Annotated in this window: 54 protein-coding genes and 1 riboswitch (2 of these 55 cut by a window edge); of the genes, 21 read left to right on the plus strand and 33 right to left on the minus strand. The window is 36.3% G+C overall.

Annotated elements, in window-relative coordinates:
* The 4 genes from KO524_RS05315 to KO524_RS05330 all read left to right on the plus strand — a co-directional run.
* Positions 1-1,102, plus strand: the 3' portion of a protein-coding gene (locus tag KO524_RS05315) for a Na+/H+ antiporter NhaC family protein (protein WP_219291340.1). It extends 218 nt beyond the left edge of the window; 1,102 of the gene's 1,320 nt are visible here — the last part of the coding sequence; its start codon lies beyond the left edge, outside the window; the stop codon is at positions 1,100-1,102.
* 55 nt (positions 1,103-1,157) lie between these two features.
* On the plus strand, positions 1,158-1,904 hold the full coding sequence (gene fabG / locus KO524_RS05320; protein ID WP_219291343.1) for a 3-oxoacyl-[acyl-carrier-protein] reductase: 747 nt from the start codon (positions 1,158-1,160) through the stop codon (positions 1,902-1,904).
* A 192-nt stretch (positions 1,905-2,096) separates the two neighbouring features.
* A complete protein-coding gene (gene fabV / locus KO524_RS05325; protein WP_219291347.1) occupies positions 2,097-3,290 on the plus strand; it encodes an enoyl-ACP reductase FabV in 1,194 nt (397 codons plus the stop codon).
* A gap of 193 nt (positions 3,291-3,483) precedes the next feature.
* Entirely contained in the window at positions 3,484-3,645 is a 162-nt protein-coding gene (locus KO524_RS05330) for a hypothetical protein (protein WP_219291351.1), read from the plus strand.
* A 109-nt stretch (positions 3,646-3,754) separates the two neighbouring features.
* Here the strand turns inward: KO524_RS05330 and KO524_RS05335 are convergent, their stop codons facing one another.
* From KO524_RS05335 to thiS, 11 genes are all read right to left on the minus strand, one after another.
* The gene (locus KO524_RS05335; protein WP_219291354.1) at positions 3,755-4,816 is read right to left on the minus strand and encodes a phytase; all 1,062 of its coding nucleotides are present in this window, start codon (positions 4,814-4,816) and stop codon (positions 3,755-3,757) included.
* 4 nt (positions 4,817-4,820) lie between these two features.
* Positions 4,821-5,807 (minus strand): metallophosphoesterase, encoded by a 987-nt coding sequence (locus KO524_RS05340; RefSeq protein ID WP_219291357.1) that lies wholly within the window; start codon positions 5,805-5,807, stop codon positions 4,821-4,823.
* A gap of 51 nt (positions 5,808-5,858) precedes the next feature.
* Positions 5,859-8,669, minus strand: coding sequence for a TonB-dependent receptor (locus KO524_RS05345; RefSeq protein ID WP_219291801.1), 2,811 nt, complete (start codon positions 8,667-8,669; stop codon positions 5,859-5,861).
* A 334-nt stretch (positions 8,670-9,003) separates the two neighbouring features.
* A complete protein-coding gene (locus KO524_RS05350) occupies positions 9,004-9,714 on the minus strand; it encodes a HesA/MoeB/ThiF family protein (RefSeq protein WP_219291360.1) in 711 nt (236 codons plus the stop codon).
* Positions 9,715-9,751: 37 nt separating this feature from the next.
* On the minus strand, positions 9,752-10,861 hold the full coding sequence (gene thiH / locus KO524_RS05355; protein WP_219291362.1) for a 2-iminoacetate synthase ThiH: 1,110 nt from the start codon (positions 10,859-10,861) through the stop codon (positions 9,752-9,754).
* 1 nt (position 10,862) lies between these two features.
* The gene (locus KO524_RS05360; protein ID WP_219291366.1) at positions 10,863-11,633 is read right to left on the minus strand and encodes a thiazole synthase; all 771 of its coding nucleotides are present in this window, start codon (positions 11,631-11,633) and stop codon (positions 10,863-10,865) included.
* A complete protein-coding gene (gene thiE / locus KO524_RS05365; RefSeq protein WP_219291369.1) occupies positions 11,620-12,249 on the minus strand; it encodes a thiamine phosphate synthase in 630 nt (209 codons plus the stop codon). The genes KO524_RS05360 and thiE overlap by 14 nt, the downstream gene beginning before the upstream one ends.
* Complete coding sequence (locus KO524_RS05370) at positions 12,239-12,994, minus strand: bifunctional hydroxymethylpyrimidine kinase/phosphomethylpyrimidine kinase (protein WP_219291372.1); 756 nt, start codon at positions 12,992-12,994, stop codon at positions 12,239-12,241. The genes thiE and KO524_RS05370 overlap by 11 nt, the downstream gene beginning before the upstream one ends.
* A complete protein-coding gene (locus KO524_RS05375; RefSeq protein WP_219291374.1) occupies positions 12,973-13,551 on the minus strand; it encodes a thiamine phosphate synthase in 579 nt (192 codons plus the stop codon). The genes KO524_RS05370 and KO524_RS05375 overlap by 22 nt, the downstream gene beginning before the upstream one ends.
* 5 nt (positions 13,552-13,556) lie before the next feature.
* Positions 13,557-15,380: a phosphomethylpyrimidine synthase ThiC gene (gene thiC / locus KO524_RS05380; RefSeq protein WP_219291377.1), complete on the minus strand. Its 1,824-nt coding sequence runs from the start codon at positions 15,378-15,380 to the stop codon at positions 13,557-13,559.
* Positions 15,381-15,424: 44 nt separating this feature from the next.
* A complete protein-coding gene (gene thiS / locus KO524_RS05385; protein WP_219291379.1) occupies positions 15,425-15,631 on the minus strand; it encodes a sulfur carrier protein ThiS in 207 nt (68 codons plus the stop codon).
* Between the two features lie 58 nt (positions 15,632-15,689).
* Positions 15,690-15,787: riboswitch (TPP riboswitch) on the minus strand.
* 432 nt (positions 15,788-16,219) lie between these two features.
* Here thiS and KO524_RS05390 point away from each other — a divergent pair.
* From KO524_RS05390 to KO524_RS05405, 4 genes are all read left to right on the plus strand, one after another.
* Complete coding sequence (locus KO524_RS05390) at positions 16,220-17,065, plus strand: DMT family transporter (protein ID WP_219291380.1); 846 nt, start codon at positions 16,220-16,222, stop codon at positions 17,063-17,065.
* Between the two features lie 109 nt (positions 17,066-17,174).
* Positions 17,175-18,950 (plus strand): aminopeptidase P family protein, encoded by a 1,776-nt coding sequence (locus KO524_RS05395; protein WP_219291381.1) that lies wholly within the window; start codon positions 17,175-17,177, stop codon positions 18,948-18,950.
* Between the two features lie 960 nt (positions 18,951-19,910).
* Positions 19,911-22,115 (plus strand): hypothetical protein, encoded by a 2,205-nt coding sequence (locus KO524_RS05400; protein ID WP_219291382.1) that lies wholly within the window; start codon positions 19,911-19,913, stop codon positions 22,113-22,115.
* 594 nt (positions 22,116-22,709) lie between these two features.
* Positions 22,710-23,162, plus strand: coding sequence for a GNAT family N-acetyltransferase (locus tag KO524_RS05405; RefSeq protein WP_255555152.1), 453 nt, complete (start codon positions 22,710-22,712; stop codon positions 23,160-23,162).
* Positions 23,163-23,241: 79 nt separating this feature from the next.
* Here the strand turns inward: KO524_RS05405 and KO524_RS05410 are convergent, their stop codons facing one another.
* From KO524_RS05410 to KO524_RS05435, 6 genes are all read right to left on the minus strand, one after another.
* Complete coding sequence (locus KO524_RS05410; protein WP_219291387.1) at positions 23,242-24,222, minus strand: deoxyhypusine synthase family protein; 981 nt, start codon at positions 24,220-24,222, stop codon at positions 23,242-23,244.
* 32 nt (positions 24,223-24,254) lie between these two features.
* A complete protein-coding gene (locus tag KO524_RS05415) occupies positions 24,255-25,454 on the minus strand; it encodes a calcium:proton antiporter (RefSeq protein WP_219291390.1) in 1,200 nt (399 codons plus the stop codon).
* A gap of 96 nt (positions 25,455-25,550) precedes the next feature.
* Positions 25,551-26,111, minus strand: a complete 561-nt coding sequence (locus tag KO524_RS05420; RefSeq protein ID WP_219291393.1) for a Crp/Fnr family transcriptional regulator — start codon at positions 26,109-26,111, stop codon at positions 25,551-25,553.
* Between the two features lie 278 nt (positions 26,112-26,389).
* Positions 26,390-26,926 (minus strand): hypothetical protein, encoded by a 537-nt coding sequence (locus KO524_RS05425; RefSeq protein ID WP_219291396.1) that lies wholly within the window; start codon positions 26,924-26,926, stop codon positions 26,390-26,392.
* Between the two features lie 209 nt (positions 26,927-27,135).
* Entirely contained in the window at positions 27,136-28,194 is a 1,059-nt protein-coding gene (locus KO524_RS15505) for a GNAT family N-acetyltransferase (RefSeq protein ID WP_219291399.1), read from the minus strand.
* A 261-nt stretch (positions 28,195-28,455) separates the two neighbouring features.
* Complete coding sequence (locus KO524_RS05435; protein WP_219291401.1) at positions 28,456-29,367, minus strand: DMT family transporter; 912 nt, start codon at positions 29,365-29,367, stop codon at positions 28,456-28,458.
* Positions 29,368-29,507: 140 nt separating this feature from the next.
* On the opposite strand from KO524_RS05435, the gene KO524_RS05440 reads away from it, so the two are divergent.
* On the plus strand, positions 29,508-30,923 hold the full coding sequence (locus KO524_RS05440; RefSeq protein WP_219291404.1) for a PLP-dependent aminotransferase family protein: 1,416 nt from the start codon (positions 29,508-29,510) through the stop codon (positions 30,921-30,923).
* 184 nt (positions 30,924-31,107) lie between these two features.
* Here the strand turns inward: KO524_RS05440 and KO524_RS05445 are convergent, their stop codons facing one another.
* Positions 31,108-31,965, minus strand: a complete 858-nt coding sequence (locus KO524_RS05445; protein WP_255555153.1) for a carboxymuconolactone decarboxylase family protein — start codon at positions 31,963-31,965, stop codon at positions 31,108-31,110.
* Positions 31,966-32,021: 56 nt separating this feature from the next.
* On the minus strand, positions 32,022-32,828 hold the full coding sequence (locus tag KO524_RS05450; RefSeq protein ID WP_219291407.1) for an AraC family transcriptional regulator: 807 nt from the start codon (positions 32,826-32,828) through the stop codon (positions 32,022-32,024).
* Positions 32,829-33,359: 531 nt separating this feature from the next.
* Here KO524_RS05450 and KO524_RS05455 point away from each other — a divergent pair.
* A complete protein-coding gene (locus KO524_RS05455) occupies positions 33,360-33,857 on the plus strand; it encodes a GNAT family N-acetyltransferase (RefSeq protein WP_219291409.1) in 498 nt (165 codons plus the stop codon).
* A gap of 75 nt (positions 33,858-33,932) precedes the next feature.
* Here the strand turns inward: KO524_RS05455 and KO524_RS05460 are convergent, their stop codons facing one another.
* Positions 33,933-34,241, minus strand: a complete 309-nt coding sequence (locus tag KO524_RS05460) for an iron chaperone (RefSeq protein WP_219291411.1) — start codon at positions 34,239-34,241, stop codon at positions 33,933-33,935.
* Between the two features lie 138 nt (positions 34,242-34,379).
* Complete coding sequence (locus KO524_RS05465; protein WP_219291414.1) at positions 34,380-35,933, minus strand: SDR family oxidoreductase; 1,554 nt, start codon at positions 35,931-35,933, stop codon at positions 34,380-34,382.
* Between the two features lie 276 nt (positions 35,934-36,209).
* On the opposite strand from KO524_RS05465, the gene KO524_RS05470 reads away from it, so the two are divergent.
* On the plus strand, positions 36,210-37,205 hold the full coding sequence (locus KO524_RS05470) for an alpha/beta hydrolase (RefSeq protein WP_219291416.1): 996 nt from the start codon (positions 36,210-36,212) through the stop codon (positions 37,203-37,205).
* A gap of 72 nt (positions 37,206-37,277) precedes the next feature.
* Here KO524_RS05470 and KO524_RS05475 read toward each other — a convergent pair whose 3' ends face one another.
* Positions 37,278-37,625: an SdpI family protein gene (locus tag KO524_RS05475; protein WP_219291419.1), complete on the minus strand. Its 348-nt coding sequence runs from the start codon at positions 37,623-37,625 to the stop codon at positions 37,278-37,280.
* Between the two features lie 97 nt (positions 37,626-37,722).
* Here KO524_RS05475 and KO524_RS05480 point away from each other — a divergent pair, with 97 nt between their 5' ends.
* Entirely contained in the window at positions 37,723-38,202 is a 480-nt protein-coding gene (locus KO524_RS05480; protein ID WP_219291422.1) for a GNAT family N-acetyltransferase, read from the plus strand.
* Between the two features lie 82 nt (positions 38,203-38,284).
* On the opposite strand, the gene KO524_RS05485 is transcribed toward KO524_RS05480, so the two are convergent.
* From KO524_RS05485 to KO524_RS05515, 7 genes are read right to left on the minus strand one after another with little or no spacing between them, the layout of a single operon-like run.
* Positions 38,285-38,812: a 4'-phosphopantetheinyl transferase superfamily protein gene (locus KO524_RS05485; protein WP_219291425.1), complete on the minus strand. Its 528-nt coding sequence runs from the start codon at positions 38,810-38,812 to the stop codon at positions 38,285-38,287.
* Positions 38,809-39,063 (minus strand): acyl carrier protein, encoded by a 255-nt coding sequence (locus tag KO524_RS05490; protein ID WP_219291428.1) that lies wholly within the window; start codon positions 39,061-39,063, stop codon positions 38,809-38,811. Before KO524_RS05490 ends, KO524_RS05485 begins: the two co-directional genes overlap by 4 nt.
* Before the next feature lie 17 nt (positions 39,064-39,080).
* Positions 39,081-40,355: a beta-ketoacyl-[acyl-carrier-protein] synthase family protein gene (locus tag KO524_RS05495; protein WP_219291807.1), complete on the minus strand. Its 1,275-nt coding sequence runs from the start codon at positions 40,353-40,355 to the stop codon at positions 39,081-39,083.
* Positions 40,349-40,786: a 3-hydroxyacyl-ACP dehydratase FabZ family protein gene (locus KO524_RS05500; protein WP_219291810.1), complete on the minus strand. Its 438-nt coding sequence runs from the start codon at positions 40,784-40,786 to the stop codon at positions 40,349-40,351. The genes KO524_RS05495 and KO524_RS05500 overlap by 7 nt, the downstream gene beginning before the upstream one ends.
* 19 nt (positions 40,787-40,805) lie before the next feature.
* Positions 40,806-41,858 (minus strand): type III polyketide synthase, encoded by a 1,053-nt coding sequence (locus KO524_RS05505; protein WP_219291431.1) that lies wholly within the window; start codon positions 41,856-41,858, stop codon positions 40,806-40,808.
* Complete coding sequence (locus KO524_RS05510; protein WP_219291433.1) at positions 41,855-42,568, minus strand: methyltransferase domain-containing protein; 714 nt, start codon at positions 42,566-42,568, stop codon at positions 41,855-41,857. The genes KO524_RS05505 and KO524_RS05510 overlap by 4 nt, the downstream gene beginning before the upstream one ends.
* Positions 42,565-43,692 carry an NAD(P)/FAD-dependent oxidoreductase gene (locus KO524_RS05515; RefSeq protein WP_219291436.1) on the minus strand — a complete coding sequence of 376 codons (1,128 nt, stop codon included), beginning with the start codon at positions 43,690-43,692 and terminating at the stop codon, positions 42,565-42,567. Before KO524_RS05515 ends, KO524_RS05510 begins: the two co-directional genes overlap by 4 nt.
* 796 nt (positions 43,693-44,488) lie before the next feature.
* On the opposite strand from KO524_RS05515, the gene KO524_RS05520 reads away from it, so the two are divergent.
* The 3 genes from KO524_RS05520 (at position 44,489) to KO524_RS05530 (ending at position 45,955) form a co-directional block, all read left to right on the plus strand.
* Positions 44,489-44,713, plus strand: coding sequence for a hypothetical protein (locus KO524_RS05520; RefSeq protein ID WP_219291439.1), 225 nt, complete (start codon positions 44,489-44,491; stop codon positions 44,711-44,713).
* Entirely contained in the window at positions 44,698-44,982 is a 285-nt protein-coding gene (locus tag KO524_RS05525; RefSeq protein ID WP_219291442.1) for a hypothetical protein, read from the plus strand. Before KO524_RS05520 ends, KO524_RS05525 begins: the two co-directional genes overlap by 16 nt.
* Before the next feature lie 70 nt (positions 44,983-45,052).
* Entirely contained in the window at positions 45,053-45,955 is a 903-nt protein-coding gene (locus KO524_RS05530) for a toxin-antitoxin system YwqK family antitoxin (RefSeq protein WP_219291445.1), read from the plus strand.
* Positions 45,956-46,223: 268 nt separating this feature from the next.
* Here the strand turns inward: KO524_RS05530 and KO524_RS05535 are convergent, their stop codons facing one another.
* Complete coding sequence (locus KO524_RS05535; RefSeq protein WP_219291448.1) at positions 46,224-46,589, minus strand: hypothetical protein; 366 nt, start codon at positions 46,587-46,589, stop codon at positions 46,224-46,226.
* Positions 46,590-47,489: 900 nt separating this feature from the next.
* Here KO524_RS05535 and aspA point away from each other — a divergent pair.
* The 5 genes from aspA (at position 47,490) to KO524_RS05560 (ending at position 54,065) form a co-directional block, all read left to right on the plus strand.
* On the plus strand, positions 47,490-48,902 hold the full coding sequence (aspA, locus tag KO524_RS05540; RefSeq protein ID WP_219291451.1) for an aspartate ammonia-lyase: 1,413 nt from the start codon (positions 47,490-47,492) through the stop codon (positions 48,900-48,902).
* A gap of 54 nt (positions 48,903-48,956) precedes the next feature.
* Complete coding sequence (locus tag KO524_RS05545; RefSeq protein ID WP_219291454.1) at positions 48,957-50,006, plus strand: type II asparaginase; 1,050 nt, start codon at positions 48,957-48,959, stop codon at positions 50,004-50,006.
* Positions 50,007-50,093: 87 nt separating this feature from the next.
* Complete coding sequence (locus tag KO524_RS05550) at positions 50,094-51,434, plus strand: anaerobic C4-dicarboxylate transporter family protein (RefSeq protein ID WP_219291457.1); 1,341 nt, start codon at positions 50,094-50,096, stop codon at positions 51,432-51,434.
* 109 nt (positions 51,435-51,543) lie between these two features.
* Positions 51,544-52,746 (plus strand): porin, encoded by a 1,203-nt coding sequence (locus KO524_RS05555; RefSeq protein WP_219291460.1) that lies wholly within the window; start codon positions 51,544-51,546, stop codon positions 52,744-52,746.
* A gap of 677 nt (positions 52,747-53,423) precedes the next feature.
* Entirely contained in the window at positions 53,424-54,065 is a 642-nt protein-coding gene (locus KO524_RS05560) for a helix-turn-helix domain-containing protein (RefSeq protein WP_219291461.1), read from the plus strand.
* Between the two features lie 441 nt (positions 54,066-54,506).
* Here the strand turns inward: KO524_RS05560 and KO524_RS05565 are convergent, their stop codons facing one another.
* Complete coding sequence (locus KO524_RS05565) at positions 54,507-55,049, minus strand: GNAT family N-acetyltransferase (RefSeq protein ID WP_219291463.1); 543 nt, start codon at positions 55,047-55,049, stop codon at positions 54,507-54,509.
* 858 nt (positions 55,050-55,907) lie between these two features.
* Between KO524_RS05565 and KO524_RS05570 the strand changes: the two genes are divergently transcribed.
* Complete coding sequence (locus KO524_RS05570) at positions 55,908-56,552, plus strand: Abi family protein (RefSeq protein WP_219291466.1); 645 nt, start codon at positions 55,908-55,910, stop codon at positions 56,550-56,552.
* Between the two features lie 213 nt (positions 56,553-56,765).
* On the opposite strand, the gene KO524_RS05575 is transcribed toward KO524_RS05570, so the two are convergent.
* Both KO524_RS05575 and KO524_RS05580 read right to left on the minus strand, forming a co-directional pair.
* A complete protein-coding gene (locus tag KO524_RS05575) occupies positions 56,766-57,179 on the minus strand; it encodes a helix-turn-helix domain-containing protein (protein ID WP_219291469.1) in 414 nt (137 codons plus the stop codon).
* Positions 57,180-57,323: 144 nt separating this feature from the next.
* Positions 57,324-57,671, minus strand: partial view of a tetratricopeptide repeat protein gene (locus KO524_RS05580; protein ID WP_219291471.1) — the final stretch only. The gene runs 765 nt beyond the window's last position; the window shows 348 of its 1,113 coding nt (coding positions 766-1,113); its start codon lies beyond the right edge, outside the window; the stop codon is at positions 57,324-57,326.

Here is a 57,671-nt window from a genome sequence, read left to right on the forward strand (position 1 = left end):
GTGTGTGATTTATCTACTAGCAGGAGCCTTTGCAACAGTGACCAAAGCTATAGGTGGCGTAGATTTGATGGTTCATTGGGGCTTGTCCTATATCCCCATACAATATTTGCCCTTAGGAATATTCCTTATTGCGTGTTTTTTGTCCTTATCTATTGGTACTTCTGTAGGTGCTATAGTGGCATTAGGGCCCATTGTAATCGGTTTAGCCGATCAAAGCGGGATTTCTTTGGGTTTGGTATGTGGCTCTCTTTTGGCAGGTTCTATGTTTGGTGATAATTTGTCTTTAATTTCAGATACTACTATAGCGGCAACTCAAACCATTGGTTGTGAGATGAAAGATAAGTTTAAGGCCAATTCGTTATTGGCTATACCGGCGGCTATTTTATGTTGCTTCCTTTTGTATTTCTTAAGTATGGATACGGTGGTGGAGCCTTCAGTTGTTTTAACTAAAACAGTAAATCTGCATTGGAGTGTTTTGTTGCCCTATGTATTGGTGATTCTATTATCGGTTTTAGGATTACATGTTTTTATCGTATTAACCCTCAGTATTGTTGTGGCTGGAGTTATAGGAGCGTTGGGACAGTCTATGGATGTAATCGTATTTTCCAATTTGGTCTATAGCGGTTTTCTTTCGATGATTGAGATTTTTTTATTGTCTATGTTTACGGGTGGTTTAGCGAGTATGGTAGAAAAACAAGGGGGAATTCAATATTTATTAACAAAAATGCAAACGGTAATTCGCAATAAAAAATCGGCATTGTGGGGTATCGGTTTTTTGGTGAGTAGTGTTAATATGGCCGTAGCCAATAATACAGTAGCCATTTTAATATCGGGTAATTTAGTAAAGGATATCGCCAGCCGATATCAGATTTCCAAACCCAAAGCAGCCTCAGTATTAGATATCTTTGCTTGTGTGGTGCAAGGGTTATTGCCTTATGGAGCCCAGGTTTTGATTCTATTGAGTTTTACAGCTGGAAAGTTAGATTATCTGGATTTGGTTAAAAACGCCTACTATTTATACTTCCTTTTGATTATAACAGCAGTAAGTATCACTATGAGCAACAATAAAAAAAAGGGAGTAGAAGCAGAGAATATTTTATAGTATTCTAAAATGTTTATATTTGCCACTCATTGCAACATATTAATTACGTATTTACATGAAATTACTAGAAGGAAAAACAGCAATTATCACAGGAGCCAGTAGAGGAATTGGTAGAGGAATAGCCGAGGTTTTTGCAAAACAAGGAGCCAATGTCGCTTTTACATACAGTTCATCTGCAGAAGCAGCTCAAGTATTAGAAAATGAATTGATCGCTTTAGGAGTACGCGCAAAGGGCTATCAATCCGATGCAGCTGACTTTGAGGCAGCTCAAAAACTGGTTGATACGGTTTTAGAGGATTTTGGAAATATCGATATTTTGATAAACAATGCTGGTATCACCAAGGATAATTTATTGATGCGTATGTCAGAAGCTGATTTCGATAGCGTTATTGAGGTCAATTTGAAATCGGTTTTTAATATGACCAAAGCCGTTCAGCGCATTATGTTGAAAAACAGAAAAGGATCTATTATTAATATGAGTTCTGTGGTTGGTGTCAAAGGAAATGCTGGACAAACGAATTATGCTGCCTCAAAAGCCGGTGTGATTGGTTTTTCTAAGTCAGTAGCTTTGGAATTGGGTTCTAGAAATATTCGTTGTAACGTCATTGCACCGGGCTTTATTGAAACGGAAATGACGGGAAAATTACCGCAAGATGTGGTTAAGGGATGGACAGATGCGATTCCGTTAAAAAGAGGAGGTACACCAGAAGATGTTGCCAATGCCTGTGTTTTTCTAGCTTCTGATTTATCGGCTTATGTAACGGGGCAAGTTATGAATGTGGATGGAGGAATGTTAACATAGTTGAGATAAACGTATACAGCGTTATTAAAAAAATATTGAAAAACAGTAATGAGTCATCCTTGTTACTGTTTTTGTTTTAGTTATTTTTCTATAGATTTAGTAGATGTAATATACTTTAGTTATTTTTGTACTTAGAGTATATATAAAGGATAAAATAGTTGCTTTACCAGCATATAAAAAGATAAAAAAATTATGATTATAGAACCTAAAGTACGTGGCTTTATTTGTCTTACTGCACATCCAAAAGGATGTGAGCAAAATGTGATTAATCAAATTAATTATGTAAAATCTAAAGGAGCTATTGACGGACCTAAACGGGTATTGGTTATTGGATCTTCTACTGGTTTTGGATTGGCATCGAGAATCACTAGTGCCTTTGGATCGAATGCGGCAACTATAGGGGTATATTTCGAAAAACCCCCTGCAGAAGGTAAACCCGCTTCACCAGGATGGTATAATACAGCTGCCTTTGAAACCCAAGCGCAGCAAGCAGGTTTGTATGCAAAAAGTTTTAATGGAGATGCTTTTTCCAACGAAATAAAAGACCAAGTATTAGATTTGATTAAAACCGATTTGGGACAAATTGATTTGGTTATTTATAGTTTGGCTTCGCCTAGACGTACACATCCCAATACTGGAGAGGTTTTTAATTCTGTATTAAAACCTATCGGTCAAAAATTCTCAAGTAAAACAGTAAATTTCCATACGGGTGATATTTCTGACATTACTATTGAACCGGTAACGGCCGATAGCGATATAGAAAATACTATCGCTGTCATGGGTGGTGAAGATTGGGCCATGTGGATTGAAGCGCTAAAACAAGCAGACTTATTAGCTGAAAACGCTGTTACAGTGGCATACTCTTATGTAGGCCCAGAATTGACAGAAGCGATTTACAGAAAAGGGACCATAGGTCGCGCAAAAGATCATTTGGAAGCTACGGCTTTCGAAATTACAGATTCTCTAAAATCCATCAACGGAAAAGGTTATGTATCGGTTAATAAAGCCTTAGTAACTCAAGCGAGTTCGGCTATCCCTGTCATTCCGTTGTATATGTCTTTATTGTACAAAGTGATGAAAGAGGAAAATTTACACGAAGGTTGTATCGAACAAATCCAACGACTTTTTCAAGAACGTTTATATACTTCTAAAGCCATTCCAACCGATGAAAAGGGAAGAATCCGTATCGACGATTGGGAAATGCGCAAGGATGTTCAGCAAAAAGTTATAGAATTGTGGAAAGAAGTAACCACCGAAAACCTGCCTGAATTAGGTGATTTAGCTGGATATCAACAAGATTTCTTTAATCTTTTTGGATTTAAAGTTGCTGGAGTTGACTATGATGTTGAGGTTGATGAGATGGTACAGATTCCAGGATTGGTTTAAAAATATTCTCTTTATAAATTAGCGACAAAACCCTTACAAATGTTATTTTGTAGGAGTTTTGTCGTTTTTTATTTTGTTTTAATTCCTGTTAAAAACGAATAATTATTTTGATTTATCTTAGATGAATATGATAATTGTCATTTTTTTTATGATTTATTACTGTTATTTTTATTTTTAAATAAATACATAAACTATGACTACAATTACAACTGCTTTGTATTCTTTTAGTAATGGGGCTTTTATAATGATTGGTGTTTTTGCCGTGGTATGTATTGCCATAGTGGCTGCCATATTCTTATTGATGGGGTCGGATAAAGGCAAAAAAACAAACGATGAGAAGTCTAAAGAAGCTTAATTTAGTTTGCATCTTTTATATTAAAAAGATGCAAACTTTTTGTATAGGGTTAATTATCTAGGATTGAGATGTATTGGATAAGGTGAAAGCTTTTTCATTCAATCCAGTTTTATTTCGCTTTTTTAATCAGTTCTTCGATGATGTTCCAATCATACAGATGGAAAGTCATTCCGTTACTCATCGCGACAAACATACCATTTGGAAATTTAGGACCTAGATTGATATGCGTAACATCGGCTCCATCACATTCTATGGTTGAAGTGGGGATTTCAGCAAGTAGTGGATATTCGTTGGGGTTTCCGTTTGCTCCTTCTCTTGGGTATACCATAAAGGTATTGGCTTGTTGGTTGGATACTAGTATATATCCAGTTGTCGGCGTCTTTTTATAGATGGCGATACCTTCGTGATCAGATTTAAAGTCGTCTTTTCCAAAAAAGGCCAATTCCGTATTGTCATTTGCAGCAGGGTCTGCTAAGTATTTTTTGATGCCCGCTTGTTCATCGCTATAATAAATATAACCTAATTCATTGTCGACAGCAATAGCTTCGATTTCTTTTTTACCACTAAAACTGCCGAATTTTCGGACTACTTTGGCATCAACTGCCCCGTTTTTATCAGATAATTGGTATTGCCATAAATAAGTACCAGAGGGACCAGACTTTCGTCCCACTACGGCAAAGATAGTTTGATCGCTTGGTCTTGTATATAACGACAAGCCCATTGGTCCGCGTTCTGTTTCCCCTTCAAATACTGATATCCCACCGTTGTCTATCGGTTCTAAATCGGGTAGGGAGAAAATTCTAATTTTGTTGGTTTCGCGTTCCGTAGTGACAGCAATATCTACTTTTTTACCATTTACACTTAGTCCATAAGCAATATCTACGTTATTCGGTCTTTGTAAAGGGATGCTTTTCTTTACGATTTTTCCGTTTAAGTCATACAAAAATAAACCACCGTCGCTATCCTTGTCTGTACCCATAACAAGACTTTTAGCCGGGTCAGTAGGATGTATCCAAATGGCGGGGTCGTCGGTATCGTGTGGGGTCGGTTCAGTGATTACAACGGGTTTTATGGCGTCTGCTCTAACTGGCGCCAATTGATCGTTTTTACAACTTGTTAGTATGCCTGAAAGTAATAGGGTATATAGAATAGGGTATATAGATCTTTTCATGATTTTATTTTTTAATTTCTGAGGTGTTTATAATTTTTCCCGAAGCATTTACAGTTTGGATTAACATTTTAGTAGGAGTTATCGAAAAAGCCATAAAACCAGCTTCTGCTTTTGAGAATAATGTGCCTTCCGTATTTCCTGTTGGTCGAACTTCGCTAGCTGCACCTGATAAAAATTGTGTAGTGTAGCGACCGTTTGGTTTGATAATCTGTAAATCATGTTCGTGACCACATAAGTAGGCATCAACTTGATACTGATCAAAGATATCGGCAAATTGCGCTGCGAAGGCTATGGTATCGGGACTGGTTTTTCGTTTTCCGCCGCTATATAAAGGATGATGACCCACAACTACTTTCCATTTTATGGACGAATCCGCATTTTGTAAATGGTTTTTAAGCCATAAGGTTTGTGCAGCAGTATCTTGAGCAATAATATTATCATACATATCGCTCCCCGGTTTGTAATAACTCTTGATATAGGGATTGGTGTCCATAAATAACATCAATACTTTTTCTCCGTTTTTTAATTCAAAAGTCTTGCTGTAATATTTCTCCGGCATTTGCCAACGTCTGCTAATTTTGGAGTAGTCAATTTGGGCCTGTATATTACCTCTGTAATCGTGATTTCCTAAGGCAACATACCAATTGTGGTGCAGACTAATGTTTTTATAAATGCTTTCAAAGGAGGATATCCATTGATAATCGGTAACACTTTGTACCCCGTTTGGATAAAAATTATCGCCTACACTGATAGTGAAATCAGCATCTATAGTCATGGCTGCCTTACCCATTTGTTCGGCAACCTCTTTTTGATAGTACTGTCCAAATCTTCCGAAATCGCCCATCAGTAAAAAATTTAAACTTTTGGGTTCCGTTTTTAATTCAGAAATAAAACCTTCTCTATAACCCGATTTTTCTTCTGCGAGAAAATCTTGTGAAAAAGCACTAAAACAATAGAGTACAAATAAAAGTAATAGAATTTTTTTTGTCATGATATAAATAAATAAAATTCTGGCAGTGTTTAGACTACCAGAATTTTTGGATTAAAAGTCAAATTTAAGACCTAAGTTATAACGCGGTTGGTAATACTCCAATTGTTTGGTATTTGACGAAACACCTTGATAATATCTCAAGGCTTGGTTGGTAAGATTATTGGCTTCAGCAAATATTCGGATGCTTTTTGTAATCTTATAAGAAGCATTCAAATCCAAAAAGAACTGTTTGTCGTAATAGCTATCGTGGAATTCGTCGGCACCCAATTCATCCAAATAACTCGAAGCAAAATTAGCCGATGCTCTAGCGGAGAATTTACTGTTTTCCCAAGATAAAGACCCGTTAAACATATGAGGGGCTGTTCCCGGTAACGTAATATTACTTCTTTCGTTTCCTTCTTCGTCGGCAATTCCTTGAGCTTTGGATTTGGTGTACGTATAGTTTGCATAGATACCGAATTTTTTTAGGAAATCTCCCGGTAGAAAATCCAATTGTCGTTGAAAGGCAACCTCAAATCCGAAAACATTAACCTGTTTTCCATTTCTAGCTTGGACAAAAGTCCAATCCTCTCCAGCTGGGATAGGATTGTTTTGTGTAGGAAAATCCTTAGCGAAATCAGCAGTGCTATATTGATTGTTACTATACGTATAGATAAAATCTTTTAAATTTTTATAGAAGAAACCTCCAGAAACTAAACCGATGGATTCAAAATAATTTTCAGCCATAAAGTCAAAGTTATACGAGTAAGTGGCATCTAATTCTGGATTTCCTGCTTGTATTTGGGAATCTGAAGCGATATTGTTAACATAAGGCGCCAGTGCATAATAATTTGGACGAGCTAAGGCTGTTGTAAATGCTGTTCTCAGTATAAAGTCTTTGGTAACATCATATTTAAAGGAAATGCTAGGAAGTATGTTGGTGTAGGAATTGGTAGTATTGATTTCACCTTCTAATTCTTCTTCGTCCAAAACTCTATTTCCTGTATAGTCGATATGTGTATTTTCGATACGCGCACCAACAATCATGGACAATTCGTTGCTTAAATCTTGATCCCATCTGATATAGGCGGCATAAATGTTTTCTTTTGCTTTGTAGTTAACTGCAAGAAATTCAGCGGGATCTTGTTCGCCTTTGTATAAGGCTGTATTGTTAAGATCAAGTCCTCCTAAATAAGAAGCCGATGCAAATTGTCCTGCAATATATTGGCTACCTGGGTTAAATCCATTCCCGTCAAAATAACTGCTAGGTACATCAGCAAGTGTAATTTTATTAATAGGGGTATAACTGTAAAAATCATTATCGCGTTCTTTGTCTTTTAAGCGAATTCGCAAACCGGTTCTCAAGCGACCTTTTTGTCCGTCAATAACAGAGAAAGGAAAGCGGATGTTGATTTTGGCTCCCAATTCACTTTCTTCCGTATTGTTGGTGTTTTCAGACAATGCAGCTTGTTTAAAAGATTTGGAATTTTCGCCAGACGTAATGATTAAAGGTTTACGAAGATCGTTTAGATTTTCTTCCATGGCGACACCTTTTTGTTCAAAACCAATGTAACGTTCGTTAGGTCGGTATTCCCTTGCTTTGGCATAGTTAACCGACCAATCTAAATCCAATTTGGAATTTAAAAGATGTTCTCCCTTTAACGAGTAGTTTTGTACGCGTTGTTCTTCCAGTCTTCTGTTTTTATTTCGGTTGTTGTCTATTCCTCCTTTGGTTTCCCGTTTAACTCTTCCGGTATAACCCGTGATCGATTGCCCATTATAAGTAGGTTCTATTTTATCATAAGTTGTTCTAAAACGATTTTCTCTATCGTCTCTCCAATTGTAAATCGCATTGGCATAGATGGTATTGTTGTCATTAAATTTATAATCGAGGGCAACAGCTCCGCTACGTCTGATTCGCTGAACATCATATTGGCGTATTTCTGCCTTTTCAAGATAGGTATTGCCCATTTTGTCTTTGGTCCATACGTTTTCTATATTGTCAGAACCGTAGTCATTATTGTTATAGGAGGCACTGATTACCATACCTAATTTATCTTGCAAATAACGATTTCCATAAACCAAACCGGCGGTATAATTGGCCTTTTCACGAATAGGAGCATAACCTCCAGCTAAAGTAGCTGAAATACGCTCTCCGTTTGGAGTTGCACGAGTTATAAGATTCACGGAACCACCAATGGCGTCGGCATCCATATCTGGAGTAAGGGTTTTGTTTACCTCTATAGTCGCAATCATATCTGAAGGAATTAAATCCATTTGCACATTTCGGTTATCTCCTTCCGCTGACGGAATACGGTCTCCGTTTAAGGTTACAGAATTTAAAGAAGGTGCCAATCCTCTAATGATGATGTTACGCGCTTCACCTTGATCGTTTTGCATAGTGATACCGGGCACGCGTTTTAAAGCATCGCCTATATTGGAGTCCGGAAAACGGCCTACTTGATCAGAGGAAATAATATTGGTAATATTTCGATTGTTCTTTTGTTGATTTAAGGCTCTGGATTGGCCTTTTAAGGAAGCTCCAATTACAATTTCTTCTAGGCTATTAGTATCCCCACCAAGCGCAATATGAGTTAGGGTATTTTTACCTGCTACCACTACCACCTCTTGAATATGGGATTGGTACCCAATATATAAAACTTGCAGTTGATACGTTCCGGATGGAACATTTAAAAATTCATAATCTCCAATTTGGTTTGATATGGTGTATTTGTTTCCCGAGTCGAGTAACTGTACGGTGGCTCCGGGCAAGGAAATATTGTCTTGGGCGTCGGTGATTTTACCCGATATAATACCCGTTTTTTGAGCTTGTGCTAAGTAACTCAGCAAAAATGCTAAAAATAGAAACAGTAGTTTTTTCATCATAAATAGTTGTGGTTATTAATGGCGCTAAAGTACCGTAGTGCTGTTAACTTGAAGTTAATGCCCGGTTATGTTTGAGATTCAAATTTAAACGCCACTTTATCTTATGGTAAAGGAGTTCTTCATTTCATATTCTCGAAAAACAGTATGGATTATTATTCTAATATTTTGGTTTTTAATTATTTACTAAGCTTTTTTTGGTATTCTAAATACTTGTAGGGCAAGTGCCTTTGCGACGTTTTATGTTAAGCGATTGTCAATTACACCCTCAAAAGGGTATATGAGCGGATTTTTTTTACAAAGCATGGTGTTTGCTGTATTTGTAAAAACACTGTTAAAACCGTAATTTACTCCAAATCCAGTTCTTGGTGTCTATGAGCAGTAGTTCATTGTTTAAATGCGGTAAGTCAAGAATTACTTTGAGGGTTTCATGTGCCATCATCGTACCGATAATTCCAGTAAAAGTTCCTAAAACACCGTTTAAACTACAGTTGGGTACCAGTTTTGGATCGGGGGCTGCTGGAAAAAGTGCTCTTAAGTCTTTTGATCCCTGATGATTAAAAACGGCTAATTGACCTTCAAAGCCCAAAATACTACCATATATTAGGGTTTTACTCAAGTGAACACAGCTATCGTTTACGAGATATCGCGTACTAAAATTGTCCGATCCATCTACGATATAATCATAATTGATTAAAATAGATGCGATGTTTTCAGCAGTTAATTTTTCGTTATGTGTACGTATAGTAATATGTGGATTAACCGTTTTAAGTCGTTCTGTGGCAACGGTTGTTTTGTAGCGGTTAACATCTTTTTCGTGGTATAGTATTTGGCGATGCAGGTTGTGAATTTCGATGGTATCGAAATCAACAATGCCCAATGTTCCAACTCCACTAGCAGCTAGGTATAGAGCGACGGGACAGCCTAATCCTCCAGCACCAATGACTAAAACACGGGCTTGTTTGATTTTTGTTTGTCCCAATATACCGACCTCTTCCATAGCCATTTGTCTGTTGTAACGTAAAAAATCGGAAGTATTTATCATTTTGAGTTATAGTTAGTATGCAGTAAAAGTATGTTGATTATATAAAGGAGCGGTCCCAATCTTTCCAAATGGGTTCATAGCCCAGGCTTTTTATTAAGGCGGCTATTTCGTGAGTAGTTCTATTATCACATATTTCGAATTGCTCTAAGGATGTTTGATCTACAGCATAGCCGCCGGGATTTGTTTTGGAACCGGCACTCATGCTGGTGGTTCCTAAACCGATGATGTGATTTCGCAACAGTTCGCTTTCCCGGGTAGAAATGGATATTTCTAAATCCTCATTCCAAATTCTGTAAGCACAGATAAGTTGTACCAGATCTTTGTCGTGCATGATAAAATTGGGTGCTACAGTTCCTTCAGCAGGGCGAAGTCGAGGAAAAGAGACCGAGTATTTTGTTTGCCAATAGTTTTTTTGTAAATAGTCGATATGCAGAGCATTAAAGAAACTATCAGTGCGCCAATCTTCCAGACCGAGTAAAACGCCCAGTCCCATTTTGTGTATACTTGCCGATCCTATGCGATCGGGGGTATCCAGACGGAATTCAAAATTAGATTTTTTGCCCTTGGGATGGTATTTTTTATAGACAGCCTTATGATAGGTTTCTTGATAGACCAAAACAGCATGAACACCGAGTTGATGTAATCGACGGTATTCGTCTAAAGATAGTGGTTGTACTTCGATTGAAATATTTGAAAAAGTCGGTTTGATCAATCGAATCGCCTCTTCAAAATAATTGATGTTGACACTATAATTTGCTTCACCGGAGACCAATAAAATATGATCATATCCCTGTGATTTAATTTCGGTTATTTCTGTAATAATTTCCTGTGGATTTAAGGTTTTTCTAGGGATGCGATTATCCATACTAAAACCGCAATAGGTACAGATATTCTGGCATTCGTTACTCAAATACATTGGGGCAAACATTTGTATGGTTTTACCGAATCGCTTTTGAGTCAATTGCTGACTGATTTGTGCTAATTGTTCTAAAAAAGGTTGAGCCGCAGGGGAGAGTAATACCAAGAAATCATCGATAGATTTTTTAGATTTATTTAGACTGTGCTGTACTTGTTCTGGTGTTGAGGAATAAATTTTATGTTGTACATCGTCCCAGTCAAATTGTTTTAAAATTGTAGTAAAAGCCATTTTAATCAAATAAAAATGAAGTTAAAGGACTCGAAGCATGAGCATGGTTTGTCATAGGAGCAAGTTGGGCATTAAATGCTTGACGTCCGGCAATAACGGCCAAACGAAAGGCATTAGCCATTGCCACAGGATCCTTAGCTGTTGCAATGGCGGTATTGACCAATACGGCATCTGCACCGAGTTCCATAGCTTTTGCAGCATCAGAAGGTGAACCGATTCCCGCATCTACAATAACAGGTACTTTGCTATTTTCAATGATAATCTCCAAAAAGTCTAGGGTTTTTAGTCCTTTATTAGATCCTATTGGAGCGCCTAGAGGCATAACGGCTGCAGTTCCAACATCTTCCAACCGCTTGCATAAAACGGGATCAGCATGTATATAGGGCAAGACGATAAAACCCAGTTTCGCTAGCGCTTCTGTGGCAATTAAGGTTTCGATAGGATCGGGTAACAGATATTTCGGATCGGGGTGAATCTCTAACTTTAACCAATTTGTTTCCATAGATTCTCTAGCTAATTGCGCAGCTAATATGGCTTCTTTTGCATTGCGCGCACCCGATGTGTTGGGAAGTAGAGATAGGGAAGGATGTTGTAAATGTTGTAATAAATGATCCTTTGGAGCGGTTAAATCCACACGCTTAAGTGCCACAGTTACCAATTGACTCTGCGATTTTAAAATCGCCTCCTCCATCAATTGGGCAGAACCAAATTTACCGGTACCCAAAAACAGCCTAGAGCTGAAAATCTTGTCTTGAAATTTAAATGTGTCCATATAGTAAATTGTTAATCGTTAAAGCGGTTAATTTTTTATCGTTTGAATTATTTATTAAAGAAGAATACGCTATACCATAAACTCCAAATCGGAGCAGTTCTTCGATATCGTCAAGTTGAATGCCTCCAATTGCAATTATCGGAGTTGATAATTGCATTCGAACGCAGTCGGATAGTAAGATTTTATAGTTCTCGATGCCCAATATGGGATGCAATTTTCTTTTAGTCACTGTAAAACGATAAGGGCCCAAACCGATATAGTCACAGCCCTCTCGGTTTCGCTGTATTAAATGTTGCAAAGTATTGGCTGTTCCACCGATAATTTTATTCGGCATTAGCTTTCTCGCAATAGCAATCGAAGTGTCCGACAAACCCAAATGAACTCCGTTGGCATCCAGGTCTAAGGCAATATCAATATGATCATTGATTATTAGGTCGCAATGGTATTCATCACAGAGAAATTTTACCTTTTCTGCCGTGTGAAGGCGTTGTTGGTTTTCGGCATTTTTAAAGCGAAATTGTATGCATTTAATGCCTATATCCAAGGCGCTTTTAATGTTGTATAGTTGACGTTCTTCGGTTTCTCCATCCGAAATATAATGAGATTTAGATATCATGATAGCCTAATAATGAAGGGGTTGATTGTAAAAATTTCTCTACGTATAATTTTCCGTTAAAACAGGCTTGCTTCATCGACAGCCCTTTTGCAAGTTCTGCACTAATAGCGGCAGATAAAACGCAACCAGAACCGTGTTTTTCATATACTTTATGCACTGTAGGAGGTAGGTAAACTATATTTTGATTTTCAATGAGATAATCCAGACCTACGGCTGTTTGATGATGACCACCTTTAAGTAAAACTGTTGTAAATAGACTCAATGTTTTTGCCTTTTCAATGGGATCATTAGAGCCGTCGACCAAAGTTTGTATTTCGTTTATATTCGGAGTTATTAAATCGATATATCCGAGCAACTGACTGAGCATATCAGGATTTGGTGACGCTATAAAAGAAAAGTTTGTAGTAGATTTCAAAACGGGATCCCATACGATTTTAATGTTTGGATTCACTGTTTTAATGTGTTTTACAAGACTGTAGATATACTCGTAGTTGGGAGTTATTCCAATTTTAATCGTTTGGATATCATAAGTAACTAACATACAATCCAAACTTACAAGCACCCTGTCTAAGGGGGACCAATTTATCGAAATAAAAGTATCTGCTGTTTGCAAAGTATTGGCTGTAAGTAAGGCTAAACCGTAAGTTTTGAGGTATTCAAACGTTTTACAATCTGCCAAAACCCCCGCACCGCCACTGGGATCAAATCCAGCGATACTCATTACTATAGGACGAATTGTTGACATGTTTTAAAGTTTTTATATCCCTGTTCTGTGTTCCATATAGTGCCTAATAGGGCAAAATCATCGAAAGCATAAGAGTTTAGGGATGGAATGGTTAAAGGACTGATGCCTCCTAAAGCAATGAGTTTTGTATGGTAGTTGCTGCGCTTTGCTAATTCTAGTTTCCAATTGGTATCTACTTGGTAGTTGGTTTTAGAAATAGATGGAAAAATAGGACTTATAAACGCTTTTTTGAAATCCTTACTTAAACCGTTAAACTCAGCGATAGAATGTGTTGAAGTAGAAAGACTAAGCGATTTATAATATGATGGATCTAATTGACTTCGCAAGTCAGTATTCCAATGAATTTGATGGATATTAAAGTAATTGGTCAAAGAAAAATGTTGATGTAATACGATTTTCGAATGATTTTCCAATCCGATTTGTTCGAGTAATAGGCTCAATTGTTTGGCGGTTAACTGCGGTTTGCGCAAATGAAAACAGTTTAATCCCGCTGCGAAAAGCTCTTTGATTCGTGTGATTTCATTTGGTATTGCCGTCGGATTGGAAATGACTATCATAATTTCTAGCTATAAATTTCTTTACCCGCTTCAATGAACTCGGCAGATTTAGTACGCATTCCATTAGCAGCTTCTTCTCTGATTTCTTGAGATATTTTCATCGAGCAAAATTTCGGACCACACATCGAACAAAAATGAGCCACTTTTGCTGCATCTGCAGGTAGGGTTTCGTCGTGAAATTCTCTGGCTGTATCCGGGTCTAGAGATAGATTAAATTGATCTTCCCATCGAAATTCAAATCGCGCTTTACTCAACATATTGTCGCGGTATTGAGCTCCGGGATGTCCTTTTGCGAGGTCAGCGGCATGAGCGGCGAGTTTGTAAGTAATAACTCCATCCTTAACATCTTTTTTATTGGGTAAACCCAAATGCTCTTTTGGAGTTACATAACACAACATCGCAGTTCCATACCAACCGATCATAGCAGCACCTATAGCTGATGTAATATGATCGTAACCCGGAGCAATATCGGTGGTTAAAGGTCCCAAAGTATAAAAGGGTGCTTCACCACAATCGCGTAATTGCTTTTCCATATTCTCTTTAATCAAATGCATGGGTACGTGACCCGGACCTTCTACCATCACTTGAATGTCGTGCTTCCAGGCAATTTTGGTTAGTTCGCCTAAAGTTTCCAATTCTGCGAACTGCGCGGCATCGTTGGCGTCTGCTATAGACCCAGGACGTAGGCCATCACCTAAGGAAAAAGCAATATCGTATTGCTTCATAATTTGACAGATGTCTTCAAAATGGGTATATAAAAAGTTTTCGCGATGGTGAAACAAACACCATTTAGCCATAATAGATCCACCTCGGGATACAATGCCCGTGACGCGTTCGGCGGTTAAGTGGATATATCTCAATAAAACTCCAGCATGAATGGTAAAATAGGAGACGCCCTGTTCAGCTTGTTCGATTAAGGTATCTCTATAAATTTCCCAAGTTAAATTTTCCGCTACACCGTTTACTTTTTCTAAAGCTTGGTATATAGGAACTGTTCCGATAGGCACGGGAGAATTGCGAATAATCCATTCTCGCGTTTCGTGTATATTTTTACCTGTTGACAAATCCATGATGGTGTCAGCACCCCAGCGACAAGCCCATACCGCTTTTTCTACTTCCTCTTCAATGGTAGAGCTGACGGCACTATTGCCGATATTGGCATTGATTTTTACCAAAAAGTTTCGCCCGATAATCATGGGTTCGCTTTCAGGATGATTGATGTTGTTCGGGATAATGGCACGCCCGGCGGCAATTTCTTCTCTAACAAATTCTGGGGTGATACGTCGTTGTGGAGTACGTGCACCAAAACTGTTTCCAGTATGCTGTTGTCGCATGGCGCTGCTAGCATCTTCCAATTGTTCGATCTTCTGATTTTCGCGAATGGCTACATACTCCATTTCTGCAGTAATGATACCTTTTTTAGCATAATGTAATTGAGTAACATTCTTATGAGGTTGTGCTACTTTGGGTAAGTGTAGGAATTCGAAGCGCAAATGATCTAATTTTTGATCATTTAAGCGTTGTTGCCCGTACTGCGAAGTAATGGAGTCCAATATATTTACATCAGAACGATCGATAATCCATTGCTCTCTTATACGTGGTATTCCCTTTCGTATATCAATCTTGATGTTTGGATCGGTATAAGGACCAGAAGTATCATAAACTGCTACGGGCGGGTTTTTCTCTATACTACCATTGGCTAATTTGGTATCGTGAAGGGTGATTTCTCTCAGCGCAACTTGGATATCGGGAAACAAATTTCCTTTTAAATAAATTTTGCTCGAATTGGGAAAAGGGGTTTGAGATATTTTCTCGTGAGTTTTTTCCATTTTTATAAAGTTATTGGTGAATAATTACAAGTGTAAAATGGAATTTAACCGCCTTGAGTGGCTGTTATAATGAGAATTGAACTTCCTGACTGTAGAAAATGCGTAGCCCAAAGATCTTTGGGAATCACCAGCTGATTTACAGCGACAGCAATTCCTGTGAGATTATCAGATTTTTCAATTTCCAGAAGATCTTGAATACTGAGCTTAGCTACCTGATAGGTTTTCGTTTGATTGTTGATTTGCAGTTCCATTCCATTTTAGATTTAGGTATCACTTTAGGAATGGCTACAATTCGTGTGTATACACGGATGAAGTCATCTCACTTTTTCCTACGCTAGTGTGATCTAGATCAGGTTCAAAGGGTAAAATCTCAGCCTACATTTCTGTAGACACCCCTAAAGCTTGAGGCAAATATACTCAAATAATCAGCTTATCAAAGTAAAAATGATTTTGATAAGTTTTGCCTAAACATAATAAGTGCCTTTTTTTAATTAAAAATGCGCTTATCCTGGAAGGCATTTTTGTTTTTAGTACTAAAGTGTGTAATACAAGTAGTTGGCACTAAAAGCAGAATCAACTCGATAAAAATCGGTGTTTTAAAGATAAACAATTAAGAATTCCTCATTATTGTGCACTTATGTATGCGTTTGCGTGAATCGGCAGGTGAGTAGTTGGCGTATTTTCATAATGTAAAGTGAAACTTTAGTCCTCAGTCGTTTTAAATCTAATTATATTACTGAAATTTGTTCTTTGAAATACGTGTTTTTATTTTCTTCACCCTCGTTAAAGAACTTACTTAACTGAGTTCTTTTTGTTACTGTTTATTAATAATTTCGTCAATGAAAAAAACTAATAGTGCCGTTTCTGCAGCCTTATTGTCCATGGTTTGCGTTCAAGGAGGCGCATCGATAGCCAAGCAACTTTTTCCGGCTGTAGGAGCCGTAGGGACCAGTTCTTTAAGAATTGGTTTGTCGGCAATCATATTGACTTGTATTAATCGTCCGAAATTTTTGACTTTTACAAAACAACAATGGTTGTATTGTGCGATGTACGGTATAGCCATTGCTGCGATGAACCTTATTTTTTATATGGCTATTCAGCGCATTCCTTTGGGTTTAGGGGTTACTGTTGAATTTATAGGACCTCTATTTTTGGCCTTGTCTTTATCGCGTAGGTGGATGGATGTCGTTTGGGCCTTACTCGCCTGTGCCGGTATTTTATTTATAGTACCTTGGCAGAATAATGATGTTGATTTATTGGGCTTGTTTCTCGCATTTTTGGCTGGATTATTTTGGGCATTGTATATAGTTATGGGAGGTAAAGTAGCTTCCGTAATGCCCGGTAAAGATGCCGTGACTGTAGGAATGCTTATAGCAGCGCTGATTATAGTACCTATTGCCCTTTGGGATGGTAGTGTTTTTAATTTAACACCTATACTTTTCCTAAAAGGTTTGGGAGTTGCGGTCTTGTCGAGTGCTTTACCTTTTTCATTGGATTTAGTTGCATTAAAAAGCCTTCCCGCAAAAACGTTTAGTATATTGACCAGTATGCAGCCGGCTTTTGCCGCTTTTTCCGGATTAATTTTCTTGTCGGAAAACCTTACTGTTTTGCAATGGATTTCTATTGCTTGTGTAATTACTGCAAGTATAGGGGCTACGACATTCAGTAAAAAAGTTATCATGTAGTTCGGCTATTTAGGAGTAATATAGATTATTTCTTTTATGTGTTCTTTAATAGTTTTTTCGTTCTCAAAAATATTTTAATGTTTAAATTGCACTATTAAATTTTGGTTTTATGAAACACTTAGAAAAATTAGCGGCCATTCGCGAGCTAATGGCTAAAAATAGTATTGACGCCTATATTGTTCCGTCATCGGATCCACATATTAGTGAATACCTTCCAGAACATTACCGGTGTATATCTTGGATTTCCGGTTTTACAGGTTCTGCAGGTACCTTAATGATAACGAAAGACTTCGCGGGTTTATGGACCGATTCCCGTTATTTTGTACAAGCAAACCAACAGTTAGAAGAATCGGGTTTTGAGTTGGTTAAACTAAAAGTGCAACATGCGCCAGAATTTGCAACTTGGTTGGCTGAACGATTTACTGCTGGACAAACAGTTGCTTTTGATGGTAATTTAGCTTCACTTATGGTTGCTAATTCGGTTAAAAGCCTTTTAGAACCCTTAGGAGTAAAGGTCAACGGACATGTAGATTTATTGGGCCCAATTTGGGAAAATAGACCGAGCTTACCTACAAATCCCGCTTATTTATTACCTACTGAAAGTACAGGACAATCAACCATAGACAAGTTGACTGAGGTTCGTGCAGAAATGAAAAAGCAACATGCCGATGCACATTTGATTTCTTCATTAGATGATGTAGCCTGGTTGTTAAATATTCGTGGAACTGATGTAAATTGTAATCCAGTAGTTTTAGCTTTTGTCTATTTAACACAAACGGAGGCACACTTATATATTGCAGCGGGAAAACTCACTGCGGCAGCTATTTTAGATTTAAAAAATTCTGGAGTTGAGGTTCAGGCTTATGTATCCGTTTATAAGTTGATTCCAACACTGAATGTTTCAAGTATATTGTTAGATCCTAAACGCAGTTGTTATGCGGTTTATGACTCTATTCCAAAGCAAGTAAGAATTATTGAATCTTTAAATCCATCAACCCTATTAAAATCGGTTAAAAACGAGGTTGAATTGAATTTTATCCGACAAACGATGGTCAACGATGGTGTAGCCATGACGAAGTTTTTTAAATGGGTAGAAGAAAATGTAGCTTCAGGAGATTTATCAGAGATGTCTATAGCCGATAAATTACAAGCATTACGTGCGGAACAACCGGGCTTTAAAGATATTTCCTTTGGTACCATTGCTGGATATAAAGATCACGGTGCATTACCACATTATAATGCAGATAAAGTTTCCAATTATCAGTTGGCATCTAGCGGTTTGTTATTAGTTGATTCTGGAGGTCAATACCTAACAGGAACTACTGATATTACCCGTGTTATTTCTTTAGGAGAAATGACAGCAGAAGAAAAAGAAGATTATACCATTGTTTTAAAAGGTACAATCGAAGGATCTATGGCTGTTTTTACCAAAGGCACTCGCGGTTACCAAATTGATGCCATAACACGTCGCCCTATTTGGGCAACGAAACGCAACTACAATCACGGTACAGGACATGGTGTTGGTTTCTTCTTAAATGTACACGAAGGGCCTCATACTTTCAACGGTGCTGCAGTTGATGTAGCGCTCTTAGATGGTATGGTATCTTCTATTGAACCCGGTTTGTACCGAGAGGGAAAACACGGTATTCGTATCGAAAATCTTGTGGTGTCCAAAACTATTGAAAGCAATCAATTTGGTGAATTTATGGACTTTGAGACGCTTACAATTTGCTATATCGATACGTCCTTAGTTGAAAAGGCCTTATTACATCAGGAACATATTGATTGGTTAAACAACTATAATCAATGGGTGTTCGATAAAATCTCTTCTAAATTAAATGAAGAAGAGCAAAATTGGTTGCGTTTAAAAACCAAAGCGATTTAATATTGCTTCACTTTTTTAAAAATACTTTTTAAAGAGGCTGTCTAAAAGGACAGCCTCTTTTTGTTTTAAAACATTTTGGCAAGCCATTTTTGATTAAAAATAAGGTAAAAAAAAGACTGCTTCGCGTGATGAAACAGTCTTTTTTTATACTACAGTTTATACTATAGAATTAATAATGTCCCAATTTTTTAGTTTTACTCCTTTAATTTTAATGCTACAGTTTTGTCGGTTTTAATTTTGAAATTTGTATTTCACTTATAAAAAAACACCAGCTGTAATTTACTATTTTATTTTAGAAAGTCTTTTCTATGATAAATCTCCCTAGTTTCTTCAAGAGTGCTTAAGCCAATATAGGGTATGTTATATAAGATTTACTTAAATCTTATGATAGCAAACTTAACGCTTGAGCAAAAAACCTACAGCTTATTTTATATCGGTAAAATGACAGCAAACAATTTTAGCAAATGGTCAAATCAAGGCGTCTGCTGCTGATACAAAATCATTACAATTACTTATAATTTATTATGAAAGAACTATTTTTTAATCTGTCATTTATTGAATACTTAATACTTAATATCATTTGTTTTTTCGCATTTGTCCTTTTGGTAGATTTTATAGTAAACAAGTTTTCTAAAAAAAAGAAAAAATTTAAAACTAGAAAGAAAAGAAGATTTTATTAAAGTAAAATCGTACAGTTTTTCCTGATAAATATTTACTTAAGTGACTGTAATTGTGTTGTTTGATGTTTTTTTTCTAATTTTTTGAAACAGGTGTTTTTAAAATTTTTGCGTCAAAATTTTAGTTTTACCCCTTTTTTTATATCTGACACAAGTTTGCCAATTATAAACATAAAATTTGCATTTAATTAGAAATGAATGCGCTGAGCCTACTGCAATCCGTGTACATTTTATTAAAAAATCCAAACAAAAATTTATTCAAAATAATAAAATCGTATTTAAAATGAAAAGAAAATTACTTCCATTAGCCACCTTGTTTTTATTTGGTATCGCTGCGAATGCACAAGTTGGAATTGGTACCCAGATGCCCAACGCTTCTACTCAGTTGGAAGTAGTATCCACTAATAAAGGTATTTTAATTCCTCGTGTGGCTTTGACAGATACTTTTGATTCAACAACCATTAAAAACGGTAATGTAAATAGTTTATTAGTATTTAATACAACTGACAATGCAACTATTAAAACAGGTTATTATTATTGGCTTAAAGATGAATGGGTTCGTTTAATTGGTTCCAATGAAATAAATCATTTAAAAAATACAGTGAACGTAAGTCTTACTTTGGTAAATGATGAATTGATTATAACGGATAGCGAACAGCATCAAGTTAAAATGCCTTGGAATAATCAAGATATCGTAGCATTAAATGAAACGGAAACGAAAATCATTAAAAATGCTGATGGTTCCTACACCTATATCAACGAGCGCGGAATCGAAGTTATCATCGATATTACAGCGTCGGTTATTCAGAATTTCGAAGAAATTTTGAATACGCAAAGTGTTCAAAATATATTTAACGAATACGTTACTAAAGTAGCGGGTAACGTAATCTATGATGGTACAAATTTTATCTATTACGATGATAATGGTATTGAACAGACAATCAATATTACAGAAATGGTTAAGGGCAATGAAACCATAACACAATTGCAAAAAGTAAGCGAAGGAAAATATACGTATTACAACGAGGCATCTTTTGATACCCATGGTGTGTTGCTACCTGGTGCAACTGGAGTAACTATTGATGTCATCACAGATGTTACCAATAACTTTGAAGAAATTCTAAATGAAGAAACCATTAAAAATCTCTTTAATGAGTTTTTTACTACGATTAAGGGAAATGTAACCTTCGACGGTAATAACTTCTTCTATTATGATGAGCATGGCGTACAGCAAACCATCAATATTACAGAAATGGTTAAGGCTAATGAAACCTTAACACAGCTTGTAAAAGTTGGTGAAGGAAAATATACGTATTACAACGAGGCTTCATATGATAGTAGTGGTGTCTTATTACCAGGAGCTACTGGAATTACCATTGATGTAATTACTGATGTAACCAATAACTTTGAAGACATCATTAATGAAGAAACCATTAAAAATATCTTTAAAGAGTATTTTACTACTATCGAAGGCAACGTTACTTTCGACGGTACAAATTTCTACTATACTGACTCTACGGGTACTTCGCAGACGATTGATATAGAGGGTATGGTTAAGGCACATGAAACTTTAACTAGTTTAAGAGATGTGGTTACTCAACAAGAAGATGAATTCGGTATCATGTCTGATTTGCACACCTTAACCTATACCGATGAGAAAGGGGTAGCGCATCCGATTGATTTAAAGGTTTTGGTAAAAGGAGTAGAAACCATTACCGAATTGAATTATGATGGAGTGACTCATGTATTGAGTTATAAAAATGAAAAGGCAGAAGTCACTGACTTTAATTTAGTAGATTTAGTAGGTGATGTTCAAACATTAACTAAATTGGAATTGGATATTGATAATAAAAAATTGGAATATACCGATGAAAATCAAGTAACGCATACATTGGATTTGGCATTGATTATTCAAGAACCTTGGTACAGTACACTAACGAATATAGGTGCGGTTTCCAATACGGATAATATTTATACTCAAGGATGGGTGGGTATCGGATTTTCAGAACCTTCGGACGTGCCGCATGAAAAATTGCGTGTTAACGGTACTATTACTACAGTAAATAGCCATTATGCCGATTATGTTTTTGAAGATTATTTTGATGGCTATTCACAGTTAAAAAGCGATTATAAATTTAGCGATTTAGAAACAATTGCTGATTTTATTGAAAAAAACAGACACTTACCAGGAATTACACCGATTGGGGATTTAGAACAGACTACGGCTGGATTTTCTTTTAATGTTTCTGAATTATCTATTCAACTATTGGAAAAAACGGAAGAATTGTATCTGCATCTGATTGATCAAAAGAGATCGACAGAACAAGAAAATATAGCACAATCTGAAAAAATTGAAGAATTACAGTTACAACTTTCTCAACAAAATTATATTATAGACGAGAAAAATACTCAAATTGAAAATCTAATAAGCAATAATCAAGAAGTTATGTTGCGTTTAAGCAAGTTAGAAAGCCAAATGTCTAAATAATTGACTTCTTAAGTTAAATTGTATACAGTACAAGAATAGGTATTCTTTCTTTTGCTGTATTTGTTTTAGACTGAGCCTAGTACACTTTTTCTCAGTCAGGGAAAAGGAACTTTAAGGCAAATTTAATTTACATTATTCAGGGAGACGATTTAATTTTTCTTTTTCAAAATTGTTGTTACTGACCTTTTGATTTTTTAAATATGAAGATAGACTGTTGTTGCATGAATTTCATATTTATAAATTTTGAGTTTATTATATTTAGTCTCCTTTGAATAATTTTTTATCATTTAAAACGCAGCGATAAATTAGAGATATAGCATTTTAAAGTAAGGCTTTTGGATGTATATGTGTCAGCATTTGCTGAATAACCTTTTTTATCGTCAATGCGTATGCATTTATTTTAGGTTCGATGGCAATCGGACCTTTTTTGCGTTTTTTAGGTTTTTTAATACTGCTATTGACAAGCCAATAAATAAACAGTGATATATTTGTGAAGCACAAGGCTTAGACAGTAGATGGTCTATCTAAAATAATCAATTCATGAATTTACCTCCATATCAAATATTTCCAAGCTTAATAACAAACAGGCTTACTTTGAAACAGATTGAAACCAAAGATATTAAAGATATTGTTGAAATTTCTTATTATGATGCTGTACAGGCAGTTGACGTACAACAAGCCGAGCAAATGCAGCATAAAATTAATGAAGACTATTTAAATGGAAACTCCATTCACTGGGGGATTTTTGATAATATAACTAACAAAATTGTGGGTACTTGCGGTTATTATCGCGGATTTACTGCTGGAGCAGGAGAGTTGGGGTGTGTTTTAGTACCACAGTATTACGGAAATGGATATATGACCGCAGCAATGATGTTAGCGATGGATTATGGAAAGCATTCGATGAAGCTTCACCGTATTTATGCGGTTACTTCTAAAAGTAATCAAAAAGCCATAGGACTTTTAGAGCGTTTGAATTTTTCTAACACAGCCGAATTGGAATACGACGATTTGGAGTACGAATGGGAAGGTTTAAAAACTATCTGATATCACGGATTAAAATAAAAAAGAGGCTTAGATTGTAAATCTAAACCCCTGTTGAAAAAAAATTAATAAAAAACGACAATTATTGTTTCAATACCCAAGCGAAAATTAGGGGAGCTACTATAGTAGCATCAGATTCAATCATATAACTAGGAGTATCAATATCCAATTTACCCCAAGTGATTTTTTCGTTGGGAATACAACCGGAATAGGAGCCAAAAGAAGTCGTTGAGTCGGTAATCTGACAGAAATAGCGCCATTTTCGAATGTTTTCTTTTTCAAGATCTTGTTCCAACATGGGAGCAACACACATGGCAAAATCTCCCGCTATACCACCGCCAATTTGAAAAAATCCAATTCCTTGATCTACGGCATTTTTTTCATAAAAGTCGGCTAACCAAACCATATATTCAATACCACTTTTTACTGTAGAAGCTTTGAGTTCACCTTTGATTACATAAGAAGCAAAGATGTTTCCCATAGTCGAGTCTTCCCATCCCGGTACTACAATGGGTAGATTGCGTTCTGCTGCAGCGAGCATCCAGGAGTTTTTAGGGTCAATTTCATAGGCATCTTCCAATACACCACTTAACAGTAATTTATACATGTTTTCGTGAGGAAAATAGCGTTCACCATCTCGTTCAGCATCTTTCCAAATCTTTTCAATATGATGCTGTATTTTGCGAAAGGCTTCTTCTTCGGGTATACAGGTGTCTGTTACTCTATTGTATTTATTTTGTAACAAATCCCATTCATCTTGCGGTGTTAAATCGCGGTAGTTTGGAATTCTTTTGTAGTGTGAATGGGCCACTAGATTCATAATATCTTCTTCTAAATTGGCACCCGTACAACTTATAATATCCACTTTTCCTTGTCGGATCATCTCTGCTAGTGAAATGCCCAATTCCGCAGTACTCATGGCACCGGCCAATGAAATGAGCATTTTGCCTCCGGCAAGCAGGTGTTGCTCATATCCCTTTGCAGCATCTACCACAGTTGCTGCATTAAAGTGTAGATAGTTTTTCTCGATAAATTGCGAGATAGGACCTCTTTTTTGTTCCATGATATAAAATAATATAAAGGGTTTTAGCTTTTTTAAGGATTAAAAATCAACATGATAAATACAAAGAATAACACCAAATGCATTATTCCCATGACCGGTGTAGTACGTTTACCTAAAAAGCTAATCAAACTCAATAACAACGTAATGACAAACAAGATCGTTTCGGTAGCACTCAATCCAAATAGAACGGTTTTTCCTGTTAACATACCCACGATGAGTACGGACGGTACTGTTAGTCCTACCGTGGAGACAAAGGCGCCATGGCAAAGGTTAATAGCCCGTTGAAATTCGTTATTTAAAGCCGCTTTAACGGCCGTCATGGATTCTGGGGTAAATACGATTATCGCTATCAATACACCGCCTAATAAGGGCGGTAATTGAGCCGCTTTGATTCCGTAGTCAACCACGGTTGCCATGTTATGAGAAAGCAAAACTATGGGTAATATCATGCCCAATAGTATAAGCGATCGGATGAGGATTTCGTTTTTATTGTTTTTTGACGACTGTATCTCTGCGGGTATTTCCTCGTTTTTGGGAATTGTGGACGAATAACGTTCTGAGAATGGAATTTCCATAGAACCCGCTTTGGGTTGTATATACAAATGTTGGTATCCCTTCATTTGCATAAATAGAAATAAGCCGTATAAAACGACAACCAATGAAGACAGTACTATGGCTTGGGTATTGGAAAACATCCCTTGACCAGCTCCTTCTATAAAATTGGGCAACATCATGGAAATCCCACCTAACATAATAATCATACCTAAGTACGAAGTCGTTCCCTGTGCATTGTATTCTTGCTCGCCGTATTTTAATCCACCCAACAAAATACAAAGTCCAATAACTAAGTTCATGATAATCATCATTACAGAGAATATGGAGTCTTTTCCGATGGTAGGAAATTCGCCTGGGCCCAACATCACCGCGGAAATCAAGATAACTTCTATGGAAACGATGGATAAGGTCAGAATTAAGGTTCCATAAGGCTCACCGAGCTTATGAGCCAGTTCATCGGCTTCTTTGACAACGCCAAATGCGGCACCTATAATGGTAGTTAACAAAATTAAAAAACCAATAGCCGCTGTAATGGAATCTATAGAGTCGCCTAAAAACCTATTTCCAACTAACATAAAACCCAGTACGATAATCCATACCAATACCAAGCGGATACGGGTATTCTTAGGTATAATTTGAGATAGGGTTAAGGAATTTACAAGTGGTAATTGAGACATTGTATGGCTTTATTTAATGGTTATTAAAACAAAGCAAAATTAGAGACAATAATAACCACCAAAATTATCCTATGATAATTAATGGAGCTTGTGGTATTATTTTTCTTTGCGAATGCGGCTCAAACTAACAGGCGTAATCCCCAGGTAAGAAGCAATATATTTTAGAGGTACTCTTTGTATTAAAGTTGGGGACTCGGCCATCAATAGATCATAACGTTCTTTAGCTGAAAGCAAATCATTGGAAATCATTCTGCTCTCAATTTTTAACAACTCTATTTCCGCTAATTTCCTACCCCAATTGGCGATGTGAATATCGCTCTGATACAATTGATTTAGTCGCTCTATGTTTAGTTGAAAGAGTACACAATCTTCAAGCAACTCAATGTTTTCATAGCTCTTTTTATTTTCAACATAACTGCGCATTGATAATATGGTTTCACCCTCTTGACCAAACCAAAACGTAATGTCGTGATCTTCTTGTGGTGCAAAAGCGCGAACAATACCACTTTTAATCAAATAAATATGATGTTCGATTTTATCGGCTTTAAGCAATATATGGTTTTTTGGATAAACCAATTCCTCCATCTGATCCTTTAAAATCATTCTCGAATTTTCAGGCAGCTTATATATGTAATCTAAAATTTGATCTATTTCCATAATCTTGATTTTTCAACGAAGATGTAACTATCAAAATTTTGAGGAATAACATCTATTCAAAGGTATAAAAAAAGGTGAAATACGCCAGTCTTTTGAAACTAGTTCCTTATGTAAATCCAATTAAATCACTTTATAAAATAGGCCTTGTTTTTACTACTTTTGATATAGGGCTACTATGACTATAGCAGCAAGTCAATTTTTGATACTTAAACACCAATCAATAGGGGGCAGACAAGAGTTTATAAAATGTCGTTTGCCTGTCTATATCGACATTATGACTATAATGTGAGAGATAACAAAATCAATAAGGCAAATCCTACCATAATTATAAATAGGTTTTTTAAATTAAATAGAAATCCTTTTTGACTTCCAGGTATTTGTACTAGTTGTACAATAGCAATACGCAGTTGTTTTTGATTTAGAAAACTTAGAATCAGCAATAAGACACTGTAGTAAATGATAGATCGTAATGCCGTAACTTCATAAAAAATATCAATTAACAAGATGTTTATAAAAATAGGCCATAAGAATAATATACCTAATAATTTGGTTTTGTCATACACCAATAGGAATACCGCCACGAGTTGAAAACATCCAAGTATAATTTCATAAAGAGGCGCATAGCCGTAGAATACCCAAACCAAGTCTTGAGGACTTAAATCTTCAACTTTATAGTGGAGATAGCTGTCACTACTTTGGCTAAATTGTACATTCGTTATTTTGGCAACAGCATAAATCAGTAGCGAAAACGACAAGTAAAAGCGAATGATATAATCTAGATATTTTACAACCGTAGGATTTATAAGTGTTTTCAATGACTGTAGATTAGGTGAAAGATATACGCTAATATAAGTAAAAGTATGCCTTATCCAAATCGTAAATATTTTTAAAATAACCGTTATGTAATAGTTTAAATAATTTTGCTTAAATCATTTATAATCAGTTTTTTATTAACTTATATGTAGCGTAAGCAAAAATCCTAACGGAGGTTTTTTGCTTACTTTACTGCATATTATATTTATTCCTATTCCTTCCAAGCTTTTTTAGAAATGCTATATATAAAATTCAACTTGGGTTCTTCCCCAAAATAAGGAATCTCTTCTTCTGCAATTTTTACTGCTCCTAATCGCTCAATGGCAATTTGCGAACGCACATTGTTTGCTCCAACATGAAAAAGAACTTGATCTACATATTGAAAAGCATAATCCAACATCGTATTCTTTACGGTAAGGTTAATGCCCTTTCCCCATTGAGAAACCGCATAAAAGGTATATCCTATTAAAATACTGTTTTCTGATGGGTTAAAATCATAGAATCGTGTACTTCCAATAATAGCGGCTGTTGCTTTGTCGATAATTTTAAAAGCGCCTTTACTCAGCATAGCACCTTCAAAGAAATTGCGAAATACCTCGCGTTGCCAACGGTCTTTATTGGGGTGTTGCTCCCATATTTTCGGATCTGAAGCAACCTGATACAAGGCTTCAAAATCTTGTTGTACTAAAGGGGAAAGTAAAACTTTGTCATTTTCTAAGGTGGGTTGTATATCAAAATACGATATCACGGTTTTTAAGGACTTTTTCATCAGTATATCGATTTGTTCGTCCTCACCTAATTTAAAAATGTGCTGTCCAAATTCAAAAAAACCATTTTTTTCGTAAAATCGGATCGCTCTGGCATTTCTTTCCCATACGCCAAGCCAAATGTAATCGACACCGTGATTATTAGCTTCAATCAAAGCTTTATCATACAGCGATTGCCCTACTTGTTTACCGTGAAATTCTTTTGATACATATATACGCTCAATTTCAAGGGCATTATCATTTTGTTTTTCGGTCTGGGAGTTTCCGATATTCAATTTTAGATAACCGACAATACCTTCATTAGAAAGAGCAAAATAGAAGGAAGAGTTTACATTTTGTAATTCTCGTGTTAGTTTTTCAATGGCAAAACTCTCTTCTAAATAGGCGGTCATATTATCATCGCTATTTCCGGTAGAAAAGGTTTCGAAAAAGGTTTGTTGTCCGATTTTTTGAAGTTTCTCAAGATCGTTTAAAGTGACCTTTTGTATGCTAATGGATTCCATAATAGTAGTAAGCTAAAGTTTTTATTATATATAGTAGCAAGTTCGGTTTTAAAGTAGTGCTATTTTGTTTAATATCGTTAGGTTACTCTTTGGATATAAGAGCGTTATAATGCAATGTGCTGCGTTTGATCACTGAATTACAATAGTTTTTATATAAACAATCACACTTAAAAGAATAAAGTTACTGGAATTGTTCGAACCGATGGATCTATTAAATGTTAATAATTTTGATCAAAATTTTTTAGGCAGTTTACAAAATCGTTACTTAGCAAATTTTTTAGAACCGGCTACACAAAGGATAACTCCGACGGTAACCAATAACATACCCATACTTACCTGCTCTTGTAATAAAGTTGCGGATAAGCCTAAACCAAAAAAAGGCTGTAAAAGTTGCAATTGGCCGACCTTAGCAATACCCCCTTGAGCCAATCCTTTATACCAAAAGATAAAACCGATAAACATACTAAAGAAACCGATGTATAATAAGCCAATCCAAGCAGTAGTATTTATGGTTTCAAAGTCTGATGGAAGGTAGAAATAACTCAGCGGTAGGGTGAGGGGTAGGGAAATAACTAATACCCATGATATGACCTGCCATCCGCCTAAGTTTTTGGATAATTTAGCTCCTTCTGCATAACCCAGCCCACATAAAATGATCGCTAACAACATCAATATATCTCCAAGCAGTGAGGTTTCTATACCTTGTGATATGGCATAACCCATAACCAGAAGACTACCCATTAAAGAAAAAAACCAAAATATTTTAGAGGGACGTTCGCCACCGCGAATCACTCCGAATATGGCTGTTGAGAGGGGAAGCATAGCTAAGAAAACCAAGGAATGAGCTGATGAAATGTGTTGTAGGGCAAAAGCAGAAAGTATGGGGAACCCCAAAACTATTCCAAAGGCAGTAATCAATAATGATTTAAATTGGAATTTGGAAGGCCGTTTTTCTTTAAACCACAATAAGGCGACTAAAGCGAGTATTCCGGCAATAGTACCACGGGCTCCGGTTAAGAAAATCGGATTAAAGTCCATTACTGCTAATTTAGTCGCAGGCATCGATCCGCTAAAAAATACGACTGCAATAAAGCCGTTAATCCAGCCACTAGATTTTTGTTCTATGGTAATATCAGCGGTTAGGGTGGGATTTAAATGCTGTTTTGTATTCATTTGAAATGTATTAGATAATGTGTCGTGATAGTCAAAACGAGCTACGACTATTTTTCTTTACAAAATTACTTTACTCCCACCAGTAAGTACAGTAACAGTTTTGTATATTTACATGGACACAGTTGTATGTTTTTATATTTATGAGTAAACGTTTTAAGTATAGCGAGATTGCGAATAAAATAGCCTTTCAAATTGAAGATGGAATTTTAAAGCGGGGAGATAAACTACCTTCTATTCGAGAGTTAAGTCGCGATCATTCCGTGAGCATTAATACGGCCAAACGGATATATTGGGAGTTGGAAGCTCGATCTTTGATTGAGTCTAAACCGCAATCTGGTTTTTTTGTTACGACTCATTTAGAAGCTGATTTACCGCTACCACATCCCAGCAGTCCTTCATTAATGGCTAATGATAGCGAGCCTTCGGAGTTGATTACTAAGGTGTTCTCCAATATGGGTAAGGCCGATTTAACCTTGTTTTCGATAGGTATTCCTTCGGGAAATTTGTTGCCGTTGAGTAAGTTGAAAAAGGAAATTGTTTATGCTACTCGAGAGCTAAAAGATGGAGGTACGGAATATGAATTACTACAAGGTAACCTTAAATTGAGAAAAATGATTGCTCAACGATCGCAGAGCTGGGGCGGCAATTTTAATGAAGACGATCTAATAACGACCAGTGGAGGAATGAATGCATTATCCTTTTGTTTGATGGCCTTGGGTAAACCTGGAGATACGGTGGCGATGGAAAGTCCCTGTTATCCTGGAGTTTTTCAATTGGCGATCAGTTTGGGATACAAGGTGATCGAGTTGCCGACCCACCCAATTAGCGGTATCGATATCAATGTTTTAAAGGCGGTAATTCCAAAAATCAATATGTGTTTGTTGGTACCCAATTTTAATACGCCTTTGGGAAGTTGTATGCCTGATGAAAACAAAAAGATGGTGGTTGACTTATTAGCAAAAAACCAGATACCGCTCATTGAAGACGATATTTACGGTGATTTGTATTTCGGTAATCAACGACCAAAATGCTGTAAGTCCTTTGACAGGACCGGAAATGTTTTGTATTGTAGCTCGGTTTCAAAAACTTTAGCACCTGGATATCGAGTAGGGTGGATAGCACCGGGTAAATACAAAGAAAAATTGTTAAAACTAAAATTGGTACATTCGTTTTCTTCTACTTCAATTATTCAGGAAGCCGTTGGTAATTTTTTAAAGACGGGACGTTATGAAAATCACTTAAAACAATTGCGCCGCACTCTGCAACAAAATTATCACAATTATGTACAAGCGATTATCGAGTATTTTCCCGAGGGAACTAAAACCAGTAGACCACAAGGTGGATTAGCCCTTTGGGTCGAATTACCAAAAGGTATAGATACAGTAAAACTGTATGATATGGCGATTAAGAAAAGAATCAGCATTGCTCCTGGACGGGCGTTTACCTTACAGAATCAGTTTGAAAATTGTATGAGACTGAGTATTGGTTTGCCTTGGGATGAGGATTTAAAACTAAAGTTAAAAGAATTAGGATTTATAATTAAAAAAATGCATTAATCTGTTTATGTGGATTTTGCAGTTGTTTAGTTAAAGTTTTTAGTTAATTTTATTTGTTAGCTGAACTTCTTCTTTAAAAAAACTCTTAAATCAAGCAAGCTTGTTTTTTTTGGTATTGTATCGCTGTAAATGGCATGTTCTGTAATTTTTAACAGCACAGTTCCCACTGTCGAAATAGTAAAGTTTATAGGGTGTTAGCATCATTTACAACTTCCTTGAGAATTGCCATACCATTGATTGCGGATGGGAAACCAGAATACACCGATATCAATAACATTATTTCTTTGATCTCTTCTACTGTTAATCCTATGTTTAGTCCAGCTTTTATATGGAATTTGAGTTGAGCAGCGGCGGTTCCTAAAGTTGCTAAAGCTGCAATTGTAACTGTTTGTCTGGATTTTTTATCGAGATTTTTGCGGGAATATATTTCACCATATCCGGTTTCAAGAATAAATTGAACCAGCTCAGGTGAAAAGCTTTCGAAATTCTCACGCAGTTTATGTTCTTGCATACTGTCGAGCAAAGCTAATTCTTTAGAGCCTTTTTCCAATAGATTCGTTAAATCGTCGGTCTGAAACATTTTTCCCTCTATATCATCAATGCCTTGTTTTTTTCGTTCTTCTAGTACTTCCCGAAAGGTATTCATCGCGCAAATACTTTTGGGGAAACCGACATATGCCGACATTTGAAGAATAACTTCTTTTACTTCATTAATGGTATTTCCCGTATTTAAAGCTCCATTAAAATGTACTTTCATTTCGGGTATTGCTCGTTGTGTAATCAACGAAGATAGGGCGACTAACTCTTTCGACTTATTTGGAAGTTTATCGAGACTGTAAACACTACCAAAAGCGTATTCAATAATAAGATTAGCCAATTCTGGTGAAAAGTCTTGTAGTCCATTAATCACTTTTTCTCCTGCTTCTCCATCGATTTGCTGTAACTTGTTCCATCCAATAGGGTAACGTGCTGATTTTTCCATCTGTGAATACATATTTAATATGGGTAAAAGTGCGAGTATAATAATTGTGAAATTTCTCATTTTTAGAGCTTTATAACAAAGATAAAAGAACAGCAAACGGGGTTATAGGACTTTTACTATTGTTTTCGGTACTTTTTAAGAAAGTCTGATGGGCTAAGCGTGGTTTTCTTTTTAAAGAAACGCGAAAAATAGGAACTGTCTTCAAAACCTAACTGGAAAGCGATTTCACTGACATGCTGATCACTGTACAATAAAAATCTTTTTGCTTCAGTTAGCTTTATATCTAATACATACTGTTTGGCAGTGGTTCCCAAATATTTCTTGCAAATAGCATTCAATTCGGCTAAAGTGAGCTGTAATGCGTTGGCATACGATTCTATGGATTGGTTTTGAGTTTCCTTTTCAGTTACTAACTTTTTAAAAGCGATAATATGGGGATTGGTGGAATACTGTTTACATTGATTTAGTTCGGAAAATCTTTCGCAAAGTCGATAAATATATTTGATATCAATAATGATATCGCGCTGAGATTGAAAGTTTTCAATTAAATCAGGAAACACTTTGGCGAGTATGTCCTTAGATCGACCATGGATATCTAAATAGGGAAAGCGATAATTCAAATTCAATTCTTCTCCAAGTACGCGATCGATAGTGAGTATGAATCCCCGGCAATTATCTGAATAATCCCAATTGTGAATTTGTTTTGGACTGACAAAAAAAACTCTATTGGGTTTGATCTCATATTCCTCAAAATCGATTACATAAGAACCTGTTCCTATAGTAAACCAGACTAATGAAAAAAAGGAATGACGGTGTGCCCATTCTACATCAGGATCTTCAGTATTTTCAAAAGTCCCTACATAATACGGAATGTAATCTGGGGCTAGCGCTAATAAATCCGAGATTGCATATACTTTTAACATGTTGAAAAATTATAAAATTTTTATTTTTACGATTTGTCGATCACCCTATTGTTTTAATTGTTGATAAATGGAAACAGTTCAATTTCTTTTTCTGCCAACGCATATTGCTGGCATATTCTACCGAACAAATGGGTTTTCAATAATTATTTTTATCTTATTAATAGGTTTGATATTTAGTAATAGTAACCACTTGGTTATTAAGGTACTAAAAGGTATCTGTTTTTTCAAATATAATATAAAAATAAAAATGTCGTTTATTTTTAAAACTTTTACTAGGAAGTTCATTATCGTAAAAAATAATGATGGAATCGAGTATATGATGCAGCAAGGTTTTCGGCAACGTCTAACCTCCTGTATTGGGTTCGAATGCCGCAGCTACAGTTGAAAAAATAGTTTGGGAAGTGTTTCATTAATAAACTGGCGACTTCACTAATCCATTTAATAATTATCTTTGCCATTACCATAGCTAGTTTTAGATCTGCATTAAGCGGTTTAAGGATGTATCGCTATATTATTTTTAAGCAACTATATATGAAATTAAATATTGTTTTAGAGCAGTTTAAAGTAGCTGACTTTAAGTTGTACTTTGAGTTGGTTAGCGACGAAAGCGTCATGGAAATGATTACGGAAAGAGCCCTGCCGTTAGCCGAGGCTCAGGTTGATTTTGCAAAATTGATTAAAAGTAATGCACTCGATTTGCAGTACGGTAGCTTTAAAATTATTGACCGCGATACGGGTGACTTCATAGGATTGGCCAAATTGGAAATAGAAGAATTAGGTAGTGTTACGGCCGAATTGGGCTATATGTTGTTACCGGAATATTGGGGAAAGGGAATTGGTAGTTTAATTGCTAAAACCTTGATTGAAAAGGCACAGCAGCGCAATCAGCTACAAAAATTAGTAGCTATAATCGATCCTAAAAACAGTCCTTCTCGAAAAATTTTAGTCAATAATAGATTTGAATCCGTGTCCTTTGAAGATTTCGATGGATTGCCTGGAGAAATACTCGAATTAAAACTCCATCGTTAAAGGGGCTTTTTTGTAAATCGCGAAACATTTGAAATTAGGATACTTCTTCGAATCTAAATCGACATATTTTCTCTATCAACGCTTTGGGAAGCGGTTTTTCATAGGAGAATTGATAGTTCCCTTGCTGCATTTATAAGTGCTTAAATCATCTTTAAAAGCAGTTATAGCGCTGGGAGTAGGGTAAAAGCCGATATGGGAGGGATAGACCGCAAAAAATACCAATATTTTCCGATACCTATAGGCAGGCATATTATAACTGATTACTTCTTCGGCTTGGGGTAAGGCCGATTTAATGATGTTGCGTAGCTCGATAGCGCAATCGAAGTACTCTGAGGAAATACCGTTTATATACTGATCGACACAGGTGTATTTCTCAGGCGTCATAGGCTATTTTTTTCTATAGTTAATATACGATATTTAAGGCTATTATCCAAATAAAAAGTTAGGCTATTTACGGTAAAGAACAAAAAAGATGCCCAGTTTTTGCTGGGCATCTTTATAGTATATAGATAATTACGTGAATTACCACGCTATGGGAACATAATCTTTTAAAAACTTACCACACCAGTGCTTACCTGTATTGATTCCGTCAAATAAGGGGTCCATAACTCTAGCGGCACCATCTACGATGTCTAGAGGTGGTTGAAAATCTTCTTCTTCTTGTTTTCTCTTGGCCATTTCTGCCGGATCTTCGTCGGTTACCCAACCCGTATCGACGGCATTCATATAAATTCCCTCTTTTGCTAAAGAAGCTGCTGCTGTATGTGTAAGCATGTTTAGTGCTGCTTTGGCCATATTGGTATGCGGATGACGGTCGTCTTTATAGCCATGGTAGAATTTGCCCTCCATCGCAGAGACATTGATGATGTGTTTTTGACCGGTTTGATCTTTCTTCATTACTTCTGCAAGGCGGTTGCACAACACAAAGGGTGCTACGGAATTGACCAATTGCACTTCAATCATTTCCGTGGTTTCAATCTGCCCGAGTTTTAAACGCCAGCTGTTGGTTTTGCGCAAATCTACCTGCTGTAAATCGGCATCCAATTCGCCTTCAGGGAATACTTCTGTGGCGACGAGGGCCTTGTCAAACGAATAGGGAATCTGTGATAATTGGGCAGAAGCTCGCAATCCAATTCCCGGTTCGGGACCGTGCCAAGTTACCGGCATGTTTTGATTCGATGAAGCACCGCTGGTCAATAACTTTAATTCCTGTAAACAGGCTGTATGATCGAGTAACAACTCTTGTACCGCCTTGGGTAGCGATTCAATGGGACGTTGCTCGTTATCCATCAAATGGGCATAAAAACCAGATGGTCTACGTACGGTTTGAGCGGCATTGTTGATTAGTATATCCAAGCGACCGTATTTTTGTTCAATATAATTGCAAAAGATTTCTACACTTGGTATATGTCTCAAATCCAATCCGTGAATCTTTAAGCGATGTCCCCATTCCATAAAATCGGATTCCTTGGCAAAACGAATAGCGGAATCCACTGGAAAACGGGTAGTTGCAACAACCGTTGCTCCACCGCGCAATAACATCAAAGTGATGTGATAACCAATTTTTAATCGCGATCCGGTGATTACGGCTAACTGCCCTTTGACATCGGCTGTTTGAAAGCGTTTGGCATAGTTAAAATCGCCACAATCGGTACACATAGTATCGTAAAAGTGGTGTAGGGTAGTAAAGCGGGTTTTGCAAACATAACAATTTCTTGGTGTTTCCAATTCCAAAGGTTCTTTTCGAACTAAGTCGTTATAAGCCAGTAATTTTGGTGCAACGAAAACAGCCGCTTCTCGAGCATGACGAATTCCCGTCACTTTACGAGCAGTTTTGTCCTTATTTTCCTTTTTGCGTTTAGCAACCAGCCTTCCGTCTTTTTTTCTGCGCGCCAGTTCATCGCGATCCGGTCGTGAAAATTGACCTGCAGCCTTAATCAAGGCCGTGCGTTGCTCTTTGGGTATATCAAAAATCTGATCGGTATCCGTGTTGAGTTGTGTTAATAAAGCAATGCATCTGTCAATATCTGCGGCACTTATCTCTTGAATAGAAGGTGTTTCCTCGTTCGTCATCATAAAAAACAATTCAATCTTGGCAAAAACACCAAGGGTGCAAAGATAGGTTTTAAGCGCGTAATATTTATGGTGAAATAATACTTGAAGTGCACATTTTCAAAAACCGCCTAATTCAAAGCACACGATCGAAATCATATAGAAGCAAAAATATTTATTAAGGGTCTCCTAAAACCGTAAAAGTACCTTCTGTTGAATTGTTGCAATCATTTAACAATGCTTTTAGAAAGTTGATTGTTATTATATTATATTTTAGCTCAATCACCAAAAAATAAAAGCATGCGTATAAAACTATTACTTTGTTTAGTATTACTTTCTTATGTCGCTCTTGGACAGGCAAAAAAACCAGAAGACTTTGGTTTACAACATATAGAATATACCTACAATGGAGATCCAGTCGATATCTTGATTAAATCCAAAAAAGGGGAGGAAAATATAAAAAAACCGCTCTTTTTTCTATGTCAAGGTAGTTTACCACAACCGCTTATCAGATATGACGAACGCGGTCAGTATCCAACTTTCCACTTTAATACGGATAGTTTGGCTCAAAAATACCACTTAGTGATTGTGGGAAAACCGTATATTCCCCTAATGGTGGAAATTAAAGATTTGGATAAAAAGAGCCAAACTTACATCGACAGCACTGGAAAAGTACCTGTTGAATATACAGATCGCAATTATTTGAGTTATTATACCCACCGCAATATCGCAGTGATTAAATACCTGCAAAACCTCGCTTGGGTTTCTTCAGAAAGACTAGTGGTAGCCGGACATTCCGAAGGAAGTACTGTAGCGGCAAAAATGGCTCTCGATTGTGATAAAATTACGCATTTAATCTACTCTGGGGGCAATCCACTTGGGCGGATTATGTCTATTATTACAGAGTATCGATTTAGCGAAACGGTCGAACAGCCCAATGCAGAAAATGCTCTGGCATATTGGCAAAATGTCGTTGACGACAAAACGAATCTGAGCGACGAGCACGGAGATACCTATCGCGCAACTTATGAATTTTCTGAACCTTCGATAAACCATCTGCAACAGTTGAAAATTCCGGTTTTGGTCACTTATGGAACCAAAGACTGGAGTGCCTCTGCAAACGATTATTTACGCGTCGAAATCATCCGTCAAGGAAAGAAAAATTTTAGCTTTATACCTGTTATAGGTACCGAACACAATTTTTTCCCAGTTGATCAAAACAACATTCCCAATTATCAAGTGAAAAATTGGGGAAAAGTAGTCAGAGATTGGGAGATTTGGTTAGCGGCTAATTGAGATCGATGCTGTTTTGTTGAATGATGTTCATTATCAAACTCAAATCTTTATTACAACCAAGATATTTAAGGTTTACAATTGATCTTTTCGAATACCATTTTTATCAAATTTCCGTCTTAAAAACACCTCAACAATAGGAACTACGAGTACAGATAAAAAGGCAAATGCAAATAAAGGAAATACTACTGCGGTTTCTTCTTCAAATAGGTAAGGAGCTATTAGGCTTAATAAGATTAGGGCGATGATATTAAACAAAAATATTTTGTTAGCTAGTTTATTGGCATAAACCCAAGTTTCGTCATTTTTGACAGATAAACGGCTTTTATATCCAAAAAAACTCGGTGTCGCTGGAGTGTATTTCCAACTTATAAAGAGTAACACCAACATAACTGCAGCCGCACATAAAGAAGGTATCATCATGACTTGTAATAGCGTTTTTAAATTATAATCGGCAATATATTAAATAGACGATACAATCTCAAATTCTTAATGATTAAAATTTTTTTATCTTTGAAATATGGAAGATATCTCGATAAATACAATAATTAGAACCGCTACTGCAGCTGATTTACCTCAATTAAATGTTTTTTTACAACAGTTAGTCGATGCCGAGCGACCATTTGATCCGACCTTAAAACAAGGTGAGCTATTTTATTACGACATCAGCAAAATGATAGACGACAGCACTACAGAAGTTTTAGTAGCGGAAGTCAACAATCAACTTATTGGATGTGGTTATGCACAACTACGGTCTACCAAGGATTTTCAGATTCACGATGCTTTTGGTTATATCGGTTTTATGTTTGTAACTCCAGAATACAGAGGTCAAGGTATCAGTAATCTGTTGCTTATCCAATTAAAGAATTGGCTTTTAAACAAGGGAGTTAGCGAAATCAAACTCGAGGTGTATTATGAAAATACTGCGGCTATTCGCGCTTATGAAAAGGCGGGATTTAAAAAGTTTACCACAACGATGCGAATGCAAATCGGTGACTAAGTTTTTATAGATTCTAAAGAAATGTTTTTGGTCTTGAAGTTAAGATTTGTAAGCGGAGCCTGCTGATTCGTTAAAACCTTTTTTACAAGGGAAAGTAATTCGGTTTTGGAGAACTGATAACAACCACTTTTTCAAAGCGACCGTGATGGCTTATCGAAACGGGCTGCAAGCTATTTTTAGCTTCGTTAATCAGATTGGGAATGCCGTTATGGTCTTTTATAACCTCCGTTTTGTCAATTTCAACAACCTGATTTAAATCGGACAACAGTGCTGTTGCTATAGTATGTACACAATCAGGAGATAAATATGATTGGGTATAGTAATACACTCCTTCGCAGAAAACCTGACCTAGTGCCATGGTTTTATTATGTATAACTAAGTTGCAAATCAGCTTTTTGGGAATGTATGCTCGTATTTTGGTTTGCCGGTTATAAATTTTATAAGCGGCTTCTTTCATGCTCCATAACAGCCAAACTGCTAGTTCGGGATCAGAACTATGGGCTATATATAACTGTTCCTCTTCTACAAACAATTTTTGTATAAAACCCTTGCGCTGCCAATTACTTTGACAACGGGAGAGTTGCAAATCAATAACGTCGTTGCCGATCATTTAGCAGCCAATTTGGTCTGTATGATTTCCATAGCGGTTTTAACATCGAGCATGCGTTCCATTTCGGCATTATCTATAATGATATCAAAAGCGCTTTCAATATCGAGTACAATATCAACTAGATTAGCTGAATTGATCTGGAGATCCTTGATAAAATCTGTTTTTTCTGTAAGGTTTTTATGAGCCTCAAATTGATCGGTATAAGGTTTTACGATATTTTTTAATTGTTCGATAAGTTCTTCTTTGTTCATGTTTTAAGATTGTAAGATTAATTGTTATACTTTTTAAAGACCAAGCAAGCATTAACATCGCCAAAACCAAAACTTGCTTTGGCTATGATGTTTAAATCGGTATACAGCGTTTGTCGTGGTATTTGTGAACAATCGATTAGAGAGGTGATTTCCGGATTTGGGTCTTCGCAATTGATGTTGCCAAATACAAATCCGTGGTAAAGCTGTAATACGGTAGCTACACTTTCTATACTACCAGCAGCGCTTAGGCAATGTCCCGTCAGGCTTTTTAAGGAGTTGATATAAGGGAAATCAGCACCGCTGCGTTGGAGTGCCTTGGTCCAGTTTTCAATTTCCAAGCTATCTTTGGACGTTGCTGTGAGATGACCATTGATGGCGTCAACCCTTGATGCTTCTGTACCGGTATTTTTTAGAGCTTGGGAAATACAACGTTGTACTGCTTCACTATTAGGTGCTGTCATACTACCTGTGCCGCGTTGTCCGCCGGAATTTATATGTCCACCAAGTATTTCAGCATAAATAGTAGCACCCCGTTCTAAGGCGCTATCCAAATCTTCGATGACTAAGGCGCCTGCGCCGCTCCCGGGTACAAATCCCGATGCCGTAGCACTCATCGGACGGGAACCGGCTTGGGGAGCATCATTGTATTTCGAACTGCAAACGCGTAAAGCGTCGAATCCGGCCCAAATATACGGACCGCTGTCTCCAGTGCTGCCAGCTAATATGCGTTTGGCTTTGCCTAATTGTATGCGGTCATAAGCCATTAATATGGCTTCGGTTCCCGTTGTACAGGCAGAAGAGTTGGTCGTGACTTGATTGCCCAATCCCAATTTGCCGCCCAGGTATGCACTAATACCGCTATTCATGGTTTGAGCAACAACAGTACTGCCCAACCTTCGCGTTTGCAATCCGTCTATTTTATAAATGCTTTCACGAAATTTATCGATACCCGATGTACCCGCACCAAATATAGTTCCGCTATCCCAATCGGGATTGGAATTTTTATCCATAGGCAGTCCAGCGTTCTTCCAGGCTTCTATACCTGCTACAACACCGTATAAGATTCCCGTACTGTTAAAACCGCGAAGTTCGAGTTCGGTGAAATATTCCGATTTAAGTGCTGCTGAAATCTCTGGCTGCCCAGCTATTTGACAGGAAAATTGCAATTGTTGTAACTGAATGTCGTGCCGAATTCCCGAAACACCATGCTTTATTGCCTGTGTAAACATAGGAATTCCAACCCCATTTGGGGCCACCACACCCAGTCCTGTGATTACTACGCGTTTCATAATCTAGCGGTAATCATACCGGATAAGGTGCCTTTGCAGACTTCCTGACCCGCCTCGTTTTTCATCACCACCTCACATTTAAGTTTTCCAAACCTAAAGAACGTTTTTTGTGAGCTAACGGTAACTTTTTCATTGGGATAGACCGGTTTTAAAAACTGTACATCTGCCGAGGTAAAGGCGATAACCGTATCTTTTTTAAGTTCGTTATGAAGCAAGAAAATTCCCAGACAGACCATACCGATTTGTGCCATGGTTTCGGTTAAAATTACCCCCGGAGTTACCGGATTATTTTTAAAATGGCCTTGGTAAAAATCGAGCTTTTCGTCAAAGGTATAAGTTCCTATTACGCCATTTTCATCGGCATGAAGCAATTCATCTACAAATAAAAAAGGTTTGGTATAGGGCAATTGTGCTATAATATCATTTAAGTTCATCATCTGTTTTTTTAATAAATTACCATTGTAATAAAACCCGTTGTGCCGAAAATCCTGGACCAAAACTCAGCATCAACCCCCTTTCTCCCGCTTGGGGTTTACGGTCGATTATGCGTTCTAACACATAAAGCACTGTAGCACTAGACATATTGCCGTATTGCATCAATACCTCTTTGGTGTCGTCGATGTCTTTTCCCAAACCAGAGAATAACTCCTCAACAGTAGCTACAATCTTTTTACCACCGGGATGAAAGATCATATAATCGATATCCTTGATCGTTATTTGATTCTTTTCTAAAAAAGGGTGTATGATTTTGTCAAAATGCAATGCAATGGTGTTGGGAACTTCGATGTCCAAAATCATTTGTAAACCGCCGTTGGTCAGTTTAAAACCCATCATTTGTTCTGAGTCATAAAAGTGATACATCTCTTGGTCGAGTATAACAGGACCGGAATCGGATTCATGAGACGACAAAAGACAACAGGCCGCTCCATCGCCAAAGATTGCGGCACTAACGATATTCGGCATTGAAAAATCATCGAGTTGAAAAGTGGTTGTAGGGGCTTCAACCGCGATGACTGCAGCGCGTTTACCCGGATTGGCTTTAAGGAAGTTTTTAGCATATAAGATACCCGAAACCCCAGCCGCACAACCCATTTCGGTAACGGGAAGCCTAACGATGTCCTGACGAAGTTTCATTTTATTGATCAAATAAGCGTCTAAGGACGGTATCATAATACCGGTGCAACTCACCGTAATAATATAGTCTAGCGATTGCGGATCCCATTGGGCTTTGTCCAATGCTTTTTGGAGAACCTGCTCTCCCAAAACGATCACTTCTCGACAGTAAATGTCGTTTTTTTCTTCAAAAGAAGTGGCTGTAAACACCTCCTGAGGTTCCATAATGGAATAGCGTTTATGAACGGCTGCACTTTCAAAAATCTTTTTTACTTTTTTTATAAAGCGGTCGTCTTGTCCCTGCAACCAAATATCCAGATAAGGAAGTATTTCGGTTGTAGTGCGGGAATATTGCGGTAGTTGCTTGGCAACCGTTACTATCTTTACGTTCATATCTTAGTGATTATCCATTGGTATCGAAAGGCCCATTTCCACAGCACGGTATAATTTCTTAATTGTAAAGTTTCGGAAAAATTGATGAGTTCTTCTTTTCGAAAACCCCTCAATATCGATACAAGACCGTCTTCTCTAGACATGTGTTTTAATCCGAAAACAATACTAATAATAATAAATAGCCTGTAGGCCAGTTTACTGCGTTGCAAATCGTTTATCACGACTCCCAATCGGGCGTTCGAATTAAATATAGTGATTAAATCCATTACTTTTTCATTTGAAAAATGATGTAGGGTTAGCGTACATAAAGCAATATCGTATTTCAAATTTTGAAAATCCGCACTAAAAATATCGATACAATCGTAGGTAATATTGGGGTAGTTGGCCGATAATTTTCGAGCGTGATTTACGGTAAAAGCATTGGCATCAATTCCTATTAACTTAAAATTTAAGCCATTCTTGATGCCGAAAGTGGCCAACATTCGCAGCATATCGCCATTTCCACAGCCAATATCAGCAATGCAAACGGTATTAGAACAATCCGTTTGTTTTAATAGCTTGCGTAGGCCATTAATAGTGAGTTTGTTACCTCCTAAGAGTTGATTGATTCTCGCAATTTTATCCAAAGCCTCGACTAGTTCTTCGCCTTCAAGCGAAAAATCGTCCATGATTTCGGTTTTTTCGGTTCGGTATTTGATGTTGATGCTCATGAGATGGCTATGGGTTTACCGTGGGTTTGCTTGATAATCCAGGGCAAGAGGGATGGTATGGTAGTTGCGAAATGGAACAATATATTGGTCAAACTTTCATATTGTAAAGCTTTGGCTAAAATCCGACCCATAAACAAGCGTTTACCGAAATGATTTTCCCATTGTGCGGCATAGGATTGTTCTAAAAGTTTACGAGAGGCTATTTTACCATTGTAAAAATCCAAGACCAATTCTGACGCTATTTTTGCCGCATGTATAGCCATGGCCATGCCGTTGCCGCAAAGCGGGTGAATCAGTCCGGCGGTATCGCCGATCATCAATATATGCTTTTCTATTGTTGGTTTTTTATCAAAGGATATTTGACTGATTGTTAGCGGTTTCTCAAACAAAGGGGTACTGTTTTCAAGGACTGCCTTAAGGTGTTTATTTGTGTACAATACTTCACGTTGATAATCGGCAATGTTTTTATATTTTTTAAAAGTCTTATAATCGGCTAAGTAACAGATGTTCACACTGTTGTTTTCTACTTTGGAAACACCGCAATAACCGCCTTTAAAATTGTGTAAGGCAACAAGATTGTTGGGGAAATCACTGGAATAATGTGCTTTTACGGCCAACCAAGCTGCTGTTTTATGAATGAAATCGCGTTTTAAAGCCAGATCTAAATTCGAGCGTTTTCCGTAAGCTCCTAATACCATTTTGCTTCTAAAAACTTGATCAGGAGTAGTGACGTCAAACAGCTCGTCGGAAAAATCAACTGCCGTAACAAGGGCCTGTATAATAGTACAACCGTTTTCCAACGCTTTTTGGTATAAATAATAATCTAGCGCATACCTACTAATACCAAAACCACCTAAGGGAAGTGAGGCATTTACCAATTTACCTTGACGGTTACTAAATTCGAGTTGCGTAATGCTTGTTGGTTTTAGATATTGGACATCAACCCCCAATTCTTCGAGATAGGAACAAATTTCATTGGAAACATATTCACCACAGACTTTATGCCGTGGATATGCCGATTTCTCAATAAGCATAACGCTTAATCCGCTGTTTGATAAATGTATAGCCGCTACTAGTCCCGCAAGGCCACCACCAATAATAATTACCTTGGGATTCGTTTTCATACAGCAATTTAACTATAAAAATGAAATAGTACCAAGTTTAACTGGGTTTATTTTGATTTTTGTTACGGATTTAAACTCACGGTCTATTGGACTTAAGTTTATAGTTGTTTTTTCCTAAATTTCAAATAAAGTGTGATAGGAATCGTTATAAAGGCTACAATTAATATGGGATAATTAATTTCCATAATTTCCATTTTAATCATGAAAACACAGATGATTAATAGTGTTATATAAAGAGTTGTTAAGAGTGATTTTTTCATTATAATCCGTTATTTTTAAGGTGGTTATGGTTGTGTTTTACACCTTTTTTTGCAAATAAATGTCATTTCAAATTTATGGCAAAACAAGGTTTTTTATATTGCGGATATTTTTTACTAAAATAACTAAAATATATTAAAAGCCATAATTTTTTTATAAAAGTAAGTATCCGAGCATTAGTGTTTTTTTATAATTTCATTAATCCTTTTTTGTTGTGTTTTATCTTTTTTGGCGAGTACAAGCGATTATCCAAGCAAAACACAAGGCAACGTTCACCGCTTCACTCCAAGTAATGGAATTTTTGTAGATCTTTTATTATAGTATGCCAAGCATACTGAGCCGGTGGAGAGATGGTTTTCTTCTAACCATTTTCGCCATGCAATGAGCGTGGTCGGGTAAAATATTTCGATTTCCGTTTTTTGCATGCTTGGTTTGTTAGAATAGCGAAATATAGTGAAATGTTCGTTACTTAGACAAGTAAATGAAAAGGAGGTTAACTAATTGAAAAAGTTTATATTCGCAAAAAAGGAATCTAATCATGAGTATCATTTTATTTGAGGAAAAACAACGTTTTAACGCATGGTGGTTAGTCCTAATCTTATTGATTCCCTTTGGTGTTATGCTTTATATTGCAACTAGTCAATTGTTGTTTCATGTAGCATTTGGTGATCAAATCATCAATGATGGAGCCCTGCTTATATTTATGGGTTTCTATCTGATTTTTTTTTTTTTTTTTTCAACATTCAATTGGTTACTCAGATAAAAACCAATGGAATACAATTTGTTTTTAGACCGTTTTCCGATCCGCATTTTTATCGATGGGAGGACATAAAAAGTATTTCTATTGTTGAATATGCCCCCTTAAGGGACTATATGGGTTGGGGGATTCGCAATGGTAAGGATGGTCAAGCATTTACTGTAAAGGGCAATAAGGCTTTAAAAATAGTTTTGAGCAATAACCGCAGTTTGCTTATCGGGACACAGCTTCCTCAAGAAATAAATGCTATTTTAAAAGCTAAAAAAAAAGTATAAATTAAATGCATAATCGATGAATCTGCGAATGGGCGTATTCACAAAATAAACTATTAATAAATATATTATAATGACAAAATACCTTTTACTAGTTCTTGCCTTATTATTTTTTGGGTGTAAAAATTCGGACTTTGATGATGCTTCTAAGCGCAATGAGGATTGGGTATATTGGATTGATGACAAGACAGGAGAAGGATTTTGGATACGTACAGGTAAAGAGACAACGGCTAAAGATGGTGTATATTATATGTTTTATTATAACGGTAAGATTTATGAAAAAGGAAAACTAAAAGACAAAAGAATAATAGACACCGTTTTTGTGTATGGAATAAATGAAGAATTGATTAGATATAAAGTCATCACTCCAGATACAACTCGTGAGATCTATGTGAAAAATGGTGGCTTTATTGAATATTATCAAAACGGTAGTGTATACCAAAAAGGCACGGTGACGGATAATAAGTTTAAAGACGATTGGATACGATATTATAAAAATGGGCAACCCGAATGGGTTCAAGATTTTGTTAACAATACAGGCGTGGTGACTTGGTATTTTGAAAATGGTGGTATAAAGGATATTTCAAATTGGAAAAACGATTTAGAAGATGGTGTAAGTACTTCTTTTTTTGCCAATGGTCAAATGGATATAAAATTAAGTTGGAAAAAAGGAATCAAAGAAGGTAAAAGTGAAATATGGTATGACAGCGGGATCAAAAAATCTATTCGTTATTTTAAAAATGATACCTTGGAAGGTCCGTACCAACAATGGACAATCAAAGGTCAAATAGAGGCTGAAGGTATTTACGTTAAAGGGCAGTTTAGCGGTGTATCGTGGCTGTACCATGATAATGGAGCCGTAGCTATTAGTGGAAATCGCAAAAGTGATAAACTAGATGGACTTTTGGAAAAGTTTGATGAAAAGGGAAATCTTATCAAAAGTTTTTATTTTGAAAATGGCGTGCGAATCGAGTAGGGTACAGCTGTTTTTTGAATAATTGAATTTTGAATCAAATAGATTCACGTGAAGAGAAAGTAGTAAGCTGGTTCTGCTCATAAATCACTTTTCTACTGTATGAGACAGTTTGCTTTTAGATTATGTATTGCAGGAGATAAATTGAAAACGGGAATATAGAGCCATCAGTTTCGTTAAAAGGGTGAATAGGCAGCCGCAAATCATTAAGAACCGTTGTTTTAGTGTTTTTAAGCGCTTTCGTATTGAACTTTAATAATACAAGTCGTGCTTAGGAAGTAAACGCTGTAATTCTTCGTATTGAGATTCGGGTAAAACCCACATCCGCCAAATACAGTAATCCGCGCCACTTTATACCTTTTATGGACTGTTTATAAGCCTCAAAATCTAGAGGATTATTACTCATGCCAAAAACCACTAGTTTTGAAAATCTTTTTACAAGATCGGGAAAAACACGCATTTTATTTCCATCGAGATACAATTCATTTAGATTCTTTAAATGCTCCATAGAGCTGGGTAAACTAGTAAAGGCTCTATTGGAGATGTTCAGTACTTTTAATTGGGGTAAGCGATCAAACTCATTTTGAATTACTTGTATTCGTCTGGATTCGTCGCCGTGATACTGTCCGCTGATCAAAAGGGTTTCTAAAGACGCAATCTCAAATGCTACTAGGAGAAACTCCTGAAAAGCAGTTGTTAATAAGGGCAGATATTTTAGATTCTTTAATGATTTTAAGCTTGGTGGCGGTTGGTTGAAATTGCGCGTTTACGTTATAAGAAGCCAACGACATTAACACCAAAACTACAAATTTTTTCATAGCACTATTTTAAGTTGAACTTTTTTTAGAATGAGCTCCAAAAATTCTAATTAGAACGATTTTATTAGGCATCAGTTAAGGTATATAGGATTCAACGAGTCTGTAACTGAAGGACTATTTCATTTCGGATGTAAAACTTTGAAAGCGAATAGGAGTTCGGTAAAAAAGAAAATAGTAAACGATAGTGACCTACAGCATTTATAAAGATAGAATTGAGAAAGGCAGCAGCGACTTAAAATCACTTTTACGATAAATTCAACACTTTTAGTTTATTTTGTTTTAAATGTTAAATAATGACTTTTATTTATTTTCTATCACTTTTTTTTAGCGATATTTTTTATATAATTATGTTTTTTTATTTTAAATAAAACACAAAAAATTAGAAAACACCCATAGTATATGTAAAACAAATTTGCTTTTTAATAAAAGATTTATCATTTTTTTTATATCTTTAGTCAGGGATTAATCAATATTTAACCATTGATGATTTTTGAAATTGCTGAGGAAATGGATGTTTTTTAGTCCGTTGCAAATGTTAAAAACCTATTATTCAAATTTTAAGAGGTTTTCCCATGAGATTATTTTAATTTACTAGATCATATGTAACGAAATCCCTTGGTCATTAGTTGGGTTTACGATATAAAATAAGAATTAATTAGGCGTGATTGCGCGTTGTTTTAACTGCTGATAACCATTATAAACTATAATATAATTTAATTATGAAAACATCAACAAGAAGAGAACATGATTTTTTAGGAGAGTTAGATATTCCAGATCATTTATACTATGGAATCCAAACTTTTAGAGCTGTTGAAAATTTTAATATAACGGGAATTCCCATTTCTAAAGAACCTTTATTTATTAAAGCTTTAGGTTATGTAAAAAAGGGTGCAGCCATGGCAAATAGAGATTGTGGTGCCTTGGATGCAAAAATTGCTGAAGCCATTTGTTATGGAAGTGATCAGGTAATCGCAGGTAAATTCAATCATGAATTTGTTTCTGATCTTATTCAAGGTGGTGCTGGAACCTCTGTCAATATGAATGCCAATGAAGTGATTGCCAATATAGGATTGGAATTCTTAGGACATAAAAAGGGCGAATACACTTTTTTACATCCGAACAACCATGTAAACTGCTCACAATCTACTAATGATGCCTATCCTTCAGCATTTAGAATTGCGTTATATCTTAAGATGGATAGCTTTATTAAAACTTTAGAAAAGCTGGAAGTCGCTTTTAGAGCGAAGGGGAATGAATTTAAAAGTGTTTTGAAAATGGGTAGAACCCAACTTCAGGATGCGGTACCGATGACTTTAGGACAAGAGTTTAATTCCTACGCTACTACGATTGGTGAGGATGTTAAACGACTTAAAGACGCTCAGAGTTTATTGCTAGAAATCAATATGGGAGCTACGGCTATAGGAACCAAAGTAAATGCTCCTGAAGGCTATCCGGAGCTATGCGTTAAATACTTAGCTAAAGAAGTCGGAATTCCGTTGACATTAGCGCCAGATTTAATTGAAGCTACAGTAGATACAGGAGCTTATGTGCAAATTATGGGGACCATGAAAAGAACTGCGGTTAAGGTTTCCAAGATTTGTAATGACCTGCGTTTATTAAGCTCTGGACCGAGAACCGGTTTTAACGAAATCAATCTACCTGCACGCCAACCGGGTTCTTCAATTATGCCCGGAAAAGTAAATCCTGTTATACCGGAAGTCGTAAATCAAACTTGTTTTTATGTAATTGGTCAAGATTTAACGGTAACCATGGCTGCAGAAGCGGGTCAATTGCAATTAAATGTAATGGAACCGGTTATCGCTTTTGCCATGTTTACTTCCTTAGACTATTTAGCAAAAGCTATAGATGTCTTAATTACCAAATGTATTAACGGTATCACTGCAAACGAGACGCATTGCTATAATTTGGTGATGAACAGTATCGGAATTGTGACTCAGTTAAATCCTATACTTGGTTATGAGGAGAGTGCTAGTATAGCTGGTGAAGCCTTAAAAACAAATAAAAGTGTGCATCAAATTGCCGTAGTGGAGCGCAAGCTAATTACGCAAGCAAAATGGGATGAAATTTATTCATTAGAAAACTTAATCAACCCCAAATTTATAACCTCTTAACCCTTAATAAACGAATTTAAATTTTTTAATTAATAGCTAAGAAAAAGTAAAATTATGAAAAAGAACATTCTATTGTTACTGCTTTTCGCTGTAACATTACAAGTACAATCTCAGTCTAAAGTTAGTCCTAGGATTATTATTTTGGCTACTGGAGGGACAATTGCTGGTTCTGGAGAATCATCTACAAAAGCAGCCTATACCGCAGGTAAAGTGCCTATAGACGATTTGTTAAACGCGGTACCGCAAATTCATAATTATGGAAAAATTACCGGTGAGCAAATTGCTTCAATTGGCAGTCAAGATATGAATATTGCGACTTGGTTAAAGCTGACTAAAAGGATCAATGATATTTTTAAAAATGATGAGGCAGACGCTGTTGTAGTAACACATGGAACGGATACGCAGGAAGAAACTGCTTATTTTCTAGATTTGACAACCATGTCTGATAAACCTGTAGTTATTGTAGGTGCTATGCGTCCATCAACAGCTATGAGCCAGGATGGTAATAGAAATTTATTAGATGCTATTGTGGTTGCTGCAGATCCTAAGAGTGTTGGTAAAGGCGTACTGGTTGCGATGAACGAAAAGGTTTTTGACGCTAGAGATGTTACCAAAACCAGTACTACGGATTTGGAAACTTTTAAATCTAAAAACTTCGGTCCGGTAGGTTTGATTTATGACGGTAAAGTGCAGTACTACTACCAGTCGTTGAGAAGTCCTCAGAAAAAATTTGATGTAACCAAGTTAAATTCTTTACCGCAGGTAGAGATTATCTACGGATATGCGGATGCCAATCCAAACAGTGTGTATTGTGTAACCAATTCTGGACCAAAAGGAGTGGTATATGCAGGTATGGGTAACGGTAATTTTAATGCTCCAGTAGGCAAAGCTTTAGCAGAAGCTGCCAAAAAAGGAATCATCGTATGCCGTTCTGGTCGTGCGGGTTCTGGTCGTATCACTTTGGATAACGAGGTTAAAGATGCCGAACTGGGATTTGTAGTTTCCGATGATTTGAATCCACAAAAAGCTAGGGTTTTATTGATGTTATCCTTGACAGAAACTTCTAATAGAGCGACAATTCAGCAAAATTTCTTTGATTATTAATATCCTTAAGAAAGAGAATCTGTAATCTGATATGGATTCTCTTTTTTTCAACAACAACAAAGTAGGTATTAACTTAAAATTCTAACTATGATCTGGATTGAATTTGCTATTCTCATTGCTATGATCCTTATAGGATCGCAGATGAAAGGAATTGGGTTGGGAGTTATGGGGATGGTCGGCCTATTTATCTTTATCTTTATTTTTAAGATGAAGCCGACGGATCCTCCTCTAGATGTGATGCTAATCATTATGGCTATTGTTACTACAGCAGCTACATTACAAGCGAGTGGTGGGTTGGATTATTTAGTCAGTTTGGCTGAAAGAATCATACGTAGTAATCCATCGAATATAACTTTTATCGCACCATTTACCGTTTATTTTTTATGCCTGTTTGCAGGTACCGCCCATATTGTTTATTCCTTATTACCAATCATTTCAGAAGTATCTGCTAAGAAGCGTATTCGTCCGGAACGTCCTTTAAGTATTTCGGTTATTGCTTCGCATTTGGCACTAACGGGAAGTCCAATGAGTGCTGCTACTGCTGCATTAGTTGTTATTTTGGCCTATCATGGCGCCATGGTCGACATCATGATGATTTGTATTCCGGCCAGTATTATCGGTTTATTAATCGGCTGCTTTTCTGTAGTAAAGAAGGGTGTGGAACTGAACGATGATCCGATTTTTATCGAGAAGATGAAAGACCCGGAATTTGCGAAATCGATGAATAGTGGTATGGAAGGTAAAGAGGTTGTTTTAAAACCGGGTGCTAAAACATCCGTTTTAATATTTGGTGTAGCCATACTGTTAATCGTAATTGCTGGAGCATTTCCCGCTATCGTTCCGAGTTTTGAGGCTGGTGCTGAATCTCTGGCAGTAAAGGCTGATGGTTCATTAACCATGGTTACCATAATCAGTGTAATCACACTAACGGCCTCCGCTGCGATGATGTTGATTACAAAAACCACCACTACAGAAGTTACCAAAGCCAGTTTGTTTGTCTCGATGGCTTCGGCCGTAGTTTCCGTATTTGGAGTGGTATGGATGAGTTCTACGTTTATGTCGTCTAACAATGCTATCATACAAAAGGCATTAGGAGGAATCGTTTCAGAGTATCCTTGGACTTTTGCCATCGCGGTGTTTATCATGGGAGCGCTAATGTTTAGTCAGGCCGCAACAACCAAAACCATGATGCCATTAGGGATTGCGCTAGGTTTACCACCATCGGCATTAATTGCGATTTTTCCAGCAGTGAATAGTGACTTCGTTTTACCGGGCTATCCTACTTTGTTAGCAGCGATAAATTTCGATAGAACGGGAAGTACTAAAATCGGAAAATTCGTCATCAATCACAGCTTTTTTGTCCCCGGTGTGGTCACCATTGCTGTAGCCATTGCCGCAGGGTTTTTATTGGGCTCTTTTTTGTTATAAAACGCTCAAAGTGTCATCATGTTATCGCTATAGTAAAGCGTTTGACTCCCCCAAACCCCCTGAAGATGAAGCGATTTCATATGAATATTAATATTTAAAAAATCAACATATGAAAAAATTTTTCTTCTATATGATAATCGGATTTTTTCCGCTTATTGTACTTGGACAAGTAGATCAGATGCAAAAGCAGACGGATCTAGGGAATTTTATTATTACGGATTCCGCCAAATCGTTAATTCCCGTTTCAAAGCAGTCGCTTTTGAGGGACGTAGATGTCATTTTTAATACGCGGATGGCTTTTAATAGTTCTTTTACCGATGGTAGTCATATGGTTTCAAAATTTAATGCCGATCAGTTTCGGTTTGAAATCAAAGGTAAAATCCACGATAGGGTGTATTTCAGGTTTCGAAATCGATATACTAGAGAACAACTTCCAGGAGATCTAGATAATATCAGTAGGTCCGTGGATTTGGCTTTTATAAAAGTTGATTTGTCACCAAGAACAAATATATCCGTTGGAAAACTATGCGCTGATTGGGGTGGATACGAATTTGATCTCAATCCAATTGATATCATTACATACAATGATATCATCGAATATGCCGATAACTTTTTAGTAGGTGCGGGAATATCACATACATTGGCAGATGGGAAAAATTCATTTTCCTTTCAGGTATTGAATTCGAGAACCAAAAGTTATGAAGAGCAATATGGAGCCAGTGCACCACCCAATATTACGGCTTCTAAATTTCCATTAGCAGCAGTGGGGAACTGGCGAGGTAGTTTTTTTGACGGTAAATTTGAAACGACCTATAGTTACAGTTTCTTTAATGAAGCCAAGAATACCAATATGAACTATTTTGCATTGGGAAATAAGTATAAAGCCAAAAATTTCGTTTTGTATTACGATTTCCAATATCGCGATGAAGCGCTTGATCGTTTGGGGATTGCATCTGATATTGTAAACTCACAATATCCTTATGCTACACAAAAAACGAAATATATAGCCAATTGGCTCAGAGCGGAGTATCTCGTAACACCTAAGATTAATGTTCTCTTAACGGCTATGAATGCAACGCATTCGTGGAATGATAATCCAGATGCCAACGCGAGTTCAAAATTGTCAACGAGTTACGGTCTTATCCCAATGGTGGAATACATGCCTTTTAAAGATATGAATATCCGCTTTTATATTGCCTATACAGCTCGTAAGTACGATTATACCAAATATGCTGAAACTGCCTTTGGTGTTAAAGATTATACTACCGGCTTTTTGGGTATCGGATTTATCGCTCCATTGTTAGTATTATAATATATTGTTTTACTAATTATATTGTGCAGAAATATGAAACGAGGCTGTCTTTATGAGACAGCCTCGTTTTGTTTATTAAAAGCTGCCTTTTAAGCATTATTTTTTTGATCAGTAAAGAACAGGCTCTATTTTAATTCCACAGCTTACACGGCTTGCTTGTACTTACAAATTACAACAAATAGGTTACAATACTCACCCTAATCTTGATAAACGTCTTTTTAAAAAAAACTTTTAGAGGTGTTTTTTTACGTTCTATAGGTAGTTAGGCTATGTAGATGTTAGCTATTTTTGTTGCATTAATTAATATAATTTTCTGAGCAGGTAATTATATAGGGAAGGATTGATTTTATTTACTGTTTTCTCTAAGTGTTGAGGCGATGATGTTACAGCATCGTTAATAGATAGGTTTTTATAAGGTTTAATTAAAGTATTTATAGAGGTGGTTTACGCTGTCGTATGCATGTTTATACTTAGATTTTGGACCAATTGTTCTTCGTATTATACTTGTTTGATTGTTAATTCCCAAAAGCAGCTTATTTTAAACACGCTGTGGTTCTAATTGTAATATTCGTGCAAAGGCGTTTTTATATATGAATTTCATTTGTACACAAATTGAAACTGCAAGGCGGGCTGTTTTTTGGTAAATTTTCAATTATGGAATAAAATCTGACTGTTTTATGCTCGATGCTACTATTGTTTTAAATAGACTTAAATTATACTTAAACGTTAAAACTGACGTACAGTTGTCTACGCTCTTAAATGTTAAACCCAATACGATAACTTCTTGGAAAAAGAGAAATAGTTTGCAGTTTGAATCTATTATTGATATCTGTGAGCTCAATCAAGTCGATTTAAACGAACTTTTCTATGGAATCAACAAATTGAGAATCGCACATAGTGAAGTGGACGGAGAGGATAAAAATGGGGTTAAAATGATTACTTCAGATTTACAGTTTCAATATTTATTGGAATCTAAAATCATCATGCCTAATTTGACTCCCTATTATTTCCCATTTTTAGAAAAATGTGAAATTGCCTTTCAAGTAATTACTGAAAATATGGCACCAACTATCGGCGTTAGTAGTTTTGTAATTTGCCAAAAAGTGGCTATGGAACATTTGGTTGAAGGCAGAATTTACGTATTGGTAAAAAATAAAAAAGGCATTTTTATAATGCGATTTAAAACGCTTGTCAATGAATATGAATTGGCATTTACCAACGACAACTCAGCCTTTAAAGACAAAATTGTCAAAACCGATCGAATCAGAGAATTTTGGGAGGTAAAAGGAACTTTTTCTACCAATAGAATTTCTCTGTGACCATAAAGCTTAACATTACACTTGTTGATCGACGAAGGGGTAATGGGAACTGTTGTCAATGATTTTGAAGTTTTTGTTGCCTATTATTTTCCTCATATCTTTTAATGCTTTGCTGAAAATATTCCGTATTGCCTTCCATAGACTGCATATAAGGGTGCTTTCTTTTTAATCGTTATCAAAATGGGGTAGTTTCAATATTATTTTTGTTTTTATATCTATGCTAAGCATCCTCGTTAAGTACAAAGCGGTTGAATTTACAGCAACATCTAAATTGTCTTTGGTGGCAATAATTTAGTTGCTTATTTTTTACAAAAAAATGTATGTGAGGGCAAAAGTAGGTACGATTTTTAAACTTTTTTACTCAATGAAACCCTAATACTTTGTAGTTAAAAATTATTTTCGGTTATGGTTTTCTTTACGCAGCTTTTAAGGTGGTTTTCGTTAAGGTTTTGCATTAAGCCATTCACTCTTATTTAATTCAAACCAATTGTGTTCCGTTCCTTCATAATCAAACGTTTCTATGAATTTTAAACCGCTTTTTAGCAAAACGTTTTTGGAACCTTTATTGTCGATGTGGCAAATGGCGTAAATTTTTTCTGTTTGCAAGTTTTCAAAAGCATATTGAACTAGCGCAACAGTGGTTTCTGTAGCAAGTCCCTTTCCCCAATATCTTTCAATAAAACGGTATCCAATTTCATAAAAATTATGATGATTATTCATCGGTTCTTTGATAAGTTTAATACCGGACCAACCTATAAATTCGCCTGTCTCTTTGTCAATTACCGCCCAACGTCCAACGCCGTTTTCTTTGTATTGTTGTTGTACGAATTCAATGTATTTTGCCGCTTCATCGCGAGTGCTTATGGGATTATTTCCCAAATAGGTATGAACAGCAGCATTACTATCCAATTCAAATAATCCTTTTTCATCACTGGCTACCATCTCTCTTAAAAATAGTCTTTCGGTTTCAATCTTGATATTCATGTTTGTTTAAGGTTTTTCTTTTTTATTGAAAGTTTTTCTTTTCGAGTAGGGTTCACGAAATGGGCTATCTCGGTTCGGCAGCATGATCAAGTGTCGGTTAAATTGAACGGAAAGTTCCATTTGGCAAATACGTATCCAACCTTGCGGGCCAGTAGCTAAATTAAATAAAAAAAGCCAATGCACATTGCATCGGCGGTATCGTATATAGAAAGTTTGAAGATTTGTAAACCCCGAAATTTTGACGAACTGCTAGTTAGGTGCCGTTTTTACTTCTTGCCTTATTGACTCTTCTTTTTAAACGTCAGAAAAACACAAAGGATAAACGTAACCAGGTAAAGTATTCCTAAGGCGGTTTTCTTAAATGTATAAGTATTAAAGTCAAATTCTTTTAACAGTGCTAATCCTATAGGAAATGCAAGTATTGCGAAAACTAAATTAAAGCCAATTTTATTTTTCATTTTTTAATGTTGTAAAATTAAGTCTGTAATGGTTCCGATTACCATCACTACAATCATAAATGTAAACATTCCTAATAAATATGCAAACACAGCTTTTATATAATTGAATATTTTTCTTTGATCGTAAAATTGTTCAATAGCCCAAGGAGCTAGCGGTTACTTTTATGGGGAAGTAGCTGGATTTGGATTCTTTTTGGTAAAAAATAGAATTTATACTTTTAAAAGTTTTTTATATTAGGCAACACAAGAATACGGCAAACTCTATAAATAACAAAAACCCGATAGCTTGATAAAATCAGGGGCTATCGGGAATAGTATAATACAAATGTAATAATTTTTTTATAAAAGTCTAGTTTTAAATGAAATATATTGATTTTGAAATATTATGTCGCCGGCGAGAATGAGTCGATACCTACAAGCTACTGGTTTTGATACAAGAAAAGCAATGACTTTGTATCGAAAGAATTTAAAATTGTCACAAGAAATGTTTACACTTATTAGCTGTTTTGAAATTGCATTACGCAATAAAATAAATGATCAATATATGGAGCAACACGGTAAGGATTGGCTCCAAGACAGTGTTTCTCATAATGGTTTTTTCAATACTGAAAAATGTAAGAGAACGAAATCAATAGTTGTAAAACTCTTAAATAGTAGAGATATAAATTCGCATACCAAGCTTTTGGCATCACTAGATTTTGGGTTTTGGAGATATCTTTTTGCACAACCGCAGTTTTACGCAGGGGGACAATGCTTGTTAAAGGTTTTTCCGCTCAAGCCTAGGAGTAGTGCGTCTATACAATTTAATCAGAGTTTTATATTCAATAAGTTAAAATCGATAAACGATTTGCGCAATAGAATTGCACATCATGAACCAATCTGTTTTAAGCCTTTTTTGCCAATGATTTGTACTAAAAATAGTGTAGAGCATTATAATCTAATTATTGAATTGTTTAGATGGATGGATATTGATGAAAGTGGTTTTCTATATGGATTGGATCATGTCCTGAGCTTATGTGATGAGATCAATAATTACCGACTCTAATTATCATTCATGGTTTAGTTCTTTTTAAAGGCATTATAACCGTAAGGAGCTCCGGGAAATTGGCGATTCTAATCACAAAGTACCAACTTCAAACTTAGGAGATAGTTTTATATGAAGCACTAATCTGCCACTTTTGCCAAATACTTGTCTGTAATTTTAGCGCAAAAAAAGCCTAACCGAAGGTTAAGCTTTTTTATATAGTCATAAAGATTCTTATTTGTTTTGAATGAGCTTTTCTAAGCGTAACATCATTTCGTCTTTTTCCTTAAGCATGCGCTCGTATAGGGCGATTTTTTCATTGTGAAGTTCGATAATTTTGTCTACTGGATTAATTGTGGAGTTATTGAAAATAGAAGCAGGTTGCGCACAGTTATCAAAAGTATTGTTAGAAATTATATTTATTACAGTTTCTTCATCAAAATTTTCAATGGCTTCAACGGGTATTTTTAGTATTCGGGCTACTTGTTCCAAAATAGAGTTGTCAATCGTTTCTTTTTGTTCGAGTAGGGATATCTTTTGTTGGTTCCAATCGTCGCCCAATTCAAAGGCCAAGGCATCTTGTTTGATACTTAGCATTTCACGGAAACGTTTGATGTTGCGACCTTGATGTATTTTGTTGTTTGCCATAACTCTGTGTATTGTATGTTCAAATATAGGATTTTTAATTAAAAAATCAGCAGTAAGCGTATTTGTTTCTTCACTCGGATTATGCTTCTTTGGTGCTATAATGAGTATCTAGCTTACCGTTTATATAAAGTTGTTTGTATCGCGTTATTTTAAATATTGAGTAAATAGATTGATTGCTTCCGTTTTAACTCCTTCGTAGTTGTAATCTTCATTAAAACCTAAACCAGAATTAATATGAGTAGCACCTTGATTAGCACAGAGTAAATATTTTGAGCCTCCCAATTCCACTGAAATTGGAGAAAATTCAGTTTGAACTCGCAACATTGTTTTTTCACTTTTGTCGTTTACATAAAATAAGTGTTTGTTGTAAATCTTACCTTTATTTTCATTCTCATAACGCTCAAAAACCAATACTTTATAACCTTTCCATTCGAATTGATCAATACAAAACATGTCTTCTAGATTTGTTTCTTTTAATTCTCCCTTTCGATG

The sequence above is a fragment of the Flavobacterium sp. NKUCC04_CG genome (assembly GCF_019345525.1).
Lineage (GTDB): Bacteria > Bacteroidota > Bacteroidia > Flavobacteriales > Flavobacteriaceae > Flavobacterium.

Coding starts and splice junctions, on each gene's coding strand:
- fabG (WP_219291343.1), top strand. CDS start 1,158: ATGAAATTACTAGAAGGAAAAACAGCAATTATCACAGGAGCCAGTAGA.
- fabV (WP_219291347.1), top strand. CDS start 2,097: ATGATTATAGAACCTAAAGTACGTGGCTTTATTTGTCTTACTGCACAT.
- KO524_RS05330 (WP_219291351.1), top strand. CDS start 3,484: ATGACTACAATTACAACTGCTTTGTATTCTTTTAGTAATGGGGCTTTT.
- KO524_RS05335 (WP_219291354.1), bottom strand. CDS start 4,816: ATGAAAAGATCTATATACCCTATTCTATATACCCTATTACTTTCAGGC.
- KO524_RS05340 (WP_219291357.1), bottom strand. CDS start 5,807: ATGACAAAAAAAATTCTATTACTTTTATTTGTACTCTATTGTTTTAGT.
- KO524_RS05345 (WP_219291801.1), bottom strand. CDS start 8,669: ATGAAAAAACTACTGTTTCTATTTTTAGCATTTTTGCTGAGTTACTTA.
- KO524_RS05350 (WP_219291360.1), bottom strand. CDS start 9,714: ATGATAAATACTTCCGATTTTTTACGTTACAACAGACAAATGGCTATG.
- thiH (WP_219291362.1), bottom strand. CDS start 10,861: ATGGCTTTTACTACAATTTTAAAACAATTTGACTGGGACGATGTACAA.
- KO524_RS05360 (WP_219291366.1), bottom strand. CDS start 11,633: ATGGACACATTTAAATTTCAAGACAAGATTTTCAGCTCTAGGCTGTTT.
- thiE (WP_219291369.1), bottom strand. CDS start 12,249: ATGATATCTAAATCTCATTATATTTCGGATGGAGAAACCGAAGAACGT.
- KO524_RS05370 (WP_219291372.1), bottom strand. CDS start 12,994: ATGTCAACAATTCGTCCTATAGTAATGAGTATCGCTGGATTTGATCCC.
- KO524_RS05375 (WP_219291374.1), bottom strand. CDS start 13,551: ATGATAGTCATTTCCAATCCGACGGCAATACCAAATGAAATCACACGA.
- thiC (WP_219291377.1), bottom strand. CDS start 15,380: ATGGAAAAAACTCACGAGAAAATATCTCAAACCCCTTTTCCCAATTCG.
- thiS (WP_219291379.1), bottom strand. CDS start 15,631: ATGGAACTGCAAATCAACAATCAAACGAAAACCTATCAGGTAGCTAAG.
- KO524_RS05390 (WP_219291380.1), top strand. CDS start 16,220: ATGAAAAAAACTAATAGTGCCGTTTCTGCAGCCTTATTGTCCATGGTT.
- KO524_RS05395 (WP_219291381.1), top strand. CDS start 17,175: ATGAAACACTTAGAAAAATTAGCGGCCATTCGCGAGCTAATGGCTAAA.
- KO524_RS05400 (WP_219291382.1), top strand. CDS start 19,911: ATGAAAAGAAAATTACTTCCATTAGCCACCTTGTTTTTATTTGGTATC.
- KO524_RS05410 (WP_219291387.1), bottom strand. CDS start 24,222: ATGGAACAAAAAAGAGGTCCTATCTCGCAATTTATCGAGAAAAACTAT.
- KO524_RS05415 (WP_219291390.1), bottom strand. CDS start 25,454: ATGTCTCAATTACCACTTGTAAATTCCTTAACCCTATCTCAAATTATA.
- KO524_RS05420 (WP_219291393.1), bottom strand. CDS start 26,111: ATGGAAATAGATCAAATTTTAGATTACATATATAAGCTGCCTGAAAAT.
- KO524_RS15505 (WP_219291399.1), bottom strand. CDS start 28,194: ATGGAATCCATTAGCATACAAAAGGTCACTTTAAACGATCTTGAGAAA.
- KO524_RS05435 (WP_219291401.1), bottom strand. CDS start 29,367: ATGAATACAAAACAGCATTTAAATCCCACCCTAACCGCTGATATTACC.
- KO524_RS05440 (WP_219291404.1), top strand. CDS start 29,508: ATGAGTAAACGTTTTAAGTATAGCGAGATTGCGAATAAAATAGCCTTT.
- KO524_RS05445 (WP_255555153.1), bottom strand. CDS start 31,965: ATGAGAAATTTCACAATTATTATACTCGCACTTTTACCCATATTAAAT.
- KO524_RS05450 (WP_219291407.1), bottom strand. CDS start 32,828: ATGTTAAAAGTATATGCAATCTCGGATTTATTAGCGCTAGCCCCAGAT.
- KO524_RS05455 (WP_219291409.1), top strand. CDS start 33,360: ATGAAATTAAATATTGTTTTAGAGCAGTTTAAAGTAGCTGACTTTAAG.
- KO524_RS05460 (WP_219291411.1), bottom strand. CDS start 34,241: ATGACGCCTGAGAAATACACCTGTGTCGATCAGTATATAAACGGTATT.
- KO524_RS05465 (WP_219291414.1), bottom strand. CDS start 35,933: ATGATGACGAACGAGGAAACACCTTCTATTCAAGAGATAAGTGCCGCA.
- KO524_RS05470 (WP_219291416.1), top strand. CDS start 36,210: ATGCGTATAAAACTATTACTTTGTTTAGTATTACTTTCTTATGTCGCT.
- KO524_RS05475 (WP_219291419.1), bottom strand. CDS start 37,625: ATGATGATACCTTCTTTATGTGCGGCTGCAGTTATGTTGGTGTTACTC.
- KO524_RS05480 (WP_219291422.1), top strand. CDS start 37,723: ATGGAAGATATCTCGATAAATACAATAATTAGAACCGCTACTGCAGCT.
- KO524_RS05485 (WP_219291425.1), bottom strand. CDS start 38,812: ATGATCGGCAACGACGTTATTGATTTGCAACTCTCCCGTTGTCAAAGT.
- KO524_RS05490 (WP_219291428.1), bottom strand. CDS start 39,063: ATGAACAAAGAAGAACTTATCGAACAATTAAAAAATATCGTAAAACCT.
- KO524_RS05500 (WP_219291810.1), bottom strand. CDS start 40,786: ATGAACTTAAATGATATTATAGCACAATTGCCCTATACCAAACCTTTT.
- KO524_RS05505 (WP_219291431.1), bottom strand. CDS start 41,858: ATGAACGTAAAGATAGTAACGGTTGCCAAGCAACTACCGCAATATTCC.
- KO524_RS05510 (WP_219291433.1), bottom strand. CDS start 42,568: ATGAGCATCAACATCAAATACCGAACCGAAAAAACCGAAATCATGGAC.
- KO524_RS05515 (WP_219291436.1), bottom strand. CDS start 43,692: ATGAAAACGAATCCCAAGGTAATTATTATTGGTGGTGGCCTTGCGGGA.
- KO524_RS05520 (WP_219291439.1), top strand. CDS start 44,489: ATGAGTATCATTTTATTTGAGGAAAAACAACGTTTTAACGCATGGTGG.
- KO524_RS05530 (WP_219291445.1), top strand. CDS start 45,053: ATGACAAAATACCTTTTACTAGTTCTTGCCTTATTATTTTTTGGGTGT.
- aspA (WP_219291451.1), top strand. CDS start 47,490: ATGAAAACATCAACAAGAAGAGAACATGATTTTTTAGGAGAGTTAGAT.
- KO524_RS05545 (WP_219291454.1), top strand. CDS start 48,957: ATGAAAAAGAACATTCTATTGTTACTGCTTTTCGCTGTAACATTACAA.
- KO524_RS05550 (WP_219291457.1), top strand. CDS start 50,094: ATGATCTGGATTGAATTTGCTATTCTCATTGCTATGATCCTTATAGGA.
- KO524_RS05555 (WP_219291460.1), top strand. CDS start 51,544: ATGAAAAAATTTTTCTTCTATATGATAATCGGATTTTTTCCGCTTATT.
- KO524_RS05560 (WP_219291461.1), top strand. CDS start 53,424: ATGCTCGATGCTACTATTGTTTTAAATAGACTTAAATTATACTTAAAC.
- KO524_RS05565 (WP_219291463.1), bottom strand. CDS start 55,049: ATGAATATCAAGATTGAAACCGAAAGACTATTTTTAAGAGAGATGGTA.
- KO524_RS05570 (WP_219291466.1), top strand. CDS start 55,908: ATGAGTCGATACCTACAAGCTACTGGTTTTGATACAAGAAAAGCAATG.
- KO524_RS05575 (WP_219291469.1), bottom strand. CDS start 57,179: ATGGCAAACAACAAAATACATCAAGGTCGCAACATCAAACGTTTCCGT.